The following is a 55,321-nucleotide window of genomic DNA, read 5'->3' on the forward strand; positions in this document are numbered from 1 at the left end:
GGCTCGATGCCGCCCGACAGCAGCAGGGAGTGGCGGAACATCACCACGTGCTCACGCGTCCACAGGTCGAAATGACCGACCCAGAGCTGCTCGTTGACCAGAGATATCAGCTTCAGCATCTCGGGGCGCTGGCGGTCCTGCACCTTGAGGTCAAAGGCGCAGGCGAGGTGGAGCGTCTCCATGTCCTCGATCCAGGTGAAGGCGATATGATAATCCGCCCATCCGCCGGTGATCGACACCGACATCTCGTTGTCGTCGACGCGGTCGAACGTCCAGTCGTTCATGGACGCGTAGCGCTCGACGACATCCAGCGGATGTTCGTCCCGCTCGGGGACGATTTCAAAGTCGAGATGAGTCATATCGATCCCTCTCCGGTTTCTCGGCCCGTGACGGGCCAAAAAAACGACGCGCGCACGCCGGAATGGCGTGCGCGACCAACTAGGCTTGCCAATGGGCTTGCGACGTGAAAAACGACGTCTGTTGCCCTGTCCTGCCGCCAGGGCGCTTCCCGGTTGTACCCCAATCTGCTCATATGCATCCGATCCTGTTTGCAGGACGTGCCGCAGGTGTACATCCACGGGCAACCGACCTCGTGATCGAAGCGGCCGCCGACGAAGCGCATTGCACCCAATGCACCACCATGGTCAAAGATTCGCATCGTGCCCACAATGGGCATTGAGCCTGTTTCCACACCAGTCTTTGGCATGACCGATGACAATAAGTCGGCAAATGTGCACAATCAATACACACGATCGATTCTCTGGTCATGCTGCGGGCGGGCGGTAGCGGCGTTCCGCCACTTGCACCGCCGCCCCCGCGCAAGGAAGCGCCATCGCGATCGCCGCCCGGATTTTCCGTCCGGAGGCGACAGCCGTGTTCTGTGACAGCGGATTATGAAGAAGGGGTGGCGTCCGGGCTGTCTGCGTCAGAATGCCGCACTTCCCCTGTGTCCGCCGCGATGCGTGCCTCGAGCGCCGCGATTCGCGCCAGGAGGCGCTCGTTCTCGTCGCGGGCCTTGAGGGCGATCTCGCGCACGGCCTCGAATTCCTCGCGGGAGACGACATCGAGGGAGCGCAGCACACGCTCGGCCTGAACGCGCGCGGCCGTCTCCACCTCGCGCCGGGCCCCTTCGGCAAGGCCCGCGGCGTCGGTGATCAGGCGTGCAACGTCGTCGAAAAGGCGACCGCTCGTCTGTGTCATGTCATTCTCCCTGCTTGCTCGGGTCCCATTATGCCGTTTCGTATAGCAGAAACGGATCTGCTACCATATCGGAAGCGCTTGCGTCTTATGCCAGTGCCGTTGCGGGAAAAGTATACGCGCATGCCGCGCCGCTTGCGATCGGCCAACCAAAAGCCCATTTTTTCCGGATGCGTCCGCCGGCTATGCGGGTGTCCCGGGATTGACTGGTGACAGACGCCGCGGGAGGCGTCACAACAGGCAGGTCTGCATGGTACGTTCTCTGGCGGATTCACCGGCGGCTGCAACGCATCGCCGGCCTCGCTGAAAGCCGCTCCGGAAACTTCACAGGGGTTCATTCATGGTAGCCGATACGCACTCTGCATCCGCGGCGCTTGTCAAGGATACGACGACACAGAACTTTCGCCAGGACGTCATCGCCGAATCCGCCCGCCAGCCGGTGCTGGTGGATTTCTGGGCCCCATGGTGCGGCCCCTGCCGCCAGCTCACGCCGGTCATCGAGAAGGCGGTCGCGGCGGCGGAAGGGCGCGTGAAGCTCGTCAAGCTCAATATCGACGACCATCCGGAGATTCCCGGACAATTGGGCATCCAGTCCATTCCGGCCGTGATCGCCTTCCAGAACGGCCAGCCGGTCGACGGCTTCATGGGGGCGCTGCCGGAGAGCCAGGTGCGCGGTTTCATCGAAAGGCTCGTCGGCCCGCTGGGCGGTGGCCTGGACGCCCTGCTGGACGAGGCGGACGCCAGGGCCAAGGCCGGCGATGTCGCCGGCGCGGCGGAACTTTATGCCTCGGTGCTGGCGCAGGCCCCCGACAACACCCGCGCCGTCGGTGCGCTGGTGCGGCTGCACGTCAAGCTGGGCGATCTGGAGGGCGCGCGCCGCTTCCTCGACTCGGCGCCCGCCGACAAGGCGGCGGACGCCCACATCGCGGCCGCGCGCGCCGCGCTCGAAGTCGCGGAGCAGGCGCAGAATCTCGGCGATTTCCGCGAGCTGGAGGAGCGCCTCGCCGCCGAGCCCGACGATCATCAGGCCCGTTTCGATCTGGCGCTGGCGCTCAACGCCCGCAACCGCCGCGAGGACGCGCTGGCGCATCTGATCGAGATCGTGCGCCGCAACCGCGGCTGGAACGACGACGGCGCGCGCAAGCAGCTGCTGCAGTTCTTCGAGGCGTGGGGACCGACGGACCCCGCCTCCGTGCTGGGGCGCAAGCGGCTTTCGTCGGTGTTGTTTTCGTGAGGCGGCGGCACGGCGCATGAGGCGCGCGGCGGGCGTTGGCCCGGCGGTGTTCGTGACGGCCGGTTTCGTGAACGCGCCTGGCTGACGAGCGAAGAGGAAGATGCCATGATTGCCGCCCACCGATCGATTGCCGACTGCCCCGGCGTGATCCCCCTGTTCCCGCTGGCCGAGACGCTGCTGCTGCCGCGCGGGCACCTGCCGCTGAACGTCTTCGAGCCGCGCTATCTGGCGCTGGTCGATTACGCGCTGGGGGCGCACCGCGTGTTCGGCATCGTCCAGCCGGATGCCGACGTCGACCCCGAGCAGTCGGATGCGGTGGTGCCGCTCTACAGGGTGGGCTGCGCCGGCCGCATCACGCAGTTCGTGGAGATGGAGGACGGTCGCTACCTGGTGTCGGTCACCGGCATCGCCCGTTTCCGCATCGCCGAGGAACTGCAGGTGCTGACGCCCTATCGGCAGGCGCGCGTGGACTATGAGCCGTTCCAGGCGGACTTCATCGCCCGCGCCGGCGAGGACAAGGTCAACCGGCAGGCGGTGCTGGAGGTGCTTCGCCGCTATGCGAGCGCCCGCAATCTGCGCGTGGACTGGAACACCATCGAGCAGGCGTCGAACGAGGCCATCGTCAATGCCCTGTCGATGATGTCGCCGTTCGGCACGCGCGAGAAACAGGCGCTGCTGGAAGCCCCGGACCTCAGGACGCGCGCCGATACGCTCATCGCCATCACCGAGATCGAGCTGGCGCGCTCCGGCGGCGATCCGGATTCGACCCTCCAATGATCCCCGACGGCGGTGGTTGACGCGGGCGGCGGTTCCTGCTTTCTCAACCCCGCTCCCGGATCCTGAGGTTTCCGGGCGGCTTCTTGACGGCTTTTCAGGAGACGACACGATGAGTGACCAGAACGCAGCGACCCCCGAAACCTCCAACGGCGGCGCGGGTGCGGACCGCACCGCCACGATCGATCCCAAGCTGCTGGAGCTGCTCGTATGTCCGCTCACCAAGGCGCCGCTCGAATACGACGCCGCGAAGCAGGAACTGATCAGTCGCCAGGCCAAGCTCGCCTATCCCATCCGCGACGGCATCCCGATCATGCTGCCGGAGGAGGCACGGCCATTGCCGTGAGCGGCCGCGGGACGCTGACGAATTGTTGATGCGGGTACGACGTTATCAAAAGCGAAATATAATCCTGTTACAGCTATGATCTAAAAATATCGGAGTTCTACCGGTAACGTTCATCTGAAGGCTGGACAGCCCATGCGGTCACTTCTCGTCGTCATCGGGGCGATGCTGTCATCGTCGGCGCTGGCGCAGGATGCGCTTCCCGCCGGAACGCCGGGCTGGGTGGCGTCCGCTCCCGCAGCCGTCGTTCCGGAATCGGCCGCGCCCAAGGCCGAGGCCGCTGCCGTCGCGCCCGCCGAGGCTTCCCCGGATGCTTCCAAGCCGGATGCTTCCAAGCCGGAAACGGCCAACCCGGAAGCTGCCAAGTCCTCCGAGCCCTCAAAGTCCTCCGAGCCCTCTGAGAAGCCGGAGGCCGTCCCGGCCGAGGCTGCCGCCGCGAAGCCCGTCGGCAGGGAAACGTACCGTAAGATCCTGCGCGAGAAGGCGACGGCCTTCGGGGTGCCGTTCGAGCTGGCCGACGCGGTGACGGAGGTCGAGAGCAGCTACAGCCATGCCGCTGTCGGCGGTGTCGGCGAGATCGGGCTGATGCAGGTGCTGCCGTCGACGGCGCGCATGCTCGGCTTTTCCGGCACGCTTGCCGAACTCGCCAGGCCCGAGACCAATATCCATTACGGTGTCACCTATCTGGCGCAGGCGTGGCGCCTGGCGGGCGAGGATATCTGCACGGCGGTGATGAAGTATCGCGCCGGCCATGGCGAGAGCCGCTTCTCGCATCGTTCCGTCGATTACTGCATCAAGGTGCGCCGGGGCCTGGCCGCGCGCGGCTATACGGTGACGGGCGAGGTGCCGAAGGCGACCTTTGGCGAACCCGTGGGCGGCGGCACGCGCGTCGCCGGCAAGGCCGCCAAGAAGAGCCGCCTCAACTGGCGCGCGGCGGATGCGCGCTGGCGTGCGGTCACCGGCAAGATCAATTCCTCCAGCCTGATCATCATGCAGTAGCAGTAGATGCGGCGCGCTCGCGCTAGGCCTGCAGATCGGTCAGGAACGGAATGAGCGGCTCGTCGGCCGGCGGCATGGGATAGTCGCGCAGGCGATGCGGGGCGACCCATTTCAGCGCCTGCCCCTCGCGCGAGGCGACGATACCCTCCCAGCGCCGGCAGATATAGAGGGGCATCAGCAGGTGAAACGTCTCGTAGGTGTGGCTGGCGAAGGTCAGCGGCGCGAGGCAGGCGGGCTTCACCGTGATGCCGAGCTCCTCCTCGAGCTCGCGCACGAGCGATTCCTCGGGGTTTTCGCCGGGCTCCAGCTTGCCGCCGGGAAATTCCCACAGGCCGGCGAGCGCCTTGCCCTCGGGGCGCTGGGCAATCAGCACCCGCCCGTCGGCGTCGATCAGCGCGCAGGCGACGACGAGAACGATTTTTCGTCCTGCCCCGCTCATGAGCGGTAATCGCCGTTGATGGCGACGTATTCCTTGGTGAGATCGCACGTCCACACCGTCGCCGCGCCGCGCCCCAGGCCGAGATCCGCGGTAATGGTGATTGCATCGCCGCGCATATAGGCTGAGACCTGTTCCTCGTCATAGGCTGGGTCGCGCTCGCCCTCGTGCGCCACGCGGATGTCGCCGAATGAGATGGACAGGCGGTCGCGGTCGGCGGGCTCGCCCGCCTTGCCCACCGCCATGACGACGCGGCCCCAGTTGGCGTCCTCGCCGGCGACCGCCGTCTTCACCAGCGGCGAGTTGGCGATGGACAGCGCCACCCGCTTGGCCGAGGCAGCGCTGACCGCTCCCTCCACCTTGACCGTGATGAACTTGCGCGCACCCTCGCCGTCGCGCGCCACCTGCTGGGCGAGGTCGACGAGCAGGCTGTTGAGGGCGCTGCGGAAACCCGACAGCCGCCGGTCGCCGGCGGTCTCGATGCGCGGCGCGCCCCTGGCCGCCGCCGCACCCGTGGCGAAGGCGAGCAGGGTATCGGAGGTCGAGGTGTCGCTGTCGACAGTGACCGCGTTGAACGAGCCCTGAACGCCGCGCGACAGCAGGCCCTGCAGGGCGGCGGGCGTCAGCGGCGCGTCGGTGAAGACAAAGGCGAGCATCGTCGCCATGTCGGGCGCGATCATGCCCGCGCCCTTGGCGAAGCCGTTGACGGTCACCGGCACGCCGCCGATGGTGGCGGTGCGCGTCGCGACCTTCGGGAAGGTGTCGGTGGTCATGATGGCGCGCGCCGCGTCGAGCCACCCGCCCTCCGTCGCCGCCTTGGCGCAGTCCGCAAGGACGTTGCCGAACTTCGTCGCGTCGAGCGGCTCGCCGATGACGCCGGTGGAGGCGAGGAACACCTCCGCCTCGCTGCTGCCCGCGACCCCGGCGGCGAGCTTCGCCGTCAGCGCGGTGGCCTCGCGACCCTTCCTGCCGGTAAAGGCATTGGCGTTGCCGGAGTTGACGACGAGGGCGCGTGCCGCGCCCTGCGCCAGATTGGCGCGGCACCAGTCCACCGGCGCGGAGGGGCAACGGGAGCGCGTGAACACGCCGGCAACCGCCGTGCCGGGGTCGAACAGCGCCAGCAGCACATCGGTGCGGCCCTTGTAGCGGATGCCTGCCGCGGCGGTGGCGAAGCGCACGCCCGCGACAGGCGGCAGATCGGGATAGCTTTTGGGCGCGAGGGGGGAGATCGTCGTGGACATGGTGCGCTTCGGGTCGTCTGCTGCCGGAACGTGTCTGCCGTGAAAAGGCCTGCGGCATCGAACCAAAGAATGGGTATGTTTTTTTGGCTCGATGCGTGAACTGGAGCATTTCTCCTTTTCGCTGAAACGGAGAAATGCTCTATCTCTTTGTTTTTACGCAATTCCGGACGCAAAACCGGTGCCCGTTTTTGCTGGAATTGCTTTGGACGCAAACTGCTTCAGAGCGGCGCACCGGACGCCCGCGCGGGACGGGCCGGACCCGGACGCGCCGGTCAGGACCGTCGGGACGGTGTCATTTCTGCGCGGGTGCGCCTTCCTGCGCCGGCGTGCCCGGCTGGCCCGCGCCGTCCTGGCCCTGCGCCGCGCCGTCGGCGGGCTTGTCGAGACGCTCGATCTTGGCCTGCTCGCGCAGCTTCAGCACGGCTTCCTGCTGGGCTTTCTGGACGATGAAGGTCTTGATCTGGTCCTGGATCTCCTCGAACGTCGGCACCGGCTTCTGGCGCTTGTCCTCGACCTTGATCACGTGCCAGCCGAACTGGGACTTGACCGGCGAGGACACCTTGCCGGGTTCGAGCTTGAACGCGGCCTCGGCGAATTCCGGCACCATGCGCTCGCGGGTGAAGTAGCCGAGATCGCCGCCTTCCCGCGCCGAGCCGGGGTCCTTCGACAGCTCGGTGGCGAGGGCGGTGAAATCCTCGCCCTTCTCAAGGCGGGCGACGATGTTCTTGGCGGTCTGCTCATCCGGAACGAGGATATGGCGGGCGCGCACTTCGTCCTCCGGCTGGAGGCTCTTCACCGTCTCGTCGTAGAGCTTGCGCGCCTCCGCTTCGGTGGAGGCATCGCTCGCCGCCTTGGCGAGATACTGGTCCACCAGCACCTTGTCGCGCGCATAGGCGAGGCGGCGGGCGAACTCCGGCGTGTCGGCGAGCTTCGCCGCTTCCGCCGCGGCGGCGCCGAGGCGGATGTCGATGAGATAGCCGATGACGTAGTCGCGCTTCTGCGCTTCCGGCAAGGCGGGCAGGCGGTCGCTCAGTTCCTCGAGGGCGAGCTCGAGGTCGCGCTCGGTGATAGGGGTGCCGTTGACGCGCGCCAGCACCCTGTCGTCGTTGGCACTTCCGTTGGCATTCTCCGGCGCGGCCTGCGTGGCGGCCGGGGCCTGCTGGGCATACGCACCGTGCGCGAGCGCGACGAGTGGCAGGGCCGAGAGGGCGAGAAGGGCGGAAAGACGTGAACGGCGCGCGGTCATAAGTATAATCCAGACGTGATGACGAGATCGGATTCTGCCGTGAGGCAAGAACGGATTCGGCGGCCGGGGGGCCCGGCAGTCATGAATGAGTGGCGTAACCCGGAGCCGATGGCAAGGAGATTCGTATCGACCGGCGGATTCGCTTTTGCCCCGATTGTCCCCTCACGACAGTTGACAGCGGGGCCGGATGCGCCCATCTCGCACCTGTGCATTCACGTCAGCTCGAGCGCTCGCGCGGTGTATGACCCCCGGGCGCTTGCGCGGCGTGCGGTTTTGTCGCGTGCCCGGCGGCATCGACGCGCCGCCGCTCTGGACCGCGGACGCCTCACCGGTTAAACCGTGTGGCGCAGATCGCGTCGAGACGTATCATACTCTGGTTCTGGAAGGCTTTCCATGTTAGGCGGCATAGCGAGAAGACTCTTCGGTTCGGCCAACGACCGGCGCTTGAAGACCTACCGGGCGCGGGTGGCGGCGATCAACGCGCTGGAGCCCGAAGTCGCTGCCCTTTCCGACGACGAACTGCGCGCGCGCACCGAAACATTCCGCCAGCAGTTCGCCGACGGCAAATCGCTCGACGACCTCATCGTGCCCGCCTTCGCCACCGTGCGCGAGGCGGCGAAACGCGTGCTCGGCCAGCGCCATTTCGACGTGCAGCTCGTCGGCGGCATGGTGCTCAACGAGGGCTCGATCGCCGAGATGCGCACCGGCGAGGGCAAGACGCTCGTCGCCACGCTGCCGGTGTACCTCAACGCGCTCGCGGGCAAGGGCGTGCACGTCGTCACCGTCAACGACTATCTCGCCAGCCGCGACGCCGGCAACATGGGCCGCATCTACCGCTTCCTCGGGCTCTCCGTGGGCGTGATCACCCACGGCCTCGACGACGACCAGCGCCGCGCCGCCTACGCCGCCGACGTCACCTACGGCACCAACAACGAGTACGGCTTCGACTACCTGCGCGACAATATGAAGTACGACCTCGGGCAGATGGTGCAGCGCGGGCACAACTACGCCATCGTCGACGAGGTGGACTCGATCCTGATCGACGAGGCGCGCACGCCGCTCATCATCTCCGGGCCGCTCGACGACCGCTCCGACCTTTACAACACCATCAACGCGCTCATTCCGCAGCTCGTCCGCGACGATTACGACCTCGACGAGAAGCAGCGCGCCGTCTCGCTCACCGAGAAGGGCAACGAGCGCATCGAGGAGATCCTGACCGAGGCCGGGCTGCTGAAGGAAGGCGCGGGGCTCTACGACGCCGCCAATGCCTCGCTGGTGCACCACGTCAACCAGGCGCTCAGGGCGCATACCCTGTTCCAGCGCGACAAGGACTATATCGTGCGCAACGGCGAGGTCGTCATCATCGACGAGTTCACCGGCCGCATGATGCAGGGCCGGCGCTACTCCGAGGGCCTGCACCAGGCGCTGGAGGCCAAGGAGCGGGTGCAGGTGCAGCCCGAGAACCAGACGCTCGCCTCCATCACCTTCCAGAACTATTTCAGGCTCTACGGCAAGCTCGCCGGCATGACCGGCACGGCCGCGACCGAAGCGGACGAGTTCGCCGACATCTATCATCTCGACGTGGTCGAGGTGCCGACCAACCTGCCGGTGCGCCGCGTCGACGAGGACGACGAGGTCTACCGCACCGAGAAGGAAAAGCTCAAGGCCATCGCCCGCGAGATCGAGGAGGCCTCGGCCAAGGGGCAGCCGATTCTGGTCGGCACCACGTCCATCGAGAAGTCCGAGGAACTAGCCGCCTATCTGGTGCAGAGCGGCTTCCGGCAGATCGACTTCGCCGCGCCCGACGCGCTCGCGCCCGTGTTCGAGGCCGCGCGCGCCGGCAGGGCGAGCAAGCACTTCGCCGTGCTGAACGCCCGCTTCCACGAGCAGGAGGCGTTCATCGTGGCGCAGGCCGGCGTGCCGGGCGCGATCACCATCGCCACCAACATGGCCGGCCGCGGCACCGACATCCAGCTCGGCGGCAACGCCGACATGCGCATCCTGCACGAACTCGGGCCGGAGCCGGAGGAGGGCGCCGTCGATCCGGAACGGGCGGCGCGCGAGCAGGCGATCCGCGACGAGGTGGCCACGCTCAAGCAGCGCGCCATCGAGGCCGGCGGCCTCTACGTGATCGGCACCGAACGGCACGAGAGCCGGCGCATCGACAACCAGCTGCGTGGCCGCTCCGGCCGCCAGGGCGATCCCGGACGTTCGAAGTTCTACCTGTCGCTGCAGGACGACCTGATGCGCATCTTCGGCTCCGAGCGCATGGACAGCATGCTGGTCCGGCTCGGGCTGAAGGAGGACGAGGCCATCGTCCATTCCTGGATCAACAAGGCCATCGAGAAGGCGCAGGGCAAGGTCGAGGCGCGCAACTTCGACATCCGCAAGAACATCCTCAAGTACGACAACGTCATGAACGACCAGCGCAAGATCGTGTTCGAGCAGCGGCGCGATTTCATGTCGCGCGAGTCCGTGCGCGAGGAAATCGACGACATGCGTCACGGCGTCATCGACGACATCGTCCTGAGCCACATCCCGCCGGACGCCTATCCCGAGCAATGGGACGGCGAGGGGCTCGCCACTGACGTGCGCGAGCTGCTCAACCTCGACCTGCCGGTGGTCGACTGGCTGAAGGAAGAAGGCATCGCCGACGACGAGGTGCGCGAGCGCATCCGCGCCGCCGCCGACGAGGCCTATGCCGCGCGCGTGGAGCGCAACACGCCGGAGCTGTCGACCTATGTCGAGAAGCAGATCCTGCTGCAGTCGCTCGATCACCTGTGGCGCGAGCATCTGGTGACGCTCGACCACCTGCGCCAGGTGATCGGCTGGCGCGGGCTGGCGCAGCGCGATCCGCTCAACGAATACAAGGCCGAGGCCTTCCAGCTTTTCAATGGCCTGGTGAACGAGCTGCGCACGCAGGTCACACGGCAGGTGTCGCGGGTCGAGATCGTGCTCCGGGCACCGCAGGAAGAGGCCGCGCCCGTGCCCGAGCCGGCGTTCGCCGGGCAGGAGCTCGCGGGACAGGAACTCGCAGGGCAGGAGCTTGCAGGGCAGGAGCTTGCAGGGGCAGGGGGGCTGTTCGCCCCGGCACAGGCCGCGCCGGGAGCCGGGACATTCGCGCCGCCGCCGTCCGCCGCCGATCCGGCCGCCTGGGGCAAGGTGGGGCGCAACGATCCCTGCCCCTGCGGCTCGGGCCGCAAATACAAGCACTGCCACGGCCGCTACGCCTAGTACCGCTTCGCGATCCCGGGAGCGGCATTGCTGTGCGACAATACTACTAGCTGGCAATATAATTGGGGATAAGCGCCAGCGGGCCGCGGTTTAACTTGATTTTTCTGCGTCGATAAAGACGAGTTTTGCGATTGTTGCCGGTGTAAAATTTCTTCCAAAGCGATGGCGGCACGCCGGGCTGGATTTGACTCGGCGACAATCATTTCTTTAGAAAACAGGTCATATCTTCTAACGGTTCACAGTATATCTGTAATATAGCGCGAAACTATACGTATTTTAGCCTTACAAGGTATTTTAACTATTTGTTAAGTTTTTGTGTATTTTGCGGCGAAATTGCGTTACGATGTGTGCACTTTGGATGATGCGTTCAGCCAGTTGAGTGAAGCGTCATGGCGATGATTGCAGTGCTGGAGCCACGGGAAACACAGGCGGCTCCTTTTGCCGTTCCCGCCGGTATTCGGGGGAGCGATGTCGTGGTGGAGAGCTTCGGATCGCCCGATTGCCTGATGGAATGGGCGCGGTCGATGTTCGCGCCCGCGCCGTGTGAGGCGGGTTTCCCCTGCGAGGCACCCGCGCCGGCGAAGGGGCCGGTCATCATCGTCATCAACAGCGGCGCCATCGACGACGCGACGATTGCGCTCCTGCGCGACCTGCGGCGGACGGCGCCGGCAACGAATCTGGTCGTGATCAGCGAAAAGTGCGACCATTCGTCGTCGCTGCGGGCCTTCGAGGCCGGCGCCATGGAGGTGCTGACGCGCGAGATGGGGCAGGAGACGAAGATGTTCCGCCTGCGCCGGGTGCTCGCGCTCGCCCGTCACGGCCAGGAGCCGGTGCGGACGCGCGACGTCGCCCGCCCCGATATCGACCGGGTGACGAACCTGCCGAGCCAGCCCTTCTTCCAGGAGGAGGTCAAGCGGCGCATCGCCCGGGCCGGCGACAACGCAATGGCGTTCCACGTCGTGAACATCGACAGTTTCGACATCGTCAACAACGCCTTCGCGCCCGCCGTGGGCCAAAGGCTGCTCGAAGTATGCGCCAACCGGCTGCGCAACATTCTCGGCCGGGACCACAGCGTCGGGCGGTTCGGCGCCAATGGCTTCGCCGTGCTCCAGTGCAACGTCGGGGCGCCCCACGACGTCGAGGCGCTCGCGCGCCAGATCTCGGCGCAACTGTGCGCGCCGTCCCTGATCGAGGGGCACCACATCCGCCTCGCCGTGACGATCGGCATCGCGCGTTTTCCGCAGGACGGCCGCGGGTACGAGGAGCTCGCTCATCGGGCGGGGCTTGCGGCGGGGTACGGCGCCCAGGCCGACAGGCGCGGGGTGTCGTTCTTCCATGACAGCATGCTGTCCACCGCCCGCAAGACCGCGCTGCTCAACATCGAGCTGCGCAATGCGCTGGCGACGCAGCAGTTCTTTCTGGAGTTCCAGCCGCAGGTCGACCTGCTCACCGGTCGGCTGCTGGGCGGCGAGGCCCTGGTGCGCTGGCGCCGCCCCGACGGATCGGTCACGCCGCCGGGAGAGTTCCTGCCCTATGCGGAGGAGAGCGGGCTGATCGTGGCGCTCGACGAGTGGGTACTGTTCGAGGCTTGCCGCACCGCGCGTCATTGGCATGACGCGGGGCTCGACCTGCGCGTCAGCATCAACCTGTCGGCGACGCAGTTCGCCCGGCGCGGCATTCCGAACCTCATCGCCCACGCCCTGCAGGAAACGCGTCTCGATCCCGCCCGCCTCGACATCGAACTCACCGAGAGCGTGGTCATGCAGGACGTCGATCGTGTCCGCGACGACCTCGCCCGCATCCGCGCGCTCGGGGCTTCCATCTCCATCGATGATTTCGGCGTCGGCCACTCGTCCCTGCATCTGCTGCGGCAGTTGCGCGTCGACCGCCTGAAGATCGACAAGGAATTCATCCGCAACCTGTCCACGAGCCCGAGCGACCGGGTCATCCTGCGCACGATCGTGGGATTGGGGCATGAGCTGGGGTTCAGCGTCATCGCGGAAGGCGTGGAGACCGCTGACCAGCTTGCGATCCTGCAGGAAGAGGGCTGCGACGAGGTCCAGGGCTTCCTGTTCGCCCGCCCGATGGCGGCGCGCGATTTCCTGGCCTATGCCCAGCACCGGCCGACCCGGCCCGCAAGACGCAACAGCGAGCCGCATGCCGGCGCCGTGCCGTCCCGCTAGGGCAAAAAACGGCAGCTTTGCGCCGCGTGGGCTCGACCGCTTCTCGATGGGCCGGGCTCATGGAGAAGCGGTGTCAGGGGCGCTTCCCGTCAAAGGCAGCTTTCAACTTTTCCCTTGCTGACCAGTTCCTGCCACCGGGGACCCAGCACCTCGCGCGCCGGGATCGCGTCGGCGGCGCCTTGGCTTCCGTCCTCGAACATCTTGATTTCAAGGACCTGCTCGTAGGAGCCCGTGCGGACGATCTGGCCGGGAACGTAGGTCGTCTTGCTGTAGTAGGTGCCGCCGCTCGCCCGGGTCTTCGTCTCGTATCCGCCGGGGAGCTGCTCGACCTGGACCGTGTCACGCGCGCTGGCATCGATCACGATGTATTTGTCGTATCCGGCCTTGATCGTCTCGATGGCGGCCTGCATCTGCGCGGCGCTCGCCGCCGAGCCGCTGCTGCAATCGGCATCCGCATTCACACGCACGATGAGGGAATCCTGAGAAACGCGAACGACGCTGGATGATACGCACGCAGCCAGGAAGGGCAGGCAAGCCAATGGAACGAGCGCCCGTCTGATCATATTGCCTCCGCACAAATGATACCATCGGTCTTGGTCATCGACCGACGCCGAATGAGCTTCGCTCGAGCGCGTACCCTCGGCCGATGAGGCAAGCTCGTCGACCCTTGGCGTAACGTAACGCGCGAATCCCGGAAACGTCGAATCGAAGCCATAAAAACATTTTAATAATATATTGGTGACTATCTAATGTAAATTATCACAATTTAAAAATAAAATGCCTCATATTCTTACAATCCATGATTGCATATAATATGGAGATACATCAGTATTTAAATTTAAAATGAGTATTAATTTATATTTTTTAAATAAAATATGGTATATTTTATGTATAAAAAGTAGAATAGCTATTGATTGGCACGCTGCGATTGCGTGCCGATGGACGGTCCGCGCGCGGGACGCAATCCGTTTCCCGCCAAATCCCGCGCGCAAGCAACCGCATGCCTATGACCGAGACGCCCGTCGCGGCCGAAACCGTGGCGCTGACGGTTGTCAGCGCGACGATCGAGATGATCTGGCGACTTCGATGTAAAGACGTCGCAGTTCGGTCACGATGGGACCGGGTTTCCCGTTGCCGAGGGGGATGCCGTCGATCTCGACCACGGACGCGACAAGGGTGGTGGCGCTCGTCGCAAAGGCCTCTCTGGCCGCGAGCGCCTCCGCAACGCTGAATGCGCGCTCCTCGCATCGCAAGCCCTCCTTCGCCAACAATTTTTGCAATGCAATGCATGTGCAACCGGCCAGGGTTGTCGTGGATCTCGGGCGGGTTATCACGGTGTTGTCCTGGGTGATGATGTAGGCCGTCGACGATCCTCCCTCTGTGACCATGCCCTTCTCGAGCATCCACACTTCCTGACATCCGGCTTCCGCCGCCGCCTGTTTGGCGACAACCTGCGCCAGGAGGTTGACGCTCTTGATATCCCGTCTTGCCCATCTCAGATCCGGGAAGGTCTTGACCTTCAAACCATTGATTCCTGACGGCGCACCGACGAGGTTCTTCTCCTGCGTGAACAGCACGATGGACGGAGGAACGTCTGCGGGAGGGAAGACGAAGTCGCGTTCGGCGGCACCGCGCGTGATCTGGATGTAGACTATGCCCTCCTTCAACTTGTTGGTGTTGATGAGTTCGCGCTGGATTTGCGGAATATGCGGCAGCACCTTGGGTTCAGCGATCCCGATTTCCCTCAACGAGCGCTGAAGTCTTTCCAGATGCAACTCGTTATCGACCATCTTGCCGTCGATGACCGCCGTGACCTCGTAAATTCCGTCACCGAAGAGAAAGCCGCGATCCGTGATCGAAACAGCTGCCTCCCGGTGCGGGACATAGGCGCCATTCACATAAGAAATTTGTTGCATAGCCGTATCTTTGCGCTGTTGTTTCAAAGGGTTGAGAAGTTCCTCCCTTGCCGATGCCGTCCCCGAAGACAGTTGGCATCGTTGCATGGGCGAATGCTTCCGATCTGCTCCCATCGCCTCTATTCCCCAGACAATACACTCACAATCCGCTAGAAATCCTTGCAAAGTCGAAGGCTATCATAAAGTGCAGCATGGATATTGCGGCTGGCGACTGAATCGCCCACTCTAAAGAGCATGAATTCGCCTTCGGGATTGGACGCTACGGTCTGAGGCCGTCCTTCCATCAACGCGCGGTAGTCAACCGCGCCGAGGTTACGCGAACGTGGCTTCAATTCCATGTAGAGTTCGTCATTCGGGATGGTTCCGTGATCGCTGACGATTTGGTCGACCTCCCGTGTCTCTTCCTCCAGGGTGTATTCATTCCGTAAGGTCGCAATCAGGCTGTTACCCGTAGACCTTACGCTGCGCAGCCGCCTGTCCGGCGATATGGACACACCTTTCTTATACAGATGCGACAGATAGACGGGAAATGTATACGCACCGGCCTCTATGCCGAGGTAGCGTTCCGGGGTGACAACTTCGATTTGCTTGCTGGCCTGCGCCAGATAGTCAGCGCAGCTTATTCCGGAATCGCTCCCCTGATCGTCGAACATCAGGACGCGTTCGCCGATCTCTACGCGGCCACCCAGTATATCCCACGTGCTATAGACATACTCCGCGCCCTCGATCTCGCCGATGTTGGGAAGCCCTCCGGTTGCGATCACGACAATATCGGGGGAAAATCTTTCAATCATCGCGGCGTCCGCCATGTAGCCGAGCCAAATATCAACTCCAAGTTTTCGGCACTGGTCCTCAAGCCATAGCGCGATCGTCTGAAGGTCTTGGCGCCAGGTTACCTTCGACGCGACGTTGATCTGGCCGCCGACCTGAGTTTCCGCCTCGATCAAGGTCACTTTGTGACCTCGTTCGGCCGACACGCGAGCCGCTTCAAGTCCGGCAGGGCCGGCACCAACGACGACCACGTTCTTCTGCGAATCCGCCCGTGGCACGATATGAGGCATGGTGGCCTCACGTCCCGTTGCAGGATTCTGCAGGCAAAGAGCCTCTCCTCCGGTATAAATGCGGCTGATGCAGTAGTTGGCACCCACGCAAGGACGGATGTCGCTTTCGCGCCGCTCCATGAGTTTACGCACCATGTGCGGATCGGCGATCTGGGCGCGCGTCATGCCCACGAGATCGATGATACCTTCCTCGATGGCACGGGTCGCGGTGGCAAAGTCAAGAATCCGGTTAGCGTGGAGTACCGGTATCGACACGGCGGCCTTGATCGCACCCGCCATGGCGAGATAAGGCGCCAGCGGACTTCCCATGCTGGGCATCGACAGTGATGCCGCACGCCAGTTGTAGGTATTGCTTGCCATGACGTTCAAATAGTCGACGGTTCCGGAGTCCGCGAACGCCTTGGCGATTTCGAGGCACTCTTCCTGATCGAGCCCCTCTTCGGCAAACTCGTCCGCAGTAATCCGGACGCCAAGGACCGGTTTTTCACCGAGCCCACGCCGAACCGCGTCGATAATCTCGAACGGAAAGCGAAGACGATTTTCAAGACTTCCGCCGTATTGGTCAGTACGCATATTCACTGCGGGCGAGAGAAACTGCATTGCAAGCTGGCCGCCTGCGAACAGCAGCTCGATGCCATCCAGTCCCGCCGCCTGAGCCCGGCGCCCGGCGGCATGGAAATCCTCCAGGATGCGCTCGAAATCCCAGTCTTCCATTTCCTTCGGAAAGGAGCGGTGCTGGGCTTCGCGCACGGCCGAGGCGCTTACCGGGGGCAGCCAGGAACCGGTATCCCAACGACCTCGCCGGCCAGGATGCGAGATTTGGCAGAAGCAGGCCGCACCATGGCTGTGAACGGCGTCGACGAGGACCTTGATATGCGGGATGGCCCGATCCTCGGCGAGCGTGAGTTGGCCGAACGGCGCGACCGAATCCGATGACACGGCGGTCGATCCGCCGATCATCGTCAGCGCCACCCCGCCCTTTGCCTTTTCCTCATGGTACAAGCGATATCTTTCCCCCGCCAGCGACTGGGTGCCGTAGCCGGGAGCATGCGCCGTGCTGACGATGCGATTGCGCAATGTCAACTCACGTAAGCGGAAAGGTTGAAGGAGAGCATCATACCCTGACATGTCGATCGATCCTGGTTTCGCGATAGTTTTTGTCTATCGTTGAAATCTCGCCCAAGCTGGTGACAACTGCCCAATAGTCGAAATAGAGTTACATTCTGCCTGTATTGACAGAAAATGTAAGCTTTCCATTTGATTTTCACCTCCAGAATGCGCGTGATACGGCGGCGGTGACAAGTTTTTCTATCGAGCCTTAAGAGACAGATAAATAAAGGAAGCGTGGCAATCCGGTTCTCAGCGGAAAACTGAACGCATATATTTCCCAGCGCACGTGACGAAACTTCCTGTGACTTTCTTTCCCGCTGTGTGCTTGTGGGTTATCAGCAATTCAGGACGCCCTGAAAGCGCTTCAGGAATGCGCTCAGCCGTTCAGTTTGCGGATTGGTCATCAATTCCTGGGGCTTTCCACTTTCGAGCACACGGCCTCGATCGAAAAAGTAAAGCGTGTCCGCGACGTCCCGTGCGAAGGTCAGCTCGTGCGTGACCACGATAAGCGTACGCCCCTCCTTTGCCAGATCCTTGATGACGGCAAGCACTTCTCCGACAAGTTCGGGGTCGAGAGCGGAAGTCGCCTCATCGAACAGGAGAACGCGGGGGTTCACGGCGAGCGCGCGAGCGATGGCCACGCGTTGGGCCTGGCCGCCGGACAACTGTCCCGGATAGGCATCCGCCTTGTGTTTCAGGTTCACCCGTTCAAGCAGTTTCAGCGCCGCCTCTTCGGCCTCTTCCCGCCTGACGCCGTTGACGATGATTGGCGCGAGTGAAATGTTGCGCAGCGCCGTCATGTGAGGAAACAGGTCGAAGCTCTGGAAAACCATTGCCATTGATTTTCGGAAGCGAAGCGTTGCCTCCTCGCCGGACTTCATTTTGTTGTCAGCAAAACTGACAGCATCGCTACCGATCCGCATGGAGCCTGCCGTCGGCGTTTCGAGCAGGTTCAGACATCGCAGGAACGTAGACTTGCCGCAGCCGCTCGAACCGATGATCGCCGCAGTGCGACCCTCCTCGAGCGACAGGCTGACATCATCGACAGCAACGATCGAACTGAAGACTTTCCTGAGGGAACGCACCTCGATGAAGTTGGTCGACATCAGAGTGAACCCCTATTGTTGAAACGCCGCTCAACTTGATAGGCGACCGACGCCATGGGCCAGATCAACATGATGTACAGGAGCGCGGCAAAGGTAAACACTTCCAGGGGGCGAAATGTGCTTGCGGTCAGCGATGACGCGGTAAACATTATGTCATGAACGGACACGATAGAAAGCAGAGATGTATTCTTGAATTGTATAATTGACTGATTGACTATTGCCGGCGTCATGCGGCGGAATGTCTGGGGCAGTATGACGTGATACATCGTCTGCCAATAAGACATACACAGGGAGCGGCAGGCATTCCACTGACCTTTTTCAATGGACTGGATACCGCCTCTGAAGATTTCCGCGGAGAAGGCGGCCATGTAGAAGGTCAGGCCACAGCCAGCCGCCAGCCAGGCCGGCATATTGATGTTCAGTGCCATCGGGAACGCATAGTAGAACCACACGATCTGAATGAGCGCCGGTGTACAGCGGAAGATGCCGATAAAGAGGGATACGGCCTGCCGCGCCACCCAGATCTTGCTTATGAGAAGCAGGCCCAGGATCAGGCCGAGAATAAGTCCCGCAACGGTGGTAGCGACGCCATAAGCGATAGTCACCCAAATCGCCTCTATCCAGGCGCCCGGGTCCCATACGGCGGACCAATCAAACTCGTAGTTCATCGTCTTTCCCGCAACACAGGCTGGCCCGAAACACAGGCAGGCGGTCCGGCCGCGTAAGGCGCGACCGGACCGTTCGGAAGTTCTCAGAATTGAACTTCGGGCGGGATGACGCTCGTGTCGAAGCCGGCATTCTGGAGAACCTTGATGAAGATGGCCTTCACCTCTCCGGAGGCCTGCTTTTCCTCGGACCACTTCTTCAGCCAGGGGGTCAGACGATCTGCTGCCCTGATAATGCCCGCGGATGACCCCATCGACTGGACCGGGCTCGGGAAAACGATGTCACCGAAGGCATTGGAGGCATTCTTATGGACGTTCAGACAGCGCAAGGCATCCGCGCCCATGATGTCGGCCCGTCCGGACTGCACGGCCAGAGTGACTTCCGCATATTCGGACAGAGTGATGTGTGTCGCCTTGGGAGCAAACTCCTTGAACGCGGTCTCAATGCTTGTTCCGGTCACGGTCGCGATGCGCACCTCGGGTTTGTTCAGCGATTCCCAGGTGCCATCGGACTTGAAAGATTTGCTGGTCACGCCGCAGAAAGCCAGACCGTACATGGGTCCCACCATCGAGAGAGCCTTTTCGCGCTCCGGTGTGGCACTCATGCCCGGCCAAAGGTCGATTTTATTGGACTGGAGGTCGAGAACGACGGTCTTCCAGCTGGTTTCCCGGAATTCCGGCTTGATCTCGCGCCCCATTTCCTTGGAGAGATCCCGGGCGATCGCGTGGCAGAGATCGATCTCGTACCCCTCCCATTGGCCCGTCTTGCGGTCCTCCCACGATCCGACCGGGTCGTTGGGAATGGCGCCACACACGATCTTGCCTGACGACTGGATACGATCCCAGACCGGGTCGGCGGCAGCCGCACCGATGCCCGCCAGGCTGATGCCGAATGCAACAATCATGGAAGATAAAGAGATTGTACGTTTCATTTTATTCCCCTTGGCTGTTTTGATCTTTTTGGACTGTTGTTTTCAAGCTGTTGCGACTTCGGCAGCTTGAATGCCGGCTCGCTCGTATATTGCCTTGATTTCCGAACCGATCTTTTCGATCTGGGCCCTGTCGCCCATACGATGCGGGCTGCGCGTGACGCCTCCCGGCCGGCCAAGCGCCGCCATGGCGCTCTTGACGAAGGCGAAGTTGCTCAATCCCGATCGCGCGAGCAGATGGTACATCTCGTCGATAACCTGCTGATTGCGCGATAGCGCTTCGGCGTCGTTGGAACGGAATGCCTTGTAGTAGTTCACGACTTCTCTGGCGCACACGTTGGAGATGGTCGAAACGATGCCGCTGGCGCCACGCGACAACAATGCGCTGCCATAGGGTTCGAGGCCCACGAAATGCGCGAGCCGGTCGCGTGTTGCGTAGTACAACTCGGCTACTGCATAGAGATCGCGTGCGCTTTCCTTATAGGCGGCGATGTTGGGCAGGTTGGCGATCTGGGCTGCCGTCGACGGCGAGAGCGCGACCCCGACGCGGGCCGGATTGTTGTAGACCATGACCGGCAGGCCTATCGCACCCACCTCCTCGAAGGCCTTTACGATTTCCGATGGAGTCGGAAGAGAATAGACTGGAGGGAGCACCATGCAGCCATCGAAGCCCAGCCCCTTTGCAACCCTGGTGAGCTCCAGGGTCTCGGCGTGATTGGTCGAGGACGTGCCGGCAATCAGCGTGCCCCGCCCCGCCACGTATTCGAACGCCGCCTGGAACAACTCGATGCGCTCGGGAACCGACAGGGAATAATACTCCCCCGTGCTTCCCCCGATGACGAAGCCGGAGACGCCTTCCGACAGCAAGAGATCCACCATGGCCTTCAGCCGATCCATGTCGATGCTGCCAGCTTCGGAAAATGGTGTAGCCAACGCCGGCAACACCCCGCTCCAACTTACCTTGGCCATAATTGCGTACTCTCCTGATTGACGTTTGCCACAATTCGATATATCGTATGTCGAATATGAAATTGCTGTCAAGGGGACATGTATGGCCGAAGATGGAGTTGACAATCTGCGCTACGAACAGCCCGTTCGCGGAGATACACTGGCCGAGCAGGTCTACCGTCAGCTTTGCACTGCGATCCTGTCCGGGTCGTTCGCCCCGATGGAAAGAATCACCATTCGCCGCCTCGCCGATGAAATCGGCGTCAGCGCGACGCCTGCGCGGGAAGCGGTGCTCCGCCTGGTTGCCGACGGGGTGCTTCAGACAACCGACAAGAATGCGATCATGGTGCCCGAGCGCACCGAAGCCGAGATCATCGAGATCTTTGACATCCGCCGATCCCTGGAGGGAAGCATGGCGGAAGTGGCGGCCACTCGCTTCGCCGACGCAGACATCCAGTTTCTCGCCGAAACGCAGAAAAAATTTCTCAGGCACCTGGACGATTCAAATTACAAGGAAGTTCTTGCGACGAATTCCGTTTTCCATTTTTTCATTTACACGAAATCGAATCTCGCTCTGCACCTGAAATTGACCGAAAGTCTTTGGCTGAGAATTGGACCGACGCTTCGATATATGTATCCAGTGCTTCACAAGAACCGCACGGACCATCGCAGGCATGAGGAGATCATAGAAAGCGCGGCCCGGCGCGATCCAGCGGCGCTGAAGAATGCGATTCTTGCAGACCTTCAGTCTTCCCAGGTGGCTCTCATGCAATATCTTGAGAACTATAACAGCGAGCGATCGCCCCGAATAAGGCGCCTCAGGGGATGAGCAAGCCGCCCGAGTACCAAGATCACCAAGGTCATGGCCGCCACATGTCTGCTCGCTCGTTTGATGTAATCGTCATCGGCGGCGGAATATTTGGTCTTTTCTGCGCGCTTACCCTGGCTGGTGCAGGAAAGGCGGTCGTGGTGATCGAGCGTCAAAAGGCATGGTCGGAAGCATCCGCGGTCAATGCCGGATCCCTCGGCGTTCAGAACAAGCTTCCCGCGCTTGTCCCCTACACGCTCTGGTCCTGGGATATCTGGAAGGGTCTGGCTGCCCGGCTTGGCGGCGACATCGGCCTGCGTCGGGATGGCGGCTACAAAGTTGCGACGAACCAGTCCGAGGCAGAACGGCTCGACGAAGTGTCGCGACAGCAGCAGGACTTGGGGCTGGAGGTCACGCGCTTAGGGGCGGCCGAGATCCGTCGGCTGGCGCCGTGGATATCGACCGACTGTGTAGCGGCAACATTCTCTCCACAGGATGGCTTCGCCAGCCCGACGCTTCTTGGGCCTGCGTTGCGACGGGCCGTTGAAGGCGCCGGCGTGACGATCGTCGAAGACGCTGCGGTCGAAACCATCAGGCCGGGCGCTCGGCCGAGCGTGCTGACGCGGCGCGGTGAATTTCATGCGCAACAGGTCGCCATAACCGCGGGTGCATGGACCGGCCGGCTGGCCGCGATGGTGGGCGTCAGACTGCCCATTTCGCTCGATGTGAACATGGTCTCCGTTACGGAGCCGGCCCGGCCGACCATCGGAAATATCGTTACGCACGCACGGGGTATCCTGACGCTGAAGCAGGTCGCCAACGGCAGTTGCCTGATAGGAGGGGGGTGGCAGGGCATCGGCACCTTGGACGACTCCCGCAAGGAGTTGAGTTACGATCAACTCATCCACAATCTCCGCCTGGCATTGCGGGTCATCCCGGGCCTTGAACGACTGAATGTCGTCCGCAGCTGGGCGGGATATGAAGGTGTCACGCCGGATTCGCTGCCATATCTCGGGCTATTGCCCGGTCATCGCAACATCTATTGCGCTGCATGCGCGCGCGGCGGTTTCACGTTGGGCCCCTTGATGGGCCAACTCCTGGGAGAGCTGGTTCTCAGCGGAAGCACGTCGAGGCCGATCGATGTTTTTGATCCCGGAAGGCTTGCATATGTCGCTACCTAACATGCGCCTCATCGACGGCATCATGCCGCCGAACGAAACGGTTACCTTCGTCTTCGAAGGCGAGAAGCTGACCGGTTGGGCGGGAGAGGCCATCGCATCCGCGCTTATGCGGGCGGGCATTCTGGCGTTGCGCCGGACCCGTATCGGCGACGAAGCACGCGGATATTTTTGCGGCATGGGGCTTTGCTGGGAGTGCGCGGTGCATGTCCAGGGATTGGGCGTGGTCAGGAGCTGTTCACATCCGGTTGGCGAGGGTCAGGTGATTTCGTTTGCTGACGGGCGGTTCGACAAATGAGCGGTCCGGTCGTGATCATTGGAGCAGGTCCGGCGGGTTTGTCATGCGCCTCGGAACTCGTCTCCGGCGGCCGGGAAGTGGTCCTGATTGATGACAATCCGATTCCCGGTGGGCAATATTTTCGTCAGTTGCCCCACACCTATCGCATTTCTCCAGGCGCGCGGCTGCTCCGTGACAAGGCGCGCTTCGACGAACTCGCGCGGGTTCTGACCAGGCCCGGTGTCCGGCATCTTCCTTCAACCACCGTCTGGGGCGCACCCGGCAACAGGACGGTGTCCTATGCCGGTCCTGCGGCCAGCGGCCGTATAGAAGCATCGGCAATCGTCATTGCAACGGGCGCCCAGGAAAAGTCGCTGCCGTTCCCCGGATGGACGCTTCCGGGCGTCATCTCGGCGGGTGGATGCCTCAATCTCGCAAAGGCGCACGGGCTGGTGCCCACCGGCAGAGTGGTCGTCGCCGGGAACGGACCGCTCGTGCTCGTTGCTGCGGCGACGATGATCGCAGCCGGTGCCAATGTCGTTCGCGTGGCGGAGGCTCAGCGCGACATTCGGCTCGCCACGGCCGCCCTTGCCGGCTTGACCGCCGCGCCGGGCATCCTGCGCACCGGGATCGGCTACCGGGCACGCATCCTCGCAGCAGGAGCAGGATTCCGCTCCGGCTGGATGATCGCCGCCGCCAGAGGAGAAAGCAGGCTGGAGGCGGTGGGCATCGCTCCGGTCGGCACTGATGGTCGCCCCAGGCTCGCGAAGCTGGAGTGGATCGAAGCAGAAACGCTGGTGATGGGTTACGGCCTGCTGCCGGGCATCGACGCGGCCAGGCTGTTCGGCTGCCGTATCGAGCATGATCCCGCGCTGAACGGGTTTGTCCCGTGGCGCGACAACACCCTCTGCACCAGCGAAGAGGCCCTATACGCGGTTGGCGATGCCGCCGGCATAGGGGGAGTCGAGGTGGCGCTCCTGGAGGGCCGCATCGCCGCCCATTCCATTATGCGCATGAATGCTCCGGCGCGGCTCGTAGCGCGCTACCGTCACTTGGACCGCTATCGCCGCAAGCTCAATCTGGCCTACCAGATGTCGACACCGCTCGTCGCAGCGACGGACGACACCATCATTTGCCGGTGCGAGGAACTCACCCTCGCGCGGCTGCTGGCCGATCCCGGTTGTGACCGCGGCAGCCTGAATGCGGTGAAGACATCAAGCCGGCTCGGAATGGGCCGATGTCAGGGACGCTGCTGCCTGCACGCAGCATCCTCCCTGCTGGGGCTCGGCACCGTGGACAATGCGTCGCATCCGCGCACCCGCCCGCCGCTGAGACCGATTCCGCTGGGCCTTCTGGCCGCCGATCGTGACGCTGGCCCGGCATTTGAACCGGATGAGATCAACCTCTCGGAACACAAGGAATAGACATGACACTTCAACGCCACCTCGAAGGCATCTCGCTTGATCCTTACGTGAACGGCGCCCGCCGAAAGATCTCCGCGGCCACGCATCCAACGTATGATCCCGCTACGGGCGAGGTGTTGTGCGAGGTCCCCATCAGTGACGCCGGCGTCGTGGACGAGGCGGTCGAGGCTTCGAAGTCGGCGCTGAAAGGCGTCTGGGCCAATGTAACGCCGGCCGAGCGAGGCCGCATGCTTTTCCGCGTCGCGCAGGCCATTCGCGCCGACGCCGAACGGCTGGCCACCATAGAGTGTATCGATAGCGGCAAACCCCTGCGGGAAGCCATCGGCGACATCGAGACATCCGCGCGCTATTTCGAGTACTATGCGGGCATCGCCGACAAGCTGCAGGGCGACACCATTCCGTTGGGCAAGGACTTCGTGTCGTTTACCCTGCATGAACCGATCGGCGCGACGGCTCACATCATTCCCTGGAACTTTCCACTCGTCACGACTGCGCGCGGCTTGGCTCCCGCCCTCGCCGCAGGGGCGACTGCCGTCATAAAGCCAGCCGAGCAAACCCCGTTGACCGCGCTCATCCTGCCGGAATACCTGGAAAAGGCAGGCATTCCGGCCGGAGTCGTCAATGTCGTTTGCGGTCCGGGCCGAACGACAGGCGCACCGCTGACCCTGCATCCCGGCATCGCCCATGTGACCTTCACCGGCTCAGTGGCAACGGGAAAGGCCGTCATGACAGCGGCAGCGTCCCATGTCGCTTCCGTCACCCTGGAACTGGGCGGCAAGTCGCCGGTGGCTGTTCTGGCGGATGCCGATCACGACGCGGCGCTGGAAGGCGTCTTGAAGGCAATCTTCACCAACGCCGGCCAGGTCTGCTCGGCAGGCTCGCGTCTTGTCGTGGAACGCAGTATTGCGGATTTTTTCCTGACGCAGCTTGTAGAACGGATCAGCACCTTTACGTTCGGCCACGGTCTCGACAATCCGAACATCGGCCCGGTCGTATCCCGGGATCAGCTGTCCAAAATCGAAACCATCGTGAATGATTCCGTAGCCGCCGGGGCCGAGCTCTTGACCGGCGGAAGGATCAAGAAACCAGATGGGCTGAACGGATGGTTCTACGAGCCGACGGTCCTTATTGCGCACGATCCTTCGACAAAGTGCGCCCAGGAAGAAATCTTCGGGCCTGTGCTCACAGTGCAGATTGCCGAAGATTTCGAACATGCGTGCGAACTGGCGGAGGGCACGGACTTCGGTCTGGTCGCCGGAATCTATACGAAAGACGTCTCCAAGGCCTTACGCTTCAGCCGGCATGTGTCGAGTGGGCAAGTCTTTATCAATCAATATTTCGCGGGCGGCGTTGAAACCCCCTTCGGCGGCACCAAGAATAGCGGTTTCGGGCGCGAGAAAGGTCTGGAGGGGCTTAAAGCATACCACACCGTCAAGACGGTGACCGCCCGTATCTAGGCTCAGGGCCTATTAATTTATGTTGAGGCGTGATGAGCTTGGCCCTTAAAGGGGGCTTTGAGGGCCAAACTGTTTCGTTCGAGCACGCGTCAGATGGCGCGGATCTCGCCGCATTTTCCCCTTTCGCACGGCGTGCCGATGTCGGTATAGGGGAAGGGGGCGCGGATGACGTCGCCCTGCTCAAAGGTCGGCATAGGCTCTCCGATCCGCTTCGCTGTCCCATTCGGTGAGTGTGGCGAACGGATCATCAACTGCCGGCTCGGGCTTGGCCTGTGTGAGAGCGACGCGCCCATCCTCGATCGTGTAGGCGATCTCGTCGCCTTCCTTCAGTTGCAGGGCGGCCCGCACAGCCCGCGGAATCGTCTGCGCCTTGCTGGTCAGTTTGCTGGTGATCATGGCGGCTCCTTTGACACCCATAGGCAAGGAAACTCCTTACCGGATGCAAGGCGCAAGTCGCACGATCAGTGCCTCGGCCCATAGATGGAGGGGGAGGTGGATTGGCTGGGGTGAGGCCGCAAAATACGGAGTGTTCCGATTCGCGGCGGGAAACGAGTGTCAACCCCCACAATGAAGTTCATTGAACCTGAGAACATTACGTTAAAGTCGTCGGAACAAACTTCTAAATGGCTGATTTCATTGAAGGAAATGGTGGGCGCGACAGGGATCGAACCTGTGACCCCTACGATGTCAACGTAGTGCTCTCCCGCTGAGCTACGCGCCCGATGTCCGTGCAGCTTGCTGCGCCGAACCAGAGGTGTATGGCTTCATACAGGTTTTGCGCCGCCGATCAAGCAAAAAGACGCTCTCGCGCGAGACCCGTATGGGACGACCCGCCAAAACTGCCGGGCGCGTCCTGTTGCGGCGGCGGAAATGAACGCCGCATCCATGGGAAGGCGCTATACCCCGCCCGAACGGGACATGCAAGCCGGGAAGCGCCCGAATCGCGCCTGGCTGTGGAAACATCCCGGGCAGGGCGGGCGGAGGCGGCATAACGTGCTGATATGGCGTGTGCTCATGCCACGAGCAGCTTTTCGACCTCGCCGACCAGTTCGCGCAGGTGGAAGGGCTTGGACAGCACCTTGGCGTCACGCGGGGCCTGAGAATCAGGGTTGAGCGCCACCGCCGCGAAGCCGGTGATGAACATCACCTTGATGTCGGGGTCGAGTTCGGTGGCGCGGCGCGCGAGCTCGATCCCGTCCATTTCCGGCATGACGATATCAGTCAGCAGCAGTTCGAAGGGCTCCTCCCGCAAGTGGTTGTAGGCGGAAAGGCCATTGTCGTAGGACGCCACCTCGTAGCCCGCGTTCTGCAGGGCCTTGACGAGAAAGCGGCGCATGTCGTTGTCATCTTCGGCAAGAAGGATCTTGTTCATGGTGTTTCTTTTCGACGAATCACGTGACGTTCCTTGTGCCCCCCGCGCGCTGGAGCAGCAGGTTGCAGCAGATTCTCCCGATGGGCCCCACCCCACGGCTTGCGACCATCAAGCCGCGTGGATCGTAAATTTGGCGTGAAAGCGCGGGCGTCGCCGTGCCCAAACCACAGCCGAAGAGCCCGCGCCGTGGACAGAGGCGTCCGAAAACGGCACTATGTGACAAAAGAGCATCGGAATCGCGATGCGGACACAGAAACAGGTCACCAGCCCCGGACGAACATGCGCCACGCCGCACAGGATTTCAGCCCGCCCTTCACCATCTTCGAGCCCGTGTCGCACGGCGCCCCGGTGGTGTTCAACGTCCCCCACGCGGGGCGCGTCTATCCGCAGGCGTTCCTCGACGAATCGCGGCTCGATCCGGTGGCGCTGCGCCGGTCCGAGGATGCGTGGGTCGACCGGCTGTTCGCCGGCGTGGTGCGGCTTGGGGCGCCGCTGATGGTGGCGCATTTTCCCCGCGCCTATCTCGACCTCAACCGCGAGCCCGGCGAGTTCGACCCGCGCCTGTTCACCGGGCGGCTGCCGGCCGAGGCCAACACGCGTTCGGCCCGCGTGGCCGGGGGGCTCGGCACGATCCCCCGCGTCGTCGGCGACGGACAGGACATCTATCCCGGCCGTATCCCGTTCGAGGAAGGCCTGACGCGCGTTGAGGCGCTGTACAAGCCCTACCATCTCGCCCTGCGCGATCGTCTCGCCCGCACTCATGCCAGCTTCGGGGCCGTGCTGCTGATCGACTGCCATTCCATGCCGACGCCGGCGACGGCGGCGGGCGGGACGCGGACAGCGTCCGCCCCCGACATCGTCCTCGGCGACCGTTTCGGCATGAGCTGCGCGCCGGCGGCGGTCGGGTTCGTCGAGCGGGCGTTGCAGATGCGCGGCTACAGCGTCGTGCGCAACCGGCCCTACGCCGGCGGCTACATCACCGAGCACTACGGCACGCCCGCCAGCGGCTGCCATGCGCTCCAGATCGAGATCTGCCGCTCTCTCTACATGGACGAGAAGACGCTCGAGCCCACGGCCGATTTCGCGCGCGTGGCTGGCGATCTCGCCGCGGTCGCGGACTTGCTCATGCGGGCATCGTCGGCGCTGCTGACGCCGCTGCACGACGCGGCGGAGTGACTCCATGGAACTGCCGGCGCCTTTGAAGCGGGCGGTCGACGCCGCGCTGGAGGGGCACGCCGCGGCCGATCTCGCCCGCGCGGCCTCCGCGCTTTCCGCCCGCTATCGCGCCGAGGTGCGCGACGGTGCCTGGCATCTCGCCGAGGAGCGGGCGGCGCTCGCCTATCTCGCCACCCGGCTGCCCGCGACTTACGCCGCCGTCCGCGCGGCGCTCGCGCACGTGGCGCAGGAGCAGCCGGATTTCGCGCCCGTCTCGCTGCTCGATGTCGGCGCGGGGCCCGGCACGGCGCTGTGGGCGGCGGCGGACCTCTGGCCCTCGTGCCGCACGGCGCTGATGATCGAGGGCAGCGACACGATCCGCCGCTGGGGCGAGCGGCTGTCCGCACCGCTCGCGGGCAAAGGGGGCGCGTCCATCGGCCTCGTCTGGCGGTCGCAGGATCTGCTCGACGACACGGCGGGCGTGCCCGGCCGTCACGACCTGGTGACGATGGCCTACGTGCTCGACGAGATCGCCGACCAAAGCCGCGCCGGGCTGATCGATCGGCTATGGGCGCGCACGCAGGGCGTTCTGGTGATCGTGGAGCCGGGCACGCCGGCGGGTTTTCGCCGCGTGGCGGATGTGCGCACGCGCCTGATCGCGGCAGGCGGGTGCATTCTCGCCCCGTGCCCGCACGCGCTGCCGTGCCCGATCACCGCGCCGGACTGGTGCCATTTCTCGCAGCGCGTGGCCCGCTCGCGCCTGCATCGGCTGCTCAAGAGCGGCGACGTGCCATGGGAGGACGAGAAATACGCCTACGTTGCCGCCTCCCGCCTGCAGGACAGCGCCGCGCCGCGCCGTACCCGCGCGCGCGTGCTGGCGCCGCCGCGCGCGGGGCGGGGCCATATCGGCCTGAAACTGTGCGAGGCGGACGGCGGTGTGGCGCAGCGCACCGTAAGCCGCCGGGACGGCGACGCCTACCGGCAGGCGCGCCGTGCGGACTGGGGCGACGGCCTGTCCTAAAGCAATTCCAGCAAGAGTGGGAACCGGTTTCGCATCCGGAATTGCGTAAAAACAAAGACGTAGAGCATTTCTCTGTTTCAACGAAAAGGAGAAATGCTTGAGATCATGTCATCGTTTCACGGAAATGATGACATGATCCCGCTTTTTGATTCTGAGCTGATTCTTGTTGATCAAATGAGTCCATTTGATCGGAACGCGCTCTACTCGGGCCGGCCGTGGCGCTTACCAGCAGCCCCAGCGGTTGCAGCGGGGGCCCCAGTAAGGGCCGCGCCGCCCATAGTAGTAGCGGTCGTTGCGGGTCGACGCCGCGCCGACCACGGTGCCGCCGATCACGCCGGCCGCGGTGCCCACAGCGACCGCTGCCGCCGCCTGATCCGACTGGCGGCGGTTTTCGGCGTAGGCCGCGTTGGCGCAATTGTCGAACGCCCGCGTTCCCGGCTTCAGTCCTGCGCCCAGGCACACGCGCTCCGCGCTGTACATCGATTCCTGGGTGCTCTGACAGCCGGACAGCACCAGCCCCAACGCCGCCAATATCAATATCGCACGCATTGCAACTCCTCCCGACGCAAAATAGACTTGCCGACGCAAAACAAATTCACACTTCCGCGGCACCGGCCGATCCCGCGAGCGGATGCTTCTTAGCATGAAAATCGGTCCGTGACCGCGAAATTTGGATGGCAGGCCTTTGGGCCGCCGCGGGCGCGAGCCGGGGAACGGCGCATTGCGGGGCAATGCGCCGACAATGTCACGAATCAGCCCTATTTACGACATATCCGGCGCATATCCAACGCCGGCGCGTGACGCATTCATGACGACCGTCTCCGCAGGCGCTGCGGGGCGTCGCCCGTCTGCCGCCGCATTGCCGCGCCGGTTTTACGCGTCCCGCCGAGGAATCATCGCCGCTGGTGGCCGGCCACTCGCATTGTGTGAATTTGTTTTGATTGTTGCTTTGTTTAATGAAGGGGATCGAAATGGAGTATATTAGACAAGTTGCCGACGGTGTTTCTTCCTGGTTCTACGCTCGGGGCAACGGTGCTGCCGCCGCGCAGCCCGGCGATGCCGCCAGGGACGAGGCCGGCAGGGACACGGAATCCCTTTTCGCGTCGCTCGCCTCGCAGGAGGCGTTGCAGCGGCCGCTGGCCGGGAACTACGATATCGCGCTCAGCGCCCGTAACCTGCGCAACGACAAGGTGCGCGTCCGTTCCAACCTGGCGGCCGCGGCCGACAAGGTCGGCGTCGACGCCGTGCGCCAGGCGATCGTTGCACGCCTCGGCAAAACGGGCCCGCATCAGGCCATCGCCCATCAGCAGCTCAACCGGGTGGTGAGATGCGTGCCGTCGATCGTCATCGTCGGCTGACGGCCGGGCAATCCGCTTCTTACCGACGAGCCGGACGCAGGGCTTCCCGCATCCGGGTCGTTCCCTGTGGGGAAGGCGCATGTCATGCCGGCACTCCGGTCTTCGGCCGGTCCTGCGCCGCTGTCAAACGGCGGGGCAGCAAGGACGGTGGGGACCTGGGACACGGTACTCGCCTAGCATTCGTGTAGCGGCGATGGTTTATGTGAGGTTTCGATCGGCTTTTTATTGTCGAAATATTTATGGATAATTCTTGCATCGCCCGATTAAATTCTGTGCATAAGCATGTTTATTGAGAGGAATTTCTATGTCTGCTTCTTATCCTATTGGTAATTCGTCGTTCCCACCTGTGCCGACGGTCTGTTTCGAAGCTCCGGTCACGTTCTCCCAGCCCGGGAGCATCGCCGCGGCCGAGCAGAACGAGGTTCGACAGGAGAACGCAGGCGCTACCGACAACACCGACAGCAAGGCCGGCTGGTGCTATAAGGTCCGGCAGGGTCTTTCCGACATCGGTAAAACCATCCGGAACTTCTTCGCCTCGGCCTGGGCAAAGCTGCGCGATTTCTTCAGCGCGATCGGGGAAAAGGTGAAGAACTTCTTCTCTGGAGAGGCCTCCGATGTTTCGTCGCGATTGTCCAGCCCGGTTACGTTCCACTTTGTCGACACCGGCAATGAGGATGATGAGGATGACGTGATCTATGATCCCACGCGGGATCTGGACGGTGAACCAGCACCCCGCGTCCGGAAGGACGGCGAGTCGGTCTCGGATGATTTCGAGGACGGGCTTGCTATCCTCGTCCCGCCGATCACCCAGAGGCTGGACAACGGTAGCGTATCGCTCCTCGACACCAGCGCTGCACAGGAGGACCTCGCAGACCTCAGCGTGTCGGACAGCGTTGCAAGCACCATCGGGGAGGACGAGGAGACGGCATCGTTTCCCGACGTCAACACCGGACAGCGCCACGAAGGCTCTGATGTGGGGGTTGATGAGGGTCTGGGAGACAGCACGGCTCAGCAACTGCAGGCGCAGCAGAGCACGGACGGCCACGTCTCCGAGTAAGGCCGACAGGCCGGCGCAGTCCCGCGCGTGAGGGCCTGGTGCAAGCGCGCCGGCCCTTCATCCCATGAAGAACGACAGAACCGGATGCGGTCTCCGCATCCGGTTTTTTGCAGCCCGGCCAGGGTGCGCCGCGTCAGCTCGCGAAGAACGACTGCGTGCCGTGCGCCTCGATGGCAGCGGCGAGGCGGGCGAGGGCGTGGATGTAGGCTGCCGTGCGCCATGACACGCGCCTCTCCTGCGCGATCTCCCAGATGGCGCGCCCCTCCCGCACCATGATGGTGCGCAGGCGCTCGTGCACCTCTTCCAGCGTCCAGGCGTAGCCCTGCTTGTTCTGCACCCACTCGAAGTACGACACGGTCACGCCGCCCGCGTTCGCCAGAATATCCGGCAGGACGATGATGCCCTTCTCCGACAGGATGGCGTCGGCCTCGGGCGTCACCGGCCCGTTCGCCAGCTCCAGAACGACCTTCGCCTTGACGCTCGCCGCGTTGCCCTCGTGGATCATGTTTTCGAGCGCCGCCGGCACCAGCAGGTCCGCATCCACCGCAATGAGCTCGTCGGCGGAAAGCCATTGGTGGCCGTGCGTCCCGACCGTCGAGGCGACGGACTTGCCCTCGGCCTTGGCCTTGATCAGCAGGTCGACGTCGAGACCGTCCGGCGAATGGACCGCGCCGGCGGAATCCGACACCGCGACGATCAGGTGGCCGTCCGCCGCCAGCAGCGAGGCGATGAACTGGCCGGCATTGCCGAAGCCCTGGATGGCGACGCGCGTGCGCCCCTCCAGACCGAGTTCGGCGGCAAGGTCGCGCACCAGATAGTAGCCGCCGCGCGCCGTCGCGTCGTTGCGGCCGACCGAGCCGCCGAGCGCGATCGGCTTGCCGGTGATCACCCCCGGCGAGGCCTCGCCCACGATCTGCGAATACTCGTCGGCCATCCAGCCCATGATCATCGCGTTGGTATAGACGTCGGGGGCGGGAATGTCCCGGTCCGGTCCCACGATGCGCGCGAACGCCTGGATGTAGGAGCGCGACAGGCGCTCCAGCTCGGCCTTCGAGAGCGTGCGCGGATCCACGCTCACCGCGCCCTTGCCGCCGCCATAGGGCAGGTTCATCACGGCGCACTTGAACGTCATCCAGAACGCCAGCGTCTCCACCTCGTCCTCGTTGGAATCGGGATGGAAGCGGATGCCGCCCTTGGTCGGCCCGCGCGTGTCGTCATAGCGGCAGCGCCAGGCCAGGAACGACTTGCGGGAGCCGTCATCCATCCGGATCATCAGGCGGACTTTCGTGGTCTCGCGCGGATATTTCAGCTTTTCGATCACATCCGGATCTACCTGCAGATGCTGGGCGGCTTCGTCGAGACGGACGAGGGCGAGATCGAGAAGGCTGTGGCGGGTCATCATGGCTCCTGAAGCTTGGCTCGCCGGCCGTAAACCGGCCAGGGTATCTGTTTAGAATTTATGCAAAAGCCTATAACATAGGCGGAATTTGCATAAAACAAGTGCATCCTTCAAGGAAATAAAATGACCCAACTGTCAAGCAAAAATTCATAAACTGTATGTTTGAAACATCATTGGCGATATTTCATGCATCATGCGGGAGGTCGAGGGACGTCGGTCAAGCCCGCGCCGACGGTGTCGTCCGTGGGTTCAGTTCGGCACGGCCATCAGCAGCAGGCCCGCGAGGGCGGCGCCGGCGACCATCCTTCTGATACGCAGGCGGCAGACGCGTTCGCCGCGCTCGGGGAGGGAAAAGACGAACGTGTCGTCGCTCGCGCCGATGCGCGTCGCGTGGGTGGCGAGCCAATCCGCCAGATCGGCCGGCAGCACCTCCGCCGCCGTCCGGCCGTTCAGGGCGTGCGCCGGCTTGCGGAACAGCGCGGCGAAGGTTTCGTTGGCGCGCACCAGCCGCATCTGCGGGTCGATCTGGCACAATCCGATGTTGGCGAGGCCGAACAGCACGTCGAGGTCCGGGGCGATGCTGTCAGGGGCCGGGCGCGGGTCCGGCCAGATCGGCGCGCCGGCGTGGTGCAGGGCGAAGCGCTCCGCCTCCTGCGGCGTCATCTCCCGCCCCAGCAGCCATCCCTGGCCATGGGTGCAGCCGAGCGAGCGCAGCACAGCAAGCTGCCCGCATTGCTCGATGCCCTCGGCCACGACCCGCAGTCCGAGGCTGGAGGCGAGCCCGATGATCGCCGCGACGGTCGTGCGCGCGTCGGCGTCCGTCTCGATGGAGCGCACGAAATTCCTGTCGATCTTCAGTGCGTGGAAGGGGAAGCTGAGCAGCCGGTCCAGGCCGGCATAGCCGGTGCCGAAATCGTCGAGCACGATCCGCACCCCGGCCCTGTTGAGGCAGCCGATGATTTCATGGGCGTTGCAGGTCTCGGATACGATGTTGCTCTCGGTCATCTCCATCACCAGCCGGTCACGCGAGAAACCGGTGCCGTCCACGGCCGAGAAAATCGTCGAGGCGAGGTCGCGGCCGCTGAACTGCAACGGCGATATGTTGAAGCAGAGGCAGAACTGCCCGCTCCATCCCGCCGCGGCGGCGCAGGCGGAAGAGACGAGCTCATGCGTCAGGGCGTCGATAGCGCCGTCTTCCTCGGCCCAGGGGATGAAGGTCTCGGGGGCGATGGCGCCGTACACCGGGCTGTCCCATCGGGCCAGCACCTCGAAGCCGGCCAGGGTGCGCTCATGCAAGGTCACGATCGGCTGGAACACCGGCCGGATCTCGCCGTCCCTGACAGCCCGAAGAACCGCTTGCCGAGGCACATCGGTGGCAGACAACATCGGATCCTCCAGCATCACCCGGTGGGAATGAGGCATCACCATAGATGTCATAATATGAACACGGATATAACAGGTGTCGACCGTATTTTTACACGATCCAGATTCTCGTCGCCGTCTGGGGCCCGCGACATGACGCCGCCGCACCGGCCGCGTTCCGGCTCGATGGACAGCGCTACGGCTACGTTTTAGAGTCGCTCAAACCTCGGGTCGCCCGCGAATCCCGCCGGCGGGGGCGGGGAAATTTTCCGGCCGGCATTCTGGTGTCATGATGAACGAATCGCGCCACAAGCTTTCGATGAGCATTCTGATGACCCCGGACATGGCGAATTTCGCCGGCAACGTGCACGGGGGGCACATCCTCAAATATCTCGATCAGGTGGCCTTTGCCTGCGCCAGCCGCTATGCCGGCAGTTACGTGGTGACCCTGTCGGTGGATCAGGTGATCTTCCGCCAGCCGATCCACGTCGGCGAACTGGTGACATTCTACGCTTCCGTGAACTACACCGGCAACACGTCGATGGAGGTCGGCATCAAGGTCGTGACCGAAAACATGCGCGAGCAGCACGTCCGCCACACCAACAGCTGCTACTTCACGATGGTTGCCGTCGACAAGGACGGCAAGGCCGTGCCCGTGCCGGCGCTGCAGCCCGGCGACGAGGAGGAGCGCCAGCGTTTCGAAGCCGCCATCCAGCGCCGCGCCCTGCGGCAGGAGATGGAGCAGCGCCATCGGCACATCAAGGAGAATGTCAGCCAGGCAGAGTAATGGACCGGCATGGCGGGCCGGTAAGGCGCCGCATCGATGAGCGAGGGGTCGTGGGCGCGATCGCCCGGCGGCCCCTTCTGCGTTCGGCGGCTATCGCCGCATCGTGCCCGTTTCGCGCAGGCGGGCGTGCCACGACAGCGCCTCCTCGATGATGTGCGGCGTGTGGCCGCCGCGTGTGAGGGCGCGGTCGAAATAGTCGTCGAGCGCATCGCGATAGCTGGCGTGGGCGCAATGGTCGATGATGCGGCGCGCCCGCTCGCGCGGCGCGAGCCCGCGCAGGTCGGCAAGGCCCGCTTCGGTGACGATGACATCCACGTCGTGCTCGGTATGGTCGACGTGGCTCGCGAACGGCACCACGCTTGAAACCGCGCCGCCCTTGGCGATGGCCTTGGTCACGAACACCGAGAGATAGGCGTTGCGGGCGAAGTCGCCCGAGCCGCCGATGCCGTTCATCATGTGCGTGCCGCCCACGTGGGTGGAGTTGATGTTGCCGTAGATGTCGACCTCCAGCGCCGTGTTGATGGCGATGATGCCGAGCCGGCGGATGATCTCCGGGTGGTTGCTGACCTCCTGCGGCCGCAGGATGAGCCGCGACTTGTAGTCGCCGAGCCGCGGCAGCACGGAGCGGTAGCGCGCTTCCGTCAGCGTGATGGAGGACCCGGAGGCGAAGGTGAGCTTGCCGGCGTCGAACAGGTCGAAGGTGCTGTCCTGCAACACCTCGGAATACATGGTGAGGTCGTGGAACGGCGTGTCGATGAAGCCGTGCAGCACCGCGTTGGCGATGGAGCCGATGCCGGCCTGGAGCGGTTGCAGCGTTTCGGTGAGCCGCCCCTGTTTCACCTCGTTGAGCAGGAAATCCGACAGATGGGCGGCGATGGCGCGCGTCTCGTCGTCCGGTGCGGCGACGTTGGCAGAGCTGTCGAGCTTCTCCGTCACCACGATGGCGGCGATCTTCTCCGGCGGAATGTCGATGTAGGGCAGGCCGACGCGGCTTTCCGCCGTCACCACCGGAATGGGCTCGCGATACGGGCGGCGCTTGGGGATGTAGATGTCGTGCAGGCCCTCGAGCGTCGCTGGCTGCTGCAGGTTGATCTCGACGATGACCTTGTCCGCCAGGATGGCGAAGGAGGCGGAATTGCCGACAGAGGTCGTGGGCACGATGCCGCCGTGCTCGGTGATCGCCACCGCCTCGACCACGGCGACGTCGACCTTGCCGATCTGCCGGGTACGCAGCAGCTCCACCGTTTCCGACAGGTGCTGATCGATGAACATCACCTCGCCGGCGTTGATGAGCTTGCGCAGCGCGGGATCGGACTGGAAGGGCAGGCGGCGCGCCAGCACGTGCGCCTCCGCGAGCGTCTTGTCGAGATCGTTGCCGAGCGAGGCGCCGGTGATGAGCGTGATCTTCAGCGGCTCCTCCCTGGCGCGGGCGGCGAGCGCCAGCGGCACGGCCTTGGCCTCGCCGGCGCGCGTGAACCCGCTCATGCCCACCGTCATGCCGTCGCGGATATGGCGCGAGGCCTCCAGCGCCGTCGTGATCTTCGAATGGAGACCGGGATGTCGGATTCTGTCGCGATGCATAAGCGTATCCTCGATGGCACCCATGGTTGGGGCGTGCGCACGGAAAACCGCCGCCGCCCTTCCACCGGGCAGATGAATCTTGACGGGAAACGGCCTGGTCCTGGCGTTGGACCCGGTGCCGATCGGTGCGGCAAAAGGGATCAGGCGCGCGGCCGGTCGCCGAAAGCCCCGTGCTGCGGACGAGGCGGGGTGGCGATGACGGGCCGCGACTGGCTACCGTCTGCATTTATGTCACCGTCCGCTACCATCAACTGTTGCGGCAGTTTCTGGAAATTAGCAATTGGTTGTATAAAAATCAGTTTCAAATCAAACAGTTACATATGATACTTTCGTGGCCGGGCCGCCCGTCGGCGGCAACCTTGTCAGCGCTGCCTGGACCGTGGTAGTCGATGACCGGCAATGGCGCGGCGGTCCGCCTGCCCGGGAAGGCGCAAGAGCGTGCGCGTCCCGAGACGGCGGCATCAGATTTGTCCGGTGGGAGGTTCTTATGGCTGATAACAACACGCACGGCCCGAATGTCGGCACGGAAGTTCCGGGCGGTCTTTTCGTTGGCAGCGTGGTCATCGCCTTCGTGCTGATCGTGATCGTGGCGATCGTGAACGTCGGCTGATTCGTTCCGGACCGCCGCACAGCAAACGAAAGCCGGCCGCACTGTCCGCGGCCGGCTTGGTGGTTCTGGCGACGCGGCGTCGGCCGGCGTTCGTTACAGGCTGCCTTGCGACACGAACTTCGTGTTGAGATAGGCCTCGATGGCCTCGAGCCCGCCTTCCGAGCCGTAACCCGAATCCTTGATGCCGCCGAACGGCACTTCCGGCAGCGCGAGGCCGAGGTGGTTGATGGTCAGCATGCCGCTTTCGATGGACTGGGCGAGCGCCGTCGCGGTCTTCGCCGAGCGCGTCACGGCGTAGGCCGCGAGGCCGTAGGGCAGGCGGTTGGCTTCGGTCACGGCATCGTCGAAGTCGCGGAAGGGCGAGACGAGGGCGAGTGGCCCGAAAGGCTCCTCGTTCATCACCCGCGCGCTGGTCGGCACGTCCGCGAGCACGGTCGGCTCGAAGAAGTAGCCCTTGTTGCCGATGCGCGAGCCGCCGGCCGCCAGCTTCGCCCCGTGCTGCACGGCGTCCTGGACGAAGCTTTCGAGCGCGGGGATGCGCCGCTCGTTGGCGAGCGGCCCCATGGTGGTGTCCGCCGCCGTGCCATCGCCGACCTTGACGGCCTTCGCCTTGGCGGTGAACTTGTCGAGAAAGGCGTCGTAGACCTTCTCCTGCACCAGAAAGCGCGTCGGCGAGACGCAGACCTGCCCTGCGTTGCGGAATTTCGCGGCGGACAGAATCGTCGCCGCCACGTCGAGATCCGCATCGTCGAAGACGATCGCCGGCGCATGGCCGCCGAGCTCCATCGTGGCGCGTTTCATGTGCAGGCCCGCGAGCGCCGCGAGCTGCTTGCCCACCGGCGTGGAGCCGGTGAAGGAGATCTTGCGGATGACGGGGTGGGGGATGAGGTATTCCGAGATTTCGGCCGGCACGCCGTAGACGAGGTTGACGACCCCCTCCGGCACCCCGGCGTCGATATAGGCGCGGACGAGTTCCGCCGGCGAGGCGGGCGTCTCCTCCGGCGCCTTGACGATGATCGAGCAGCCCGCGGCGAGCGCCGCCGACAGCTTGCGCACCACCTGGTTGATGGGGAAGTTCCACGGCGTGAAGGCGGCGACGGGGCCGACCGGCTCCTTGATCACGAGCTGGTAGACGCCCTCCGCCCGCGCCGGCACGACGCGGCCGTAGGCGCGGCGCGCCTCCTCGGCGAACCAGTCGATGGTGTCGGCACCGGCCAGGACCTCGGTCCGCGCCTCGGCGAGCGGCTTGCCCTGCTCGAGGGTCAGCTTGAGCGCGATCGCCTCGGCGCGCTCGCGCAGCAGATCGGCCGCCTTGCGCATGATCTTGGAACGCGCGAAGGCCGATGTCCGGCGCCACGTTTCGAAACCCTTCGCCGCCGCCGCGAGCGCGAGGTCGAGATCGGCCTTCTCCGCGTGGGCGACGTGGCCGATAACCTCCTCCGTCGCCGGATTGACGACGGGAATGAGCTTGCCCGAAAGGCTGTCACGCCATTCGCCATCAATGAACAACTGGACATTTGCATACATTTCGGTCGCGTTCCCTGATTGCTGCTTCCGGCAGACCGCCGGGACGCGTCGGACGACGCCCGCCCCGGCGCACCGCAAGAGTAGGCGTTCCATCGCCCAATGGAAAGGGGGAGAGCGCCCGACGTTCGGCCGCTATGCGTCACACGCTGCGCTGGGGCAGGACGGGACGTCGGGTCTTGCGCTGCGCCGTCGTGGCGCGGCCGGAATCCTGCGGCGGCCCGAGGTGCCCGGCAAGGCCGGCGACGAAGCCCTTCACCAGCGAGCGCGGACGTGCCGTCCTGCCGTGATCGGCGAGCCAGTAGGCGAGCGTCTGCGCCGCGAGGTAGAAGCACACGCGCACTTTCCAGTGGCGCGGAACGTGGCCGATGCGCAGCAGCGCGGCCTGATTGCGTGCGTAGGTGCCGAGCCTGAGCGGCGTCTGCACCGGCAGCTCCCAGCCAATCAGCGGCACCGACACGTGGCCGCCGCCGAGACGATGCGGCATCAGGATATCGTTCGCCGTCCAGCACGAATAGCCGGCGGACCACGCCCGGAAGCACCATTCGATGTCGATGGCGTCGATGAAGAAATCGCTGCGGAAGGCGCCGATCTGCCGGAATGCGGCGACGTCGATGAGGCTGCCGGAGGAAATGGCGAACCAGACCGCGCGCGAGTTCGCCACCGAACGGCCCGAGGAATGGCCGTAGACCGTCGGCGGCTTGTGCTCGGGACTGGCGGCGACGGGGGTCGGGCCGACGAGGGCGGGCTGCTCGCCCATGCGCTGAAGCGTGTCCATGCGCGCCACGAGCGCCGACACCATACCGGGGGACGGGCTCGAGTCCTGATCGAACAGGACGACGCGCCCGACATCGCGAAAAGCCGCCTCGCCCGAGTCGGCGCGGGCCATGATCCGCTCATAGGCGCTGCCGAGCCCGATATTGTCCCCCGGATCATCGACATGGACCGGCGTGTTCCCCGCCGCGCGGCGCAGAAGCGCCCGCTCACGCGCGCGCATGGGCGAATTGGCGACGACGACGACAGCCGCCACCTCGGCGGCAACGGCGCTCACCAGCCCCTGCAGCACAGGGAAATCGGGATTGTAAGTGACGATGCCCGCGACAATCCGTTGCATGATCCGCTGCCGTTTCGATTGTCGACAAATAGTCAGCCGACATAGACCGATTAAATGTCCGTCGCCTCGAACAGTATCTATTGAGGTCGGTTTTATCAACGAGTTAAGTTCGCGAAAAACTTAATAGCTCTAAATGCAATATTTTTTATTACCAGCCTATATTGTCGTGAATTCTGCATATATGTCGCATCATATGACGAAAACGTCCAGATAGCGTCCGGTGCTGACGCCGACCCGCCGCGGCGGGCATGCCGGTGGCCCTCGGTGCGGACGTTGACCTGATGTGCCGTCTTCGCTAATGACTTGACGCGCTCCCGGTCTCGTCCTCGCCGCACGGTGAGGAGGACGCCGCCAGCGCCGGACCGGCGCTCCGGACCTCCGGCGGGTGTGCCCGCGTTCAACCAGTTGTTCGAGTGACCATCCTCATGTCCCTTTGCCCCACTTCCAGAGACTGGCGCCTCGCCAACGGAGACTTCGTGCGCGGCATGGAGGCCTGGCAGATCTGGACGCTGATGGGCATCAGCGACATCAGGCAGCGCTACAAGCGGTCGCGCTTCGGCCAGTTCTGGATCACGCTGTCGATGGCGGTGTTCGTGGGCGGCATCGGCTTCGTGTTCTCGATGCTGTTCAACCAGTCGGTGGCCGAGTACGTGCCCTATCTGGCGGTGAATTACATCATCTGGACGTTCATGTCGGGCGTGGTGTCGGACAGCACCACGGCCTTCGTGCAGGGAACGGTGTTCCTGCGGCAGGAGAACCTGCCGAAATCGATCTTCGTCATGCGCGTCATCGTGCGCAACCTGATCGCGCTGGCGCACAACATCGTCATCGTGCCGCCGGTGTTCCTGCTGTTCGGCGTCGTGCCGACGTGGGACATCTTCCTGCTGATTCCGGGTTTCCTGCTGATGCTCGTGGCGGCCTTTCTGGTCACACTGACCTGCGGCATCCTGTGCACGCGCTTCCGCGATCTGCCGCAGATCATCGCCAATCTGCTGCAACTGGCCTTCTTCATGACGCCGATCATGTGGCGGATCGACCAGCTCGGCGACCAGGGATGGTGGGTCACCCACCTCAACCCCTTCGCCATCTTCCTGCGCATCGTCGCCGATCCGATCCGCGGGCGCGTGCCCGAGGTCCTCGACTACGTGTCGGCGCTGATCGTCATCGCCGGCCTCCTGGCGATCACGTGGCCGCTGTTCGCGCGCTTCCGCGCCCGCATCGTCTACTGGCTTTGAGGGCGCCGCCGCAGCAGGGCCATCATCGGAAGGGTTAAGGACTTGCCGTCTATCGATCTCGTCAACGCGACCGTCGAGTTCCCGATCTACAACGCGCGCGGACGCTCCATCCGCTCGACCCTGCTGCAGCGCGTCGGCGGGGCCGTGAGCACGGAGGCGGACGGCGTGACGGTGACGGCGCTGCGCGACGTCACGCTGTCGCTGAAGAACGGCGACAGGCTCGCCCTCGTCGGCCACAACGGCGCCGGCAAGTCGACGCTGCTGCGGGTCTTCTCCGGCGCCTACGAGCCCTCTTCCGGCAGCGCGGAGGTCGTGGGCAAGGTCGCCTCCCTCCTCGACATCACCATGGGCATGGACCCGGAGCTGACGGGCGCGGAGAACATCATCCTGCGTGGCGTCTTCCTCGGCATGACCATCGAGGAGGCGCGCAAGACGATTCCCGACGTGGCAGCGTTCTCGGAGCTCGGCGATTACGTCAACCTGCCGATGCGCACCTATTCGAACGGCATGACGCTGCGGCTCGCGTTCGCCATCTCGACGGCGCAGGCGCCCGATATCCTGCTGCTCGACGAATTGATCAGCGTCGGCGACACCGCTTTCGCCGCCAAGGCGCGCGACCGCATCGAGGCGATGATGAACCGCGCGAGCATCCTCGTGCTCGCCTCCCACGACGCCAAGACGCTGCGCAAGTACTGCAACCGCGCCATCATGCTCTCGGAAGGCCGCCTCGTCGCCGAGGGCGGGGTCGACGAGGTGCTCAGCGCCTACGGCATCGGGGAGGGGGAGAACGGCACGCTCTGACCGCCGTCCCGACCGTCCGCCCCCATCCCTCATCCGACGGATTTGTCGTCCGTTCTCGCGTATATGTCCTCGAAGCGGACGATATCGTCCTCGCCGAGATACGGCCCCGACTGCACCTCGATGAGGTTCAGCGGCAACTTGCCGGGGTTCTCCAGCCGGTGGACGCAGCCGAGCGGCAGGAAGATCGATTCGTTCTCGCGCAGCAGGAATTCCTCCTTGTCGCGGGTGACGAGCGCCGTGCCGTTGACCACGACCCAGTGCTCGGCGCGGTGGAAATGCTTCTGCAGCGACAGCTTGGCGCCGGGATTGACCGTGATGCGCTTGACCTGGAAGCGCTCGCCCGTGTGGATCGACTGGTAGTAGCCCCACGGGCGGTGCACCTGCACGGTCTGCGTGGCGGCGGCATGGCCGTCGCCGCGCAGTCGCTCGACGAGCTTCTTCACGTCCTGATCGCGGTCCTTGCGCGTGACCAGTACGACGTCAGGCGTGGCGACGACCACGAGGTCCTTGATGCCGAGCGCCGCGACGAGCTGGCTCTCGCCGCGCAGGTAGCTGCCGCTGACGTCCTCGGCCACCACGTCGCCCACGAGCACGTTGCCGCCCGCGTCCCGGTCGCCGATCGCCCACAGCGCCGACCAGCTCCCGACATCCGTCCAGCCGCAGTCGGTGGGGGTGACGACGGCGAGGTCCGTCTTTTCCATCACCGCGTAGTCGACGGCGATCGAGGGGCTCTTGGCGAAGGCCGCCTCGTCGAGCCGGATGAAGTCGAGGTCCTGGCGCGCCGCCTCGAGCGCGGCTGTCGCGGCGGCGAGAACCTCGGGCGCGAGCCGCTCCAGCTCCTTCAGGAACGGCTGGGCCGGCAGCAGGAAGATGGCGCTGTTCCACAGGTAGTCGCCCGAATCGAGATAGGCGCGGGCGGTCGCGGCATCCGGCTTCTCGACGAAGCGGCGCACCGGGAAGACGCCCGGCACGCCGGTCTCCTCGGTTCCGCGCTGGATGTAGCCGTAGCCGGTGGCAGGCTCCGTCGGGCGCACGCCGAAGAGCACGAAGCGCCCGGCGCGCGCGGCCGGCAGGCTCTCCCGGATGGCGGCGGCAAGCGCCGTCGGGTCCTGCACCACGTGGTCGGCGGCGAGCAGCAGGATCAGGCCGTGCGCGTCGCGTTTATTCTCCAGCAGGGCCGCGGTGGCGGCGGCTGCGGTAGTGTTGCGCCCCTCGGGCTCCAGCACGATGGTGGCGTCGGCGACGCCCAGCGCCCGCAACTGCTCGGCGATGACGAAGCGGTGCTCGACGTTGGCGATGACCACGGGCGCGTTGAACAGCGTGCGGTCGGCCACGCGCAGCACGGTCTCCTGCAGCATCGAGCGCTCGCCGGCGAGCGGCAGCAACTGTTTGGGAAAGGCCTCGCGCGAGAGGGGCCACAGCCGCGTGCCCGTGCCGCCGGACAAGATAACAGGTGTAATGCGCTGCTCGATGTCGCTCATGTTTCGTCCGATACCTGTCGTCGATCGTGAAAACTGTTTAGCATGGCCCGTGGCCATGCGGGCAACCCGATACTACGGATAATCCATGATGCATATTCTGCCGGCTCCGGAAACGGCGATCCCTCGCGGCGCGGATGCAACGGGCGCGCGCCACCCGCTGGTGGCGGACGACTTGTGGCTTGCGTTGGGCGGGCTTTACCGGGATAACCGGTGCAGTGGCGGCGGGCGGTTTTCTGGAGGCGCGGAATGATCGGATGGCGCGTGACGAGGCGGTGGGCCGCCCTGACCGTGGTGGGGACGCTGCTTTTCTGTGGGCAAGCCTTCTACGGACAGGCATTGGCCCAGCGTACCGATCTCGCCATCGGCGTGCGGCTGGAGCCGCCGCATCTCGACCCGACCGCGGGCGCCGCAGCCGCCATCGGCGAAATCACCTACGCCAACCTGTTCGAGGGGCTGACGCGGATCGGCGGCGACGGCGCCGTCGTGCCCGGCCTCGCCGAACGGTGGGAGGTGTCGGACGACGGCCTGGCCTACACGTTCCACCTGCGGTCGGGCGTGTCGTTCCACGACGGCAGCCCGTTCGACGCCGAGGACGCGCGGTTCACGCTGGAGCGCGCCATCGCCGACGACAGCGTCAATCCCCAGAAGGCGCTGCTGGAGCCCGTCGAGAAGGTCGAGGTCGTGGACGCGCACACGCTCGCGGTCACGCTGAAGCGGCCCACGCCGCAGTTCCCGTTCGTGCTCGGCCTGCCGGCCCTCGTCGTGGTCGGCGAGGAGACGGCCGAGGGCAACCGCACCAATCCCAACGGCACGGGGCCGTTCCGGTTCTCGCGCTGGGCGAAGGGCGACCGCATCGATCTGGTGCGCAACGAGCGCTACTGGGGCGAGAAGCCGGCGCTGTCGCGCGTCACCTTCCGCGTCATCGACGATCCGTCGGCCGCCTATGCCGCGCTGATGGCAGGCAACATCGACGCCTATACGAACTTCCCCGCGCCGGAGAACCTGCCGCAGTTCGAGGCCGACCCGCGCTTCCAGGTCATCGTCGGCCGCACGGAGGGCAAGACGATCCTGGCCATCAACAACGCCCACAAGCCCCTCGACGACATCCGCGTGCGCCGCGCCATCGCCCACGCCATCGACCGCAAGGCTATCATCGACGGCGCGCTCTACGGCATCGGCGAGCCCATCGGCTCGCATTTCGCCCCGCAGAACAAGGGCTACGTCGACCTCACCGGGCGCTATCCCCACGATCCCGAGGCGGCGCGCGCGCTGCTCAAGGAGGCGGGCGCGACGGATCTGCGCCTGCGCCTCGTGCTGCCGCCGCCCTCCTATGCGCGTCGCGCCGGCGAGATCATCGCCGCGCAGTTGCGCGCGGTCGGCATCACGGTCGAGATCGTGCTGGTGGAATGGGCGCAGTGGCTCACCGAGGTGTTCCGCGACAAGCAGTACGATCTGAGCATCGTCGCCCATGTCGAGCCGAACGACCTCGATATCTACGCCCGCGACGACTATTACTTCAACTATCACAGCGCGGAATACCGGGCGCTCTATGCCGAACTCGCGGCCGAGCTCGACGAGGAGCGGCGGCTCGACCTGTTGCGCCGGCTGCAGGAAAAGCTCGCCGAGGACGCCGTCAACGGCTTCCTGTTCCTGCTGCCCAAGGTCGGCGTCTGGGACGCCAAATTGCGCGGCCTGTGGGAGAACGCCCCCATACCCGCCAACGATCTGACCGAGGTGCGGTGGGAATACTGATCGTATCCGCCTGCTTACCGCCATCGGAGCGCCGGCCGTGATCCGGGCGCTCGCTCTGGGGCTCGCATCCCTGCTGGCGACTCTCGCGGTGGCGTCGGTGGTGGTGTTCGCCGCCATGCAGGTTCTGCCCGGCGATCCGGCCGAGGTGATGCTCGGCGTCAACGCGCAGCCCGACACGCTCAAAGCCCTGCGCACCCAGCTCGGCCTCGACCGGCCGGCGTCGGTGCGCTATCTGGCGTGGACGGCGGGGTTTCTCGGCGGCGATCTCGGCACCAGTCATACATACGGCGTGCCCGTGGCCGAACTCGTCGGCGAGCGGCTGTCGGTCAGCCTGCCCCTGGCGCTGCTCGCACTCACGCTCGCGGTCGCCGTCGGGTTGCCGCTCGGCATGCTGGCCGCGGCGCGCCGGGGCGGGTTCGTGGATCGCGGCATGCTGCTCGCGACGCAGCTCGGCATCGCGGTGCCCAACTTCTGGCTGGCGATGCTGCTCGTGCTCGTCTTCGCGGTAACGTGGCGCCTGCTGCCGCCGGGCGGCTTTCCCGGCTGGGAGGCCGGGGCGGGCGCGGGCCTCTCCGCGCTCGTCCTGCCGGCGATCGCGCTCGCCGTGCCGCAGGGCGCCATCCTGGCGCAGGTGATGCGCCAGTCGCTCATCGACGTGCTGAACCAGGATTTCTTCCGCACCGCCCGCGCCAAGGGCCTGACGCGCGGCGAGGCCCTGCGCCGCCACGCCCTGCGCAACGCGCTCATCCCGGTGCTGACCGTGATGGGGCTGCAATTCCCCTTCCTGCTCGCCGGCACCATCGTCGTCGAGAACGTGTTCTTCCTGCCCGGCCTCGGGCGGCTGATCTTCCAGGCGGTCAACCAGCGCGATCTCATCGTGGTGCAGAGCGTCATCATGCTGCTTGTCGCGAGCGTGGCGGCGGTGAATTTTCTCGTGAACCTTGCCTATGCGCTGGTCGATCCGCGCCTGCGGAGGCCGGCATGAACGGGCGGCTCGCGGCCGGGACGACCATCGTCGTCGGCGTCTGCCTCGTCGCGCTGCTGTCCCTGGCGTGGACGCCGCACGATCCGCTGGCGATAGACGTCGCCAACAGGTTCGCGCCGCCGGGGCCGGACCATTGGCTCGGCACCGACCATCTCGGACGCGACGTGCTGTCGCTGATCATGCGTGGCGCGGCGGGGCCGGTCGGCGTATCGGTCGTGGCAGTCGCCATCGGGCTCCTCGCCGGCGCCACCATGGGCGTGCTCGCAGCCGGGCGCGGCGGGGCGGGCGCGCATGTGGCGCTGCGCGCCAGCGACCTCCTGTTCGCCTTCCCGGCGCTGATCGTCGCCATCCTGCTGCGCGAGACGCTGGGGCCGGGCACACTCAACGCCATGGTGGCGATCGGCATCTTCAACGTGCCGGTGTTCACGCGCGTCGCCTACGGCGTGTCGCTGCCGGTGTGGCGCAGCGGTTATGTCGCGGCCGCGCGCGTCGCCGGCCATGGCGGCCCGTGGATCGGCTTCATGCATGTGCTGCCCAACATCGCCAACACGCTGATCGTGCAGGCCACCATCCAGCTCTCGCTCGGCGTGCTGGCCGAGGCGTCGCTGTCCTATATCGGGCTCGGCGTGCAGCCGCCGCAGCCGAGCTGGGGGCGGATGCTCGCCGAGGCGCAGACGCTGCTCGCCATCAGCCCGCTCCTCGCCATCGCGCCGGGGCTCGCCATCGTCGTGACGGTGCTGGGCTTCAACCTGCTGGGGGAAGGGCTGCGGCAGGCGCTCGACCCGCGCCGCAGCATCCCGCCCGAGCCGGAAACGGCATCATGACGCTGCTCAGGGTCGAGAACCTCGATGTCGATATCGGCGACCGTCCCATCCTGCGCGATGTCGGGTTCCGGCTTGCGCGCGGCGAGACGCTCGGCGTCATCGGCCAGTCGGGGTCCGGCAAGTCGATGACGGCGCTCGCGCTCATGCGCCTGTTGCCCGAGGCCGCGCGGGTGCGCGGGCGCATCGCCTTCGACGGCGAGGATCTGCTGTCGCTGGACGAGGCGGCGATGTGCGGCATGAGGGGCGCGCGCATCGGCATGGTGTTTCAGGAGCCGCTGTCGGCGCTCAACCCGCTGATGACCATCGGCGCGCAGGTCGCGGAGGGCATCCGCAAGCACCGCGGCGCGACCCGTGCCGAGGCGCACGCGCTGGCCCGCGCGGCGCTGGCGCGCGTCGGCCTCGATCCGGCGGATATTCCGCCGGATCGGTTTCCGCACGAGCTGTCCGGCGGGCAGCGCCAGCGGGTGGCGATCGCCATGGCGGTGGCCATGCGACCTGACGTCATTATCGCCGACGAGCCCACCACCGCGCTCGACGTCACCACCCAGGCGCGGATCCTCGACCTCCTCCGGGACATCGTGCGCGAGGACGGGCCGGGCCTGGTGCTGATCTCGCACGATCTCGGCGTCGTGGGCGCGATGGCCGACCGCATCGCGGTCATGGACGAGGGCCGGATCATCGAGGCCGGGCCGGCGGTGGGGTTCGCCGGGCGCGTGCGCCATCCGCGGGCGAGGGCGCTCATCGCCGCCGCGACCGTGGGTGCGGCCACACCCGTTCCCGCCGTCGTGACGGCGCAGGACACGCCGTTGCTGGCGGCGGAATCGCTGTCGCGCCGCTTCCTGCTGCCGCGCGCCCATCCCTTCGCCCGCCGGCGCTACGAGCACGCGCTCGACGGCGTGAGCCTGCGCATCCACGCGGGGGAGAGCGTCGCGCTCATCGGCGAGTCGGGATCGGGCAAGTCGACGCTGGCGCGCCTGTTGCTCGGGCTGGAGAAGCCGGACGCCGGGCGGGTGACGTATCGGGGCGTGGACATCGCGCGCGCCGGCCGGGCGACGCTGCGGCGCATGCGCGCCGACGTGCAGGCGGTGTTCCAGGACCCCTACACCTCGCTCGATCCGCACAAGCGGGCGGGCTGGATCGTGGCCGAGCCGCTGCATCTGGCCGAGGGCGCGGGTGCGGGCGAGCGGGAGGAGCGCGTCGCGGCCGCGCTCCGCGACGTCGGTCTCTCGGCGGATGACGCCCGCAAGTATCCGCATGCGTTTTCGGGCGGGCAGCGCCAGCGCATCGCGCTCGCCCGCGCGCTCGTCACCCGGCCGCGGCTCGTGGTGCTGGACGAGGCGGTGTCCTCGCTCGATGTGACCGTGCAGGCGCAGATTCTCGGCCTTCTCGCGCGCCTGCGCGCCGATCACGGCCTCGCCTATCTCTTCATCACCCACGATCTGCGGGTGGCCCGGACGATCGCCGGGCGCGTGGTGGTGCTGCACGACGGGCGGATCGTCGAGGAGGGACAGGCGGCGGATGTCCTCGACGCGCCGCGCCACCCCTATACGCGGGCGCTGCTCGCGGCCCAGCCCGACCTCAGAGCGCTTTCCGATCAAATGGAATCATTTGATCGATAAGAATTCGCTCAGAATCAAAAAGTTGGATCATGTCAGCGTTTCAGTGAAACGATGACACGTTTTAGCGCCTCCGCCGCTTGAGCGCGGCCTTGCGGACCGGCTTCGGCTTGCCGGCGACGACGATGCGCGTGCGCGGCCCGATCAGGGCGATGAGGCGGCGCCCCTTGTCCTGCGGCACGGCGACGCATCCTTCCGTCGGGCCGAAATTCTTGCGCGCGAGGTGCAGGAAGATGGCGCTGCCGCGCCCCTGGATGCGCGGGCGGGCGTTCCAGCCGAGATCGATGACGATGTCGTAGAGGTGGTCGTCGCGCCACATCGTCTCGTGGCGCGCGGGGAAGGGGATTACCACCTTATGGTTGTAGCTGCGGTGCCCCGGCTCGTCGCACCAGCCGTCCGAGGGCCGCAGGGGGGCGAGCGGCACTTTCGTCACGGGCCTGCGGACACGGTCGGCGCGGTAGTAGCCGCGCACCGGGCGGTGCGTGCCCGCCGGTGTGGCGCCGTCGCCCTCGCGTTTGTCATGCGCGATTCCGCCCTTGCCCAGCGCGCAGGGAATGGCGACGTTTCCGGCGACGATGCGGCCGCGCCGGGGGTCGCCGACGGTGGGGAAGACGCGGATCGACGACAGCGCGGTGGGCTTTGGCATCGTTTTCTTCCCCTATCCCCGGTTGCGGGAGGCCGATAGTCCCATTAAATCGTTAGCATATGCTATCCTGTTGCAACCATCGGAGCGCTTTCCTGTTAAATGGGATCATTTGATCAGTCCGAATGCGCTCAAATCAGCAAGTCGCAGCCGTCCTTGAGATTCCGGAGAGCCCATACGCATGCCAGGCCCCTATCAATTGTTGATCGTCGATGATGAGGCGGATCTGCGCGACACCCTGTCGGAGCAGCTCGCCCTGACGGGTGATTTCGAGGTGACGACCGTCGATTCCGGCGCGGCCGCGATCGATGCCGTCCGCTCCGACCGCTTCGATATCGTGATCATGGATGTCGGCCTGCCGGACATCGACGGCCGCGAGGCGGTCAAGGTCATCCGCCGCAACGGTTTTCGCGCGCCGATCCTGATGCTGACGGGCCATACGGACGACGCCGACACCATCCAGGGGCTGGAGGCAGGCGCCAACGACTACATCGTCAAGCCGTTCCGGTTCGCGGTGCTGCTCGCCCGCATCCGGGTGCAGCTGCGCCAGCACGAGGCCAGCGAGGATGCGGTGCTGAAGGTCGGGCAGTACACGTTCCGCCCCGGCGCGAAGCTGCTCGTGGACAGCAAGGGGTCGCGCCTCAAGCTCACGGAGAAGGAAACCGCCATCCTGCGTTTCCTCTACCGGGCCGAGGATCAGGTGGTGGCGCGCGAGACGCTGCTCGCCGAAGTGTGGGGATACAACGCCAACGTGACCACCCACACGCTCGAGACGCATATCTACCGCCTGCGGCAGAAAATCGAGGAAGACCCCTCCAACGCACGCATCCTCGTCACGGAGCCCGGCGGATACAAGCTCGCGCCGTGAGGGGTCCGACCGCCGGAAGACCGGCCCCGGAAAGGTGAATCATGGCGCTGAGTGACGATATCGCGCTGTTGTCGGCGCTGCCGGCCTTCGCCGGCTTCGAGCAGGCCGCGCTGCGCCGCCTGGCGATTTCCGCGCAGACCCGCCCCGTGCGCGCCGGCGAGGTGCTGTACCGGCAGGGCGAGACGGCCGAAGGCGGCTTCGTGATCGTCAACGGCGAGGTCGCGCTTCGCGACGGCGCGGGCCATGTCCGGGAGCGCGCCGGCCCCGGCTGCCTGCTGGGGGAGCTGGCGCTGGTGATCGAGATCGAATGGCAGGCGACGGCGGTCGTCGAGGAGGATGGCGCGGTGCTGCGCCTGTCGCGCGCGCTGATGGGGCGCGTTCTCGAGGAATTCCCGCTGTCGGCGTCCGCGCTGCAGCAGGCCATCGCCGTGCAGTTGCGCCAGCTGGCGATGGAGCTCGATGTCGTCAGCCGGCTGCTGAAATCGGCGCAGGACGCCATCCCGCCCGATCCGGCGGACGAGACCGCCGGCTCTTCGTGACGTCCGGATCTGCGTGACGTGCCGCCATGAAACCGCGGGGGCGGCACGCGTGCGCACCGCCCCCGTTCAACCGTTCCCTTTTATAGAGTGTGTCATCGTTTCGCTGAAACGCTGACATACTCTAACTCTTTGATTTTGAGCGAATTCTTATCGATCAAATGATTCCATTTGATCGGAACGTGCTCTGTGATTGATGATCCTGCCCGGACGGACGCCGGTCAGAGGGTATATGCGCGTTCGCCGTGTTCGGCGATGTCGAGGCCTTCGCGCTCGACCTCGGGGCTGACGCGCAGGCCCACGAGTATGTCGACGAGCTTGAACAGGATTGCCGATCCAACGCCCGTCCATATGATGGTCAGCAGCACGCCCTTGATCTGCGCCCAGACCTGCGGCCCTACGCTCAACGCGGTTTCCACCGCCTCGCCGGGGCTCGCCACGTAGTCGACGAGGCCCGCGCCGCCGAGCGACGGGGCGACGAGGATGCCCGTGCCGATGGCGCCGACGACGCCGCCCACGCCGTGGATGCCGAAGACGTCGAGGGAGTCGTCGTAGCCCAGCGCGTTCTTGACCTTGGTGACGAAGTAGAAGCAGGCCACGCCGGCGATCAGGCCGAGCACGGCCGCGCCCACGGGGCCGGCGAAGCCGGCGGCGGGCGTCACCGCGACGAGGCCGGAGATCGCCCCCGACGCGAGGCCGAGCAGCGAGGGCTTGCCCTTCGACGACCATTCGATGATGAGCCAGCCGAGGATGCCGCCGGCGGTCGCGAACAGCGTGTTGACGAAGGCGAGGGCGGCCCCGCCGTTGGCTTCGAGGTTCGAGCCGGCGTTGAAGCCGAACCAGCCCACCCACAGGATGGCCGCGCCGACCAGCGTCAGGGTCAGCGAGTGCGGCGGCAGCGCCTCCTTGCCGTAGCCGATCCGCTTGCCGACGATGATCGCGCCCACGAGACCCGCGACGCCGGAGTTGATGTGCACCACCGTGCCGCCGGCGAAGTCGAGCGCGCCCCACTTGAAGATCAGCCCGGCGTCGGCCTCTACTGCGGCGAGATTGGCGGCGGCCGCGGCACGCGCGGCGTCGTCAGTCGCCTCGGCGACGGCGCGCGCCGCGTCGGCGAGCGCGTCGGGACCGGCCCAGTACCAGACCATGTGCGCCAGCGGGAAGTAGACGAACGTCAGCCACAGCGCGGTGAACAGCAGCACGGCCGGAAAGCGCGTGCGTTCCGCGATCGCGCCGATGATCAGCGCTGGCGTCAGGCAGGCGAAGGTGGCCTGGAAGGCGATGTAGGCGTATTCCGGCACGACGACGCCGTTGGAGAACGTCCCCGCCACCGACGAGGCGTCGACGCCCGACAGGAACAGCTTGTCGAAGCCGCCCACGAAGTTGTTGAGAGCGCCGCCGTTGGTGAAGGCCAGCGAGTAGCCGTAGACGATCCAGATGATCGCGGCCAGCGCCACGATTGCGATGACCTGCGACAGCACCGAGAGCATGTTCTTCGAGCGCACCAGCCCGCCGTAGAACAGTGCCAGCCCCGGCACCGCCATGAACAGCACCAGCAAGGCGCTCACGAGTACGAAGGCGGTGTCGCCGCTATTGGGCACCGGCGCATCCTGCGCGAGCGCCGATGTCGCCGTGAGGCTCACGACGAGCAACGGCAACATGAGACCGCGACATGCGGAACGTATGAACTGCATCGAATGAACTCCTTCCATCACAGGGCGTCACGGCCGGTTTCGCCCGTGCGGATGCGGATCGTCTGTTCTATGGAGAAAACGAAGATCTTGCCGTCGCCGATCTGCCCGGTGTAGGCGGCGGCCTTGATGGCGTCGATCACGGCAGTGGCGTGGTCCGCCTCCACGGCGACCTCGATCTTCAGTTTGGGCAGGAAGCTGACGGCGTATTCCGCGCCGCGATAGATTTCGGTATGACCCTTCTGCCGGCCATAACCCTTGACTTCGGTGACGGTCAGCCCGTGAACGCCGAGCGCACTCAGAGCATCCCGAACGTCGTCAAGCTTGAAGGGCTTGATAATGGCCACGATCAATTTCATGGCGTTGTCTCCGCTTGCGGGTTCGGCACGCACCACGCGGCCGATGCGGAGCATCAATCAAGGTTCGTGCCAACTCGCGCGGCCGGCGTGAACAACATCGCGGAAAAGCGGCGCGGCGTGGCGAAAAAACCGTCGGGAGCATGCGAGGAAGGCACGCCGCCGGCCCGGCAGTGGCGCGAAAGTGCAGGCGTACTGCCGATATTTTGTGCAACGATTAAAAAATAAGCAGAATTGGGACGACGATGTGTCAGGTCAAAAGCTGGTGAGCTTGCCTCGTCGGTGATGGCGAAGCCCGCGCGGCGCATGAGCGAGACCCGTTCGGCACCGGTCGAAGACCGGGGCCGATTCAGACCGTGCGGCTTATCGGCCTGATCAGCCCTTCCTGGGCGACGGTGGCGACATGCTGGCCGTCCTTGGAGAAGATCAGCCCGCGCGACAGGCCACGCGCGCCGCCGGAGAACGGGCTTTCCTGGGAGTAGAGCAGCCACTCGTCGGCCCGGAACGGGCGGTGGAACCACATGGCGTGGTCGAGGCTCGCGGCCTGGATGCCGCCCTCGAACACCGAGCGTCCGTGCACGGCGAGGCTCGTGTCGAGCAGCGTCATGTCGGATGCGTAACCCAGCACGCAGCGGTGGATCGCCGGATCGTCGGGCAGTGGCGCCGACGCGCGGATCCAGATGTCGAAAGAGGGTTTTCGCGCCGCCTGCGCGCCGGGCAGGAAGCGGCTGTAGTCCACCGGCCGCAGCTCGATGGGCCGCTCGCGCTCGAAATAGGTGCGGATGGGCTCCGGCATGTGCTGCAGAAAGGCCGCATGCAGCTCCTCCTGCGCCGTGTCCTCGGGCGCGGGCGCGGCGGGCATGGGCGTCTGGTGGCGCAGGCCGGGCTCCTCGATGTGGAACGAGGCGAGGAAGGTGAAGATGGTCTGGCCGTGCTGGATGGCCTCGACGTAGCGGGTGGTGAAGCTGCCGCCGTCGCGGATGCGCTTGACCTCGTAGATGATCGGCACCTTCGGGTCGCCCGGGCGGACGAAATAGCAATGCATCGAATGCGCCGGCCTGTCCGCCGGCACGGTGCGGCTCGCCGCCACCAGCGCCTGTCCGATCACCTGTCCGCCGAACACGCGCTGCCATCCCTCCGTGGGGCCGATACCGCGAAACAGGTTCTCCTCGAGCTGCTCAAGGTTGAGGATGTCGAGAAGACCGAGCACGGCTGAATTCATGGCGACGCATCCTCTGATAGTAACGAACGTTTGTTTTATATCCTGCCGGGTCGCCTTCCGGCAACTGGCGCGACCGGGCGGCGGCGGGTTCCGCCGAACGGCCTTATTCGCCGCCCGGTCATGGGGGCATGTTCCAACGCGGCGCGTCAAGTGTATATAGGGTGTCGAAGATCGGCGGATGACGGCCGCGGATGACGGAAAGACGAACACGGGGAGGTGCGGATGACCACGGTTGCGGGCGAACCGGCGACGGATGCAAGGACGATTGCGGTCGTGGGTGCCGGCGCCGCCGGGCTGAGCGCTGCGCTCGCCCTGCGCCACGCGGTGGGCGGCCGCTACGCCGTTGCCGTCTACGATCCGGCGCTGGCGGGCGAGCCTGCCCACGAGAAGGGGCGCGCCTATGCGCTCGCCGGCGGATCGCGGCTGATGCTCGGCGTGCTCGGCGTCTGGGAGCGCCTTGCCGGCGAGGCGCAGCCGATCGTGCGCATGCGCATCACCGACAGCCGCCTCGGCGACGCCGTCCGCCAGCCGCTGCTGACCTTCGCCGGGGAGGCTGCCGACGGCGGGCCGCTGGCGCATATGGTGGAGGGCGATGCGCTCATCGCCGCGCTGCGCGCCGCGGCCGGAGAGGCCGGGATTCGCTTCGTGCCGGCCGGCGTGGCGGCGGCCGAGACCGCGGCGGCGCATCCGGCACGCCTGACGCTCACGGACGGAACGATACACCGGGCCGCCCTCGTGGTGGCTGCGGACGGCCACCACTCGCCACTGCGCCGGCGGGCGGGTATCGGCTGGATCGGCCGTCCCTACGGACAGGCGGGCATCGTCGCCACCATCGGCCACGAGCGACCGCATGAAGGCGTGGCGGTGCAGCATTTCCTGCCGGCCGGCACCTTCGCCATGCTGCCGCTGACGGGCAACCGCTCCTCCATCGTCTGGGTGGAGCCGGAGGACGAGGCGCGGATGCTGGTGACGCTCGAAGACGAGGACATCGTCCGCGCCATCGCCCGCCGCTTCGGCGACACGCTGGGCGAGCTGACGCTGCTCGATACGCCGCGCGCCTTCCCCCTGGCGCTGGGCATCGCGCGCCGCTTCACGGCCGGGCGGCTGGCGCTGGTGGGCGATGCGGCCCATGTGGTGCATCCGCTGGCCGGGCTCGGCCTCAATGTCGGGCTCAGGGATGTGGCGGCGCTCGCCGAGGCGGTGGC

At 65.1% G+C, this 55,321-nt stretch carries 52 protein-coding genes and 1 tRNA gene (2 of these 53 only partly in view); 26 read left to right on the forward strand and 27 right to left on the reverse strand.

Features of this window, described 5'->3' with window-relative positions; translation table 11 throughout:
* Both ACUSIJ_RS09470 and ACUSIJ_RS09475 read right to left on the reverse strand, forming a co-directional pair.
* Positions 1–359, reverse strand: the 5' portion of a protein-coding gene (locus tag ACUSIJ_RS09470; RefSeq protein WP_449308140.1) for a YbjN domain-containing protein. It extends 148 nt beyond the left edge of the window; only the first 359 of its 507 coding nucleotides appear in the window; its start codon is at positions 357–359; its stop codon lies off the left edge, out of view.
* 532 nt (positions 360–891) lie between these two features.
* Complete coding sequence (locus ACUSIJ_RS09475) at positions 892–1,200, reverse strand: accessory factor UbiK family protein (RefSeq protein ID WP_449308141.1); 309 nt, start codon at positions 1,198–1,200, stop codon at positions 892–894.
* Positions 1,201–1,537: 337 nt separating this feature from the next.
* Here ACUSIJ_RS09475 and trxA point away from each other — a divergent pair, with 337 nt between their 5' ends.
* The 4 genes from trxA (at position 1,538) to ACUSIJ_RS09495 (ending at position 4,547) form a co-directional block, all read left to right on the forward strand.
* Complete coding sequence (gene trxA, locus ACUSIJ_RS09480; protein ID WP_449308142.1) at positions 1,538–2,431, forward strand: thioredoxin; 894 nt, start codon at positions 1,538–1,540, stop codon at positions 2,429–2,431.
* A 105-nt stretch (positions 2,432–2,536) separates the two neighbouring features.
* A complete protein-coding gene (locus ACUSIJ_RS09485; protein WP_449308143.1) occupies positions 2,537–3,208 on the forward strand; it encodes an LON peptidase substrate-binding domain-containing protein in 672 nt (223 codons plus the stop codon).
* Positions 3,209–3,317: 109 nt separating this feature from the next.
* Positions 3,318–3,551 carry a Trm112 family protein gene (locus ACUSIJ_RS09490; RefSeq protein ID WP_449308144.1) on the forward strand — a complete coding sequence of 78 codons (234 nt, stop codon included), beginning with the start codon at positions 3,318–3,320 and terminating at the stop codon, positions 3,549–3,551.
* Between the two features lie 132 nt (positions 3,552–3,683).
* On the forward strand, positions 3,684–4,547 hold the full coding sequence (locus tag ACUSIJ_RS09495) for a lytic transglycosylase domain-containing protein (RefSeq protein ID WP_449308145.1): 864 nt from the start codon (positions 3,684–3,686) through the stop codon (positions 4,545–4,547).
* 22 nt (positions 4,548–4,569) lie between these two features.
* Here ACUSIJ_RS09495 and mutT read toward each other — a convergent pair whose 3' ends face one another.
* From mutT to ACUSIJ_RS09510, 3 genes are all read right to left on the reverse strand, one after another.
* Positions 4,570–4,986, reverse strand: a complete 417-nt coding sequence (mutT, locus tag ACUSIJ_RS09500; protein WP_449308146.1) for an 8-oxo-dGTP diphosphatase MutT — start codon at positions 4,984–4,986, stop codon at positions 4,570–4,572.
* Positions 4,983–6,224, reverse strand: coding sequence for a bifunctional glutamate N-acetyltransferase/amino-acid acetyltransferase ArgJ (gene argJ, locus ACUSIJ_RS09505; protein ID WP_449308147.1), 1,242 nt, complete (start codon positions 6,222–6,224; stop codon positions 4,983–4,985). The genes mutT and argJ overlap by 4 nt, the downstream gene beginning before the upstream one ends.
* Positions 6,225–6,516: 292 nt before the next feature.
* Positions 6,517–7,470: a peptidylprolyl isomerase gene (locus tag ACUSIJ_RS09510; RefSeq protein ID WP_449308148.1), complete on the reverse strand. Its 954-nt coding sequence runs from the start codon at positions 7,468–7,470 to the stop codon at positions 6,517–6,519.
* Positions 7,471–7,863: 393 nt separating this feature from the next.
* Between ACUSIJ_RS09510 and secA the strand changes: the two genes are divergently transcribed.
* Complete coding sequence (gene secA / locus ACUSIJ_RS09515) at positions 7,864–10,704, forward strand: preprotein translocase subunit SecA (protein ID WP_449308149.1); 2,841 nt, start codon at positions 7,864–7,866, stop codon at positions 10,702–10,704.
* A gap of 389 nt (positions 10,705–11,093) precedes the next feature.
* Positions 11,094–12,887: an EAL domain-containing protein gene (locus ACUSIJ_RS09520; protein WP_449308150.1), complete on the forward strand. Its 1,794-nt coding sequence runs from the start codon at positions 11,094–11,096 to the stop codon at positions 12,885–12,887.
* A gap of 89 nt (positions 12,888–12,976) precedes the next feature.
* On the opposite strand, the gene ACUSIJ_RS09525 is transcribed toward ACUSIJ_RS09520, so the two are convergent.
* From ACUSIJ_RS09525 to ACUSIJ_RS09555, 7 genes are all read right to left on the reverse strand, one after another.
* Positions 12,977–13,354 (reverse strand): hypothetical protein, encoded by a 378-nt coding sequence (locus ACUSIJ_RS09525; protein ID WP_449308151.1) that lies wholly within the window; start codon positions 13,352–13,354, stop codon positions 12,977–12,979.
* Between the two features lie 585 nt (positions 13,355–13,939).
* Positions 13,940–14,803 carry a D-amino-acid transaminase gene (locus ACUSIJ_RS09530; protein ID WP_449308279.1) on the reverse strand — a complete coding sequence of 288 codons (864 nt, stop codon included), beginning with the start codon at positions 14,801–14,803 and terminating at the stop codon, positions 13,940–13,942.
* 149 nt (positions 14,804–14,952) lie between these two features.
* Positions 14,953–16,992, reverse strand: a complete 2,040-nt coding sequence (locus tag ACUSIJ_RS09535; RefSeq protein WP_449308152.1) for an FAD-dependent oxidoreductase — start codon at positions 16,990–16,992, stop codon at positions 14,953–14,955.
* Positions 16,993–17,309: 317 nt separating this feature from the next.
* Positions 17,310–18,080 carry an amino acid ABC transporter ATP-binding protein gene (locus ACUSIJ_RS09540; RefSeq protein ID WP_449308153.1) on the reverse strand — a complete coding sequence of 257 codons (771 nt, stop codon included), beginning with the start codon at positions 18,078–18,080 and terminating at the stop codon, positions 17,310–17,312.
* Positions 18,080–18,748, reverse strand: coding sequence for an amino acid ABC transporter permease (locus tag ACUSIJ_RS09545; protein WP_449308154.1), 669 nt, complete (start codon positions 18,746–18,748; stop codon positions 18,080–18,082). The genes ACUSIJ_RS09540 and ACUSIJ_RS09545 overlap by 1 nt, the downstream gene beginning before the upstream one ends.
* An 83-nt stretch (positions 18,749–18,831) precedes the next feature.
* On the reverse strand, positions 18,832–19,677 hold the full coding sequence (locus tag ACUSIJ_RS09550) for a transporter substrate-binding domain-containing protein (RefSeq protein ID WP_449308155.1): 846 nt from the start codon (positions 19,675–19,677) through the stop codon (positions 18,832–18,834).
* A gap of 42 nt (positions 19,678–19,719) precedes the next feature.
* Positions 19,720–20,643 (reverse strand): dihydrodipicolinate synthase family protein, encoded by a 924-nt coding sequence (locus tag ACUSIJ_RS09555; RefSeq protein WP_449308156.1) that lies wholly within the window; start codon positions 20,641–20,643, stop codon positions 19,720–19,722.
* A gap of 82 nt (positions 20,644–20,725) precedes the next feature.
* Between ACUSIJ_RS09555 and ACUSIJ_RS09560 the strand changes: the two genes are divergently transcribed.
* From ACUSIJ_RS09560 to ACUSIJ_RS09580, 5 genes are read left to right on the forward strand one after another with little or no spacing between them, the layout of a single operon-like run.
* Positions 20,726–21,451 carry a GntR family transcriptional regulator gene (locus ACUSIJ_RS09560; RefSeq protein WP_449308157.1) on the forward strand — a complete coding sequence of 242 codons (726 nt, stop codon included), beginning with the start codon at positions 20,726–20,728 and terminating at the stop codon, positions 21,449–21,451.
* On the forward strand, positions 21,448–22,611 hold the full coding sequence (locus ACUSIJ_RS09565) for an NAD(P)/FAD-dependent oxidoreductase (protein WP_449308158.1): 1,164 nt from the start codon (positions 21,448–21,450) through the stop codon (positions 22,609–22,611). Before ACUSIJ_RS09560 ends, ACUSIJ_RS09565 begins: the two co-directional genes overlap by 4 nt.
* A 1-nt stretch (position 22,612) precedes the next feature.
* A complete protein-coding gene (locus ACUSIJ_RS09570) occupies positions 22,613–22,906 on the forward strand; it encodes a (2Fe-2S)-binding protein (RefSeq protein ID WP_449308159.1) in 294 nt (97 codons plus the stop codon).
* Positions 22,903–24,309, forward strand: coding sequence for an FAD-dependent oxidoreductase (locus ACUSIJ_RS09575; protein WP_449308160.1), 1,407 nt, complete (start codon positions 22,903–22,905; stop codon positions 24,307–24,309). Before ACUSIJ_RS09570 ends, ACUSIJ_RS09575 begins: the two co-directional genes overlap by 4 nt.
* Before the next feature lie 2 nt (positions 24,310–24,311).
* The gene (locus ACUSIJ_RS09580) at positions 24,312–25,766 is read left to right on the forward strand and encodes an aldehyde dehydrogenase family protein (RefSeq protein WP_449308161.1); all 1,455 of its coding nucleotides are present in this window, start codon (positions 24,312–24,314) and stop codon (positions 25,764–25,766) included.
* A gap of 180 nt (positions 25,767–25,946) precedes the next feature.
* Here the strand turns inward: ACUSIJ_RS09580 and ACUSIJ_RS09585 are convergent, their stop codons facing one another.
* The 3 genes from ACUSIJ_RS09585 to cpdR form a co-directional block, all read right to left on the reverse strand.
* On the reverse strand, positions 25,947–26,162 hold the full coding sequence (locus ACUSIJ_RS09585; protein WP_449308162.1) for an AbrB/MazE/SpoVT family DNA-binding domain-containing protein: 216 nt from the start codon (positions 26,160–26,162) through the stop codon (positions 25,947–25,949).
* A gap of 250 nt (positions 26,163–26,412) precedes the next feature.
* Positions 26,413–26,487, reverse strand: a tRNA-Val gene (locus tag ACUSIJ_RS09590).
* Between the two features lie 291 nt (positions 26,488–26,778).
* Complete coding sequence (cpdR, locus tag ACUSIJ_RS09595; protein ID WP_449308163.1) at positions 26,779–27,138, reverse strand: cell cycle two-component system response regulator CpdR; 360 nt, start codon at positions 27,136–27,138, stop codon at positions 26,779–26,781.
* A 279-nt stretch (positions 27,139–27,417) separates the two neighbouring features.
* Between cpdR and ACUSIJ_RS09600 the strand changes: the two genes are divergently transcribed.
* Together ACUSIJ_RS09600 and ACUSIJ_RS09605 are read left to right on the forward strand one after the other, a co-directional pair.
* Positions 27,418–28,314: an N-formylglutamate amidohydrolase gene (locus ACUSIJ_RS09600; protein ID WP_449308164.1), complete on the forward strand. Its 897-nt coding sequence runs from the start codon at positions 27,418–27,420 to the stop codon at positions 28,312–28,314.
* Between the two features lie 4 nt (positions 28,315–28,318).
* Positions 28,319–29,314 carry a small ribosomal subunit Rsm22 family protein gene (locus ACUSIJ_RS09605; protein WP_449308165.1) on the forward strand — a complete coding sequence of 332 codons (996 nt, stop codon included), beginning with the start codon at positions 28,319–28,321 and terminating at the stop codon, positions 29,312–29,314.
* A gap of 222 nt (positions 29,315–29,536) precedes the next feature.
* On the opposite strand, the gene ACUSIJ_RS09610 is transcribed toward ACUSIJ_RS09605, so the two are convergent.
* On the reverse strand, positions 29,537–29,863 hold the full coding sequence (locus ACUSIJ_RS09610; RefSeq protein WP_449308166.1) for a hypothetical protein: 327 nt from the start codon (positions 29,861–29,863) through the stop codon (positions 29,537–29,539).
* Positions 29,864–30,285: 422 nt separating this feature from the next.
* On the opposite strand from ACUSIJ_RS09610, the gene ACUSIJ_RS09615 reads away from it, so the two are divergent.
* Positions 30,286–30,672, forward strand: a complete 387-nt coding sequence (locus ACUSIJ_RS09615) for a hypothetical protein (protein ID WP_449308167.1) — start codon at positions 30,286–30,288, stop codon at positions 30,670–30,672.
* A gap of 304 nt (positions 30,673–30,976) precedes the next feature.
* Positions 30,977–31,729, forward strand: a complete 753-nt coding sequence (locus ACUSIJ_RS09620; RefSeq protein ID WP_449308168.1) for a hypothetical protein — start codon at positions 30,977–30,979, stop codon at positions 31,727–31,729.
* Positions 31,730–31,862: 133 nt separating this feature from the next.
* Here ACUSIJ_RS09620 and ACUSIJ_RS09625 read toward each other — a convergent pair whose 3' ends face one another.
* Entirely contained in the window at positions 31,863–33,128 is a 1,266-nt protein-coding gene (locus ACUSIJ_RS09625; RefSeq protein ID WP_449308169.1) for a Glu/Leu/Phe/Val family dehydrogenase, read from the reverse strand.
* A gap of 249 nt (positions 33,129–33,377) precedes the next feature.
* A complete protein-coding gene (locus ACUSIJ_RS09630; RefSeq protein ID WP_449308170.1) occupies positions 33,378–34,514 on the reverse strand; it encodes an EAL domain-containing protein in 1,137 nt (378 codons plus the stop codon).
* A 268-nt stretch (positions 34,515–34,782) separates the two neighbouring features.
* On the opposite strand from ACUSIJ_RS09630, the gene ACUSIJ_RS09635 reads away from it, so the two are divergent.
* Positions 34,783–35,277 carry an acyl-CoA thioesterase gene (locus ACUSIJ_RS09635; RefSeq protein WP_449308280.1) on the forward strand — a complete coding sequence of 165 codons (495 nt, stop codon included), beginning with the start codon at positions 34,783–34,785 and terminating at the stop codon, positions 35,275–35,277.
* 90 nt (positions 35,278–35,367) lie between these two features.
* Here ACUSIJ_RS09635 and ACUSIJ_RS09640 read toward each other — a convergent pair whose 3' ends face one another.
* A complete protein-coding gene (locus ACUSIJ_RS09640) occupies positions 35,368–36,858 on the reverse strand; it encodes an acetyl-CoA hydrolase/transferase family protein (protein WP_449308171.1) in 1,491 nt (496 codons plus the stop codon).
* A gap of 487 nt (positions 36,859–37,345) precedes the next feature.
* Between ACUSIJ_RS09640 and ACUSIJ_RS09645 the strand changes: the two genes are divergently transcribed.
* Entirely contained in the window at positions 37,346–37,468 is a 123-nt protein-coding gene (locus ACUSIJ_RS09645; RefSeq protein WP_449308172.1) for a hypothetical protein, read from the forward strand.
* Positions 37,469–37,561: 93 nt separating this feature from the next.
* On the opposite strand, the gene ACUSIJ_RS09650 is transcribed toward ACUSIJ_RS09645, so the two are convergent.
* The gene (locus ACUSIJ_RS09650) at positions 37,562–38,995 is read right to left on the reverse strand and encodes an NAD-dependent succinate-semialdehyde dehydrogenase (RefSeq protein WP_449308173.1); all 1,434 of its coding nucleotides are present in this window, start codon (positions 38,993–38,995) and stop codon (positions 37,562–37,564) included.
* A 139-nt stretch (positions 38,996–39,134) separates the two neighbouring features.
* Positions 39,135–40,106, reverse strand: coding sequence for a rhamnosyl transferase (locus tag ACUSIJ_RS09655; protein ID WP_449308174.1), 972 nt, complete (start codon positions 40,104–40,106; stop codon positions 39,135–39,137).
* A 425-nt stretch (positions 40,107–40,531) separates the two neighbouring features.
* Between ACUSIJ_RS09655 and ACUSIJ_RS09660 the strand changes: the two genes are divergently transcribed.
* Positions 40,532–41,341: an ABC transporter permease gene (locus ACUSIJ_RS09660; RefSeq protein WP_449308175.1), complete on the forward strand. Its 810-nt coding sequence runs from the start codon at positions 40,532–40,534 to the stop codon at positions 41,339–41,341.
* Between the two features lie 42 nt (positions 41,342–41,383).
* Positions 41,384–42,142, forward strand: coding sequence for an ABC transporter ATP-binding protein (locus ACUSIJ_RS09665; protein WP_449308176.1), 759 nt, complete (start codon positions 41,384–41,386; stop codon positions 42,140–42,142).
* Between the two features lie 29 nt (positions 42,143–42,171).
* Here ACUSIJ_RS09665 and ACUSIJ_RS09670 read toward each other — a convergent pair whose 3' ends face one another.
* Complete coding sequence (locus ACUSIJ_RS09670; protein WP_449308177.1) at positions 42,172–43,623, reverse strand: mannose-1-phosphate guanylyltransferase/mannose-6-phosphate isomerase; 1,452 nt, start codon at positions 43,621–43,623, stop codon at positions 42,172–42,174.
* Between the two features lie 246 nt (positions 43,624–43,869).
* Between ACUSIJ_RS09670 and ACUSIJ_RS09675 the strand changes: the two genes are divergently transcribed.
* The 4 genes from ACUSIJ_RS09675 (at position 43,870) to ACUSIJ_RS09690 (ending at position 48,803) form a co-directional block, all read left to right on the forward strand.
* Positions 43,870–45,375 carry an ABC transporter substrate-binding protein gene (locus ACUSIJ_RS09675; RefSeq protein ID WP_449308178.1) on the forward strand — a complete coding sequence of 502 codons (1,506 nt, stop codon included), beginning with the start codon at positions 43,870–43,872 and terminating at the stop codon, positions 45,373–45,375.
* 115 nt (positions 45,376–45,490) lie between these two features.
* A complete protein-coding gene (locus ACUSIJ_RS09680; protein ID WP_449308281.1) occupies positions 45,491–46,360 on the forward strand; it encodes an ABC transporter permease in 870 nt (289 codons plus the stop codon).
* The gene (locus tag ACUSIJ_RS09685; RefSeq protein ID WP_449308179.1) at positions 46,357–47,184 is read left to right on the forward strand and encodes an ABC transporter permease; all 828 of its coding nucleotides are present in this window, start codon (positions 46,357–46,359) and stop codon (positions 47,182–47,184) included. The genes ACUSIJ_RS09680 and ACUSIJ_RS09685 overlap by 4 nt, the downstream gene beginning before the upstream one ends.
* The gene (locus ACUSIJ_RS09690; RefSeq protein WP_449308180.1) at positions 47,181–48,803 is read left to right on the forward strand and encodes a dipeptide ABC transporter ATP-binding protein; all 1,623 of its coding nucleotides are present in this window, start codon (positions 47,181–47,183) and stop codon (positions 48,801–48,803) included. The genes ACUSIJ_RS09685 and ACUSIJ_RS09690 overlap by 4 nt, the downstream gene beginning before the upstream one ends.
* Before the next feature lie 61 nt (positions 48,804–48,864).
* On the opposite strand, the gene ACUSIJ_RS09695 is transcribed toward ACUSIJ_RS09690, so the two are convergent.
* Positions 48,865–49,446: a L,D-transpeptidase family protein gene (locus ACUSIJ_RS09695; protein WP_449308181.1), complete on the reverse strand. Its 582-nt coding sequence runs from the start codon at positions 49,444–49,446 to the stop codon at positions 48,865–48,867.
* 178 nt (positions 49,447–49,624) lie between these two features.
* Here ACUSIJ_RS09695 and ACUSIJ_RS09700 point away from each other — a divergent pair, with 178 nt between their 5' ends.
* Together ACUSIJ_RS09700 and ACUSIJ_RS09705 are read left to right on the forward strand one after the other, a co-directional pair.
* Positions 49,625–50,311 (forward strand): response regulator transcription factor, encoded by a 687-nt coding sequence (locus tag ACUSIJ_RS09700; RefSeq protein ID WP_449308182.1) that lies wholly within the window; start codon positions 49,625–49,627, stop codon positions 50,309–50,311.
* A gap of 41 nt (positions 50,312–50,352) precedes the next feature.
* Entirely contained in the window at positions 50,353–50,850 is a 498-nt protein-coding gene (locus ACUSIJ_RS09705) for a Crp/Fnr family transcriptional regulator (protein WP_449308183.1), read from the forward strand.
* Between the two features lie 218 nt (positions 50,851–51,068).
* On the opposite strand, the gene ACUSIJ_RS09710 is transcribed toward ACUSIJ_RS09705, so the two are convergent.
* The 4 genes from ACUSIJ_RS09710 to tesB are packed head-to-tail and all read right to left on the reverse strand — an operon-like array spanning position 51,069 to position 54,116.
* Positions 51,069–52,541 carry an ammonium transporter gene (locus ACUSIJ_RS09710; RefSeq protein ID WP_449308184.1) on the reverse strand — a complete coding sequence of 491 codons (1,473 nt, stop codon included), beginning with the start codon at positions 52,539–52,541 and terminating at the stop codon, positions 51,069–51,071.
* Positions 52,542–52,558: 17 nt separating this feature from the next.
* The gene (locus ACUSIJ_RS09715) at positions 52,559–52,897 is read right to left on the reverse strand and encodes a P-II family nitrogen regulator (RefSeq protein WP_449308185.1); all 339 of its coding nucleotides are present in this window, start codon (positions 52,895–52,897) and stop codon (positions 52,559–52,561) included.
* A 53-nt stretch (positions 52,898–52,950) separates the two neighbouring features.
* Entirely contained in the window at positions 52,951–53,202 is a 252-nt protein-coding gene (locus tag ACUSIJ_RS09720) for a hypothetical protein (RefSeq protein ID WP_449308186.1), read from the reverse strand.
* Between the two features lie 41 nt (positions 53,203–53,243).
* On the reverse strand, positions 53,244–54,116 hold the full coding sequence (gene tesB / locus ACUSIJ_RS09725; RefSeq protein ID WP_449308187.1) for an acyl-CoA thioesterase II: 873 nt from the start codon (positions 54,114–54,116) through the stop codon (positions 53,244–53,246).
* A gap of 222 nt (positions 54,117–54,338) precedes the next feature.
* Between tesB and ACUSIJ_RS09730 the strand changes: the two genes are divergently transcribed.
* Positions 54,339–55,321: the 5' portion of an FAD-dependent monooxygenase gene (locus tag ACUSIJ_RS09730; protein WP_449308188.1), read on the forward strand. Its footprint extends 268 nt past the window's final position; 983 of the gene's 1,251 nt are visible here — the first part of the coding sequence; the start codon lies at positions 54,339–54,341; its stop codon lies off the right edge, out of view.

Source organism: Pseudochelatococcus sp. B33 (genome assembly GCF_053570585.1).

Excerpts from the sequence above, each read along its gene's own strand:
- ACUSIJ_RS09570 (WP_449308159.1), top strand. The coding sequence starts at position 22,613 with ATGCGCCTCATCGACGGCATCATGCCGCCGAACGAAACGGTTACCTTC.
- ACUSIJ_RS09485 (WP_449308143.1), top strand. The coding sequence starts at position 2,537 with ATGATTGCCGCCCACCGATCGATTGCCGACTGCCCCGGCGTGATCCCC.
- ACUSIJ_RS09630 (WP_449308170.1), bottom strand. The coding sequence starts at position 34,514 with ATGTTGTCTGCCACCGATGTGCCTCGGCAAGCGGTTCTTCGGGCTGTC.
- ACUSIJ_RS09625 (WP_449308169.1), bottom strand. The coding sequence starts at position 33,128 with ATGACCCGCCACAGCCTTCTCGATCTCGCCCTCGTCCGTCTCGACGAA.
- ACUSIJ_RS09540 (WP_449308153.1), bottom strand. The coding sequence starts at position 18,080 with ATGTCGACCAACTTCATCGAGGTGCGTTCCCTCAGGAAAGTCTTCAGT.
- ACUSIJ_RS09495 (WP_449308145.1), top strand. The coding sequence starts at position 3,684 with ATGCGGTCACTTCTCGTCGTCATCGGGGCGATGCTGTCATCGTCGGCG.
- argJ (WP_449308147.1), bottom strand. The coding sequence starts at position 6,224 with ATGTCCACGACGATCTCCCCCCTCGCGCCCAAAAGCTATCCCGATCTG.
- ACUSIJ_RS09535 (WP_449308152.1), bottom strand. The coding sequence starts at position 16,992 with ATGTCAGGGTATGATGCTCTCCTTCAACCTTTCCGCTTACGTGAGTTG.
- ACUSIJ_RS09635 (WP_449308280.1), top strand. The coding sequence starts at position 34,783 with ATGAACGAATCGCGCCACAAGCTTTCGATGAGCATTCTGATGACCCCG.
- ACUSIJ_RS09680 (WP_449308281.1), top strand. The coding sequence starts at position 45,491 with ATGCAGGTTCTGCCCGGCGATCCGGCCGAGGTGATGCTCGGCGTCAAC.
- ACUSIJ_RS09710 (WP_449308184.1), bottom strand. The coding sequence starts at position 52,541 with ATGCAGTTCATACGTTCCGCATGTCGCGGTCTCATGTTGCCGTTGCTC.
- ACUSIJ_RS09555 (WP_449308156.1), bottom strand. The coding sequence starts at position 20,643 with ATGGCCAAGGTAAGTTGGAGCGGGGTGTTGCCGGCGTTGGCTACACCA.
- ACUSIJ_RS09670 (WP_449308177.1), bottom strand. The coding sequence starts at position 43,623 with ATGAGCGACATCGAGCAGCGCATTACACCTGTTATCTTGTCCGGCGGC.
- ACUSIJ_RS09565 (WP_449308158.1), top strand. The coding sequence starts at position 21,448 with ATGAGCAAGCCGCCCGAGTACCAAGATCACCAAGGTCATGGCCGCCAC.
- ACUSIJ_RS09660 (WP_449308175.1), top strand. The coding sequence starts at position 40,532 with ATGTCCCTTTGCCCCACTTCCAGAGACTGGCGCCTCGCCAACGGAGAC.
- ACUSIJ_RS09575 (WP_449308160.1), top strand. The coding sequence starts at position 22,903 with ATGAGCGGTCCGGTCGTGATCATTGGAGCAGGTCCGGCGGGTTTGTCA.
- ACUSIJ_RS09475 (WP_449308141.1), bottom strand. The coding sequence starts at position 1,200 with ATGACACAGACGAGCGGTCGCCTTTTCGACGACGTTGCACGCCTGATC.
- ACUSIJ_RS09490 (WP_449308144.1), top strand. The coding sequence starts at position 3,318 with ATGAGTGACCAGAACGCAGCGACCCCCGAAACCTCCAACGGCGGCGCG.
- ACUSIJ_RS09690 (WP_449308180.1), top strand. The coding sequence starts at position 47,181 with ATGACGCTGCTCAGGGTCGAGAACCTCGATGTCGATATCGGCGACCGT.
- ACUSIJ_RS09560 (WP_449308157.1), top strand. The coding sequence starts at position 20,726 with ATGGCCGAAGATGGAGTTGACAATCTGCGCTACGAACAGCCCGTTCGC.
- ACUSIJ_RS09620 (WP_449308168.1), top strand. The coding sequence starts at position 30,977 with ATGTCTGCTTCTTATCCTATTGGTAATTCGTCGTTCCCACCTGTGCCG.
- secA (WP_449308149.1), top strand. The coding sequence starts at position 7,864 with ATGTTAGGCGGCATAGCGAGAAGACTCTTCGGTTCGGCCAACGACCGG.
- ACUSIJ_RS09640 (WP_449308171.1), bottom strand. The coding sequence starts at position 36,858 with ATGCATCGCGACAGAATCCGACATCCCGGTCTCCATTCGAAGATCACG.
- ACUSIJ_RS09655 (WP_449308174.1), bottom strand. The coding sequence starts at position 40,106 with ATGCAACGGATTGTCGCGGGCATCGTCACTTACAATCCCGATTTCCCT.
- ACUSIJ_RS09580 (WP_449308161.1), top strand. The coding sequence starts at position 24,312 with ATGACACTTCAACGCCACCTCGAAGGCATCTCGCTTGATCCTTACGTG.
- ACUSIJ_RS09605 (WP_449308165.1), top strand. The coding sequence starts at position 28,319 with ATGGAACTGCCGGCGCCTTTGAAGCGGGCGGTCGACGCCGCGCTGGAG.
- ACUSIJ_RS09585 (WP_449308162.1), bottom strand. The coding sequence starts at position 26,162 with ATGATCACCAGCAAACTGACCAGCAAGGCGCAGACGATTCCGCGGGCT.
- ACUSIJ_RS09705 (WP_449308183.1), top strand. The coding sequence starts at position 50,353 with ATGGCGCTGAGTGACGATATCGCGCTGTTGTCGGCGCTGCCGGCCTTC.
- ACUSIJ_RS09615 (WP_449308167.1), top strand. The coding sequence starts at position 30,286 with ATGGAGTATATTAGACAAGTTGCCGACGGTGTTTCTTCCTGGTTCTAC.
- ACUSIJ_RS09530 (WP_449308279.1), bottom strand. The coding sequence starts at position 14,803 with ATGCAACAAATTTCTTATGTGAATGGCGCCTATGTCCCGCACCGGGAG.
- ACUSIJ_RS09645 (WP_449308172.1), top strand. The coding sequence starts at position 37,346 with ATGGCTGATAACAACACGCACGGCCCGAATGTCGGCACGGAAGTTCCG.
- mutT (WP_449308146.1), bottom strand. The coding sequence starts at position 4,986 with ATGAGCGGGGCAGGACGAAAAATCGTTCTCGTCGTCGCCTGCGCGCTG.
- trxA (WP_449308142.1), top strand. The coding sequence starts at position 1,538 with ATGGTAGCCGATACGCACTCTGCATCCGCGGCGCTTGTCAAGGATACG.
- ACUSIJ_RS09685 (WP_449308179.1), top strand. The coding sequence starts at position 46,357 with ATGAACGGGCGGCTCGCGGCCGGGACGACCATCGTCGTCGGCGTCTGC.
- ACUSIJ_RS09675 (WP_449308178.1), top strand. The coding sequence starts at position 43,870 with ATGATCGGATGGCGCGTGACGAGGCGGTGGGCCGCCCTGACCGTGGTG.
- cpdR (WP_449308163.1), bottom strand. The coding sequence starts at position 27,138 with ATGAACAAGATCCTTCTTGCCGAAGATGACAACGACATGCGCCGCTTT.
- tesB (WP_449308187.1), bottom strand. The coding sequence starts at position 54,116 with ATGAATTCAGCCGTGCTCGGTCTTCTCGACATCCTCAACCTTGAGCAG.
- ACUSIJ_RS09550 (WP_449308155.1), bottom strand. The coding sequence starts at position 19,677 with ATGAAACGTACAATCTCTTTATCTTCCATGATTGTTGCATTCGGCATC.
- ACUSIJ_RS09650 (WP_449308173.1), bottom strand. The coding sequence starts at position 38,995 with ATGTATGCAAATGTCCAGTTGTTCATTGATGGCGAATGGCGTGACAGC.
- ACUSIJ_RS09700 (WP_449308182.1), top strand. The coding sequence starts at position 49,625 with ATGCCAGGCCCCTATCAATTGTTGATCGTCGATGATGAGGCGGATCTG.
- ACUSIJ_RS09720 (WP_449308186.1), bottom strand. The coding sequence starts at position 53,202 with ATGCGCCGCGCGGGCTTCGCCATCACCGACGAGGCAAGCTCACCAGCT.
- ACUSIJ_RS09545 (WP_449308154.1), bottom strand. The coding sequence starts at position 18,748 with ATGAACTACGAGTTTGATTGGTCCGCCGTATGGGACCCGGGCGCCTGG.
- ACUSIJ_RS09510 (WP_449308148.1), bottom strand. The coding sequence starts at position 7,470 with ATGACCGCGCGCCGTTCACGTCTTTCCGCCCTTCTCGCCCTCTCGGCC.
- ACUSIJ_RS09715 (WP_449308185.1), bottom strand. The coding sequence starts at position 52,897 with ATGAAATTGATCGTGGCCATTATCAAGCCCTTCAAGCTTGACGACGTT.
- ACUSIJ_RS09600 (WP_449308164.1), top strand. The coding sequence starts at position 27,418 with ATGCGCCACGCCGCACAGGATTTCAGCCCGCCCTTCACCATCTTCGAG.
- ACUSIJ_RS09610 (WP_449308166.1), bottom strand. The coding sequence starts at position 29,863 with ATGCGTGCGATATTGATATTGGCGGCGTTGGGGCTGGTGCTGTCCGGC.
- ACUSIJ_RS09520 (WP_449308150.1), top strand. The coding sequence starts at position 11,094 with ATGGCGATGATTGCAGTGCTGGAGCCACGGGAAACACAGGCGGCTCCT.
- ACUSIJ_RS09695 (WP_449308181.1), bottom strand. The coding sequence starts at position 49,446 with ATGCCAAAGCCCACCGCGCTGTCGTCGATCCGCGTCTTCCCCACCGTC.